We start from the raw sequence: 53,003 nt of genomic DNA on the forward strand, positions 1-53,003 counted from the left end.
CGCCGGGACGGGGACGGCCGCCGGGGCCGGGGCCGTGCAGCCCGTCATCAGGAGCGTCACGGCGGTCAGCGCCGCCCACACCGCGATCTGTTTCTTCACGGGCTGTGGGATGCCCGGTCAGCCCGAAAGGTTGCCCTATCGTCGAACGTTTTGCCTATTCGACCGATTCGAAGCGCCACCGGTGGACCGGACGGGTGATCAGCTCCGCGTCCGGCTCCGGCAGCTCGGGGAGCTCGGCGTCGAAGGCGTCCGCCTCCCACCAGGTGAGGACGAGGACCCGGTCCTGCGGGGCCCGGAAGACCTCCCGGCGCAGCGGCTCACGCGCCAGGACCCGGGCCCGCGCCCACTCCAGGAGCTCGGCGCCCCGGCCCTGCACGGCCCGGGCCTCCCACATGAGCGTGACCCTCACGAGTACAGGTTCTCCTTGCTGATCTCGTGCACGTGGTCGTGGTCGTGCGCGTGGGAGTGGGCGCCGGGGACGTGCGGGTCCGTCACCGGCAGCGAGGAGTCCGCCGACAGCTCCAGGTCGGAGGCGGCCCGGCCCCGCGCGACCATCTCCGAGCCGAGCGCGGCGACCATGGCGCCGTTGTCGGTGCACAGGCCCGGCCGGGGCACCCGGAGCCGGATCCCGGCCCGCTCGCAGCGCTCCTGGGCGAGGGCGCGGAGCCGGGAGTTGGCGGCGACGCCGCCGCCGATCATCAGGTGGTCGACGCCCTCGTCCTTGCAGGCCCGGACGGCCTTGCGGGTGAGGACGTCGACGACGGCCTCCTGGAAGGAGGCGGCCACGTCCCGGACCGGCACCTCCTCGCCGGCCGCCCGCTTCGCCTCGATCCAGCGGGCCACGGCGGTCTTCAGGCCGGAGAAGGAGAAGTCGTACGCGGGGTCCTTGGCGCCGCTCAGGCCGCGCGGGAACGCGATGGCGGCCGGGTCGCCCTCCCTGGCGAGCCGGTCGATGACCGGTCCGCCGGGGAAGCCCAGGTCGAGGACGCGGGCGATCTTGTCGAACGCCTCGCCCGCGGCGTCGTCGATGGTGGCGCCCAGCGGCCGCACGTCGGAGGTGATGTCGGTGGAGAGCAGCAGCGAGGAGTGCCCGCCGGAGACCAGCAGCGCCATCGTCGGCTCGGGCAGCCGGCCGTGCTCCAGCTGGTCGACGCAGATGTGCGAGGCCAGGTGGTTGACGCCGTAGAGCGGCTTGCCCAGCGCGTAGGCGTACGCCTTGGCGGCGGAGACGCCGACGAGCAGCGCGCCCGCGAGACCGGGGCCCGCGGTGACGGCGATGCCGTCCAGGTCCTTCGCGGAGACGCCGGCGGTCTTCAGGGCCCGCTCGATCGTGGGGACCATCGCCTCCAGGTGGGCCCGGGAGGCGATCTCGGGCACGACGCCGCCGAAACGGGCGTGGGTGTCGACGCTGGAGGCCACGGCGTCGGCGAGGAGCGTGGTCCCGTGGACGATGCCGACGCCGGTCTCGTCGCAGGAGGTCTCGATGCCGAGCACGAGGGGTTCGTCAGCAGCCATCAGATATCGGTCCCAGTTCCTTGAACAGTCAGTCGCATCACGAGCGCGTCGACGTTGCCCGGCTGGTAGTAACCGCGCCGGAAGCCGATGGGCTCGAAGCCGAAGCGCTCGTACAGCTTCTGCGCCCGGGTGTTGTCCACGCGCACTTCGAGCAGGACCTCGTCGCACTCGAAGGCCGTGGCGTGCTGGAGGAGGTCGGTGAGGAGCCGGGCGCCGAGCCCGGTGCCCCACTGCTCGCGGGCGACGGCGATGGTCTGGACGTCCCCGAGCCCGCCGGCCGCCGCCAGCCCCGCGTATCCGGCGAGCCTCCCGGAGGGGGTCTCGGCGACGACGTACCGGCGGGTGGCCCGGGGGCCGCGCGCGTGCGCCAGCTCGGACCAGAACATCCCCTCCGACCAGGCGTCCTCGGGGAAGAGCCCAGCCTCCAGGGCGAGCACCTCCGGCAGGTCCCACCAGCGCATCTCGCGCAGGACGGCACCGCCGGTCGCCGCTGCCCCGCTCACTGGGGGGTGACCACCTTGTAGTTCTTCGGCACCTGGGCGTCGGGCCGCCGCAGGTACATCGGCCGCGGGTCCAGGAAGCCCTCGCCGCCGGCCGCGAGCCGCTCCGCCGCGAGGGCGGCGAGCGCGGCGGCGGACTGGTGCTCGGGGCCGCGGGCGTCGGGGAAGGCGTCCGGGTAGAGCAGGGCGCCCGCGCCGACGACGGGCAGCCCGGCGAGCCGCTCGGCGATGTCGGCGGGCCGGTCGACGGAGGCGTCGGTGACCCGGGTGCGGGCGTCGTCGTACCGCGCCCAGTAGACCTCCTTGCGGCGGGCGTCCGTCGCCACGGCGAAGGGGCCCTCGATGCCGGAGGCGTAGGCGAGGCCGTCGAGGGTGCACAGGCCGTGCACGGGCACCCCGCCGAGGGCGGAGGAGAAGGCGGCGGCGGTGACGAGCCCGACCCGGAGTCCGGTGTAGGGGCCCGGGCCGACGCCGACGACGATGCCGGTCACCGCGTCGAGCGCGGTCCCGGCCTCCTTGAGGACCCGGTCGACGGCGGGGAGCAGCAGCTCCCCGTGGCGGCGGGCGTCGACGCCGGTCGACTCGGCGACGACGGCCGTGCCGTCGTGGAGGGCGACGGTGACGGCGGGGGTGGCGGTATCCATGGCGAGCAACAGCACGCGAACAGCCTACGGCGCCACGAGCGGGCGATGCGGCGCGCGGCCGTCCCGGGACCCGGCTGCTACCGTCAGGCCCGACAGCGCGTCAGGCTCGGCACGTACGTACGAAGAGGTGGAGACGGTGGCCAGAAGCAGCTCGGGATTCGTGGCCGGGCTCACCGCGGCGGCCGTCGCCGTGGTCGCCTTCCTCGCGTACCAGGCGTCGGCGAGCGTGCCGGCGGAGCTCGCGGAGCCGTCCCGGACGCCCGGCACGGTCTCGCCGTCGGCGTCGGCGCCGGCCGGGACGAAGAAGCCGGCGAAGAACCCGCTGACGGTCCCGGCGTCCTCGGGCACCGGCGAGCGCGTGGTGTACGCGCTGAAGGACCGCCGGGTGTGGCTGGTCGACGGGAAGAACAAGGCGGTCCGCACCTTCACGGTGGCGCCGAGCTCGGTGAGCCCGGAGCCGGGGGCCTACGCGGTGACCTCGCGGTCGGGGTCGGTGACCGGCTCCGACGGGGTGCAGATCGAGCACGTGGTCCGCTTCGCGACCGTCCAGGACGTGACGGTCGGCTTCAGCGCGGCGGTGGACGGCTCGATGCCGTCGGCCGACCCGTCGAGGAAGACCGGCGGCATCCGGATGAAGCGCGCGGACGGCGACGCGATGTGGACCTTCGCGTCGATCGGCGCGAAGGTCGTCGTCGTCTCCTGACGTCCGCCCCCGCCGCCCCGTACGGGTTACGCGGCCTCGTCCCTGAACTCCGGCTCCGGTTCCTCCGCGCGGGGCGCGAGGGTGGCCCGCGGCGGGGTCGAGACGGCGCTGGCCGCCGCGCAGGAGGCCAGCAGCTCGCTCATCGAGACGCGCTCCTCGGCGGTGCGGTCGTCGCGCTCCGGCATCTGCGTCGCCATGCATGCCTCCCGTAGGTTAGGTTCACCTAACCAGCTCGTGCATCCATGTCACCACGGCGCGGCACGACGGTGCAACATTTTCCCGACATGCTGTCGGAACCTACGTACGTTCACAGCAGCGCGAGGTCCTCGTCCGCCCAGCGTCCGCCGACGCCGCGCAGCACGACCGTGCGCCGGTCGTCGTCGGTGTCGCCGGTGACCCGGTGGATGAGCACGTGCAGCCGGTCGTCGGTCAGCTCCTCCACCTTGCCGTCGCCCCACTCCACGACCACCACGGACTCGGGCAGCGACACGTCGAGGTCCAGGTCCTCCATCTCGTCCAGGCCGCCGCCGAGCCGGTAGGCGTCCACGTGCACCAGGGCCGGGCCGCCGGAGAGCGACGGGTGGACGCGGGCGATGACGAAGGTCGGCGAGGTGACCGCGCCGCGCACGCCCAGGCCCTCGCCGAGGCCGCGGGTCATCGTGGTCTTCCCGGCGCCCAGCTCACCGGTGAGCATGACGAGGTCGCCGGGGCGGAGGATCTTCGCGAGCCGGCGGCCGAGCTCCTGCATCTGCTCGGGGGAGCCGACGGAGAGGGTGGCGCCGGAGACGGGCGGGTGCGCTGCTTCCATACCCGCCAACCTATCCGTTCCCGGACCCCTCCCCGGAGACCGGCGGGAGCGCCCCGGCCTCGGCCAGGAGGCCGGTGAGCGCGTCGGTGACGGCCTCGGGCCGCTCCAGCATGACCAGATGACCGGCGTCGGGGACGACGACCGGCTCGGCGCCGGGCAGCTCGGCGGCGATGGCCTCGGTGTGCGAGGCGGGCGTGACGAGGTCCTGGTCGCCGGCGAGGACGAGCGCCGGCAGGCCCCGGAAGGCGGCGAGGGCGAGCCGCTTGTCGTGCTCGGCGAAGGCCGGGTAGAACTCGGCGACCACGTCGACCGGGGCCGACTCGATCATCCGCTCGGCGAACCGGACGACCGCCGGATCGACGTCCCGGGAGGCGAAGGAGTACTTCTTCACCAGCCCGGCGAAGAGGTCGGCGGTGGCCCGGCGGCCCTTCTCGACCAGCTCGGCCTGGGAGCCGAGGGCCCGCAGCACCCCGGGGAGGACCCGGCGGACCGCGGCGACGCCGGCGAGCGGCAGCCCGTACGAGACCTCCTCCAGGCGGCCCGCGGAGGTGCCGATCAGGGCGACGCCGGCGACCCGGTCCCGGATCAGCTCCGGGTAGCGCTCGGCGAGCGCCATGACCGTCATGCCGCCCATCGAGTGCCCGACGAGGACGAGCGGCCCCTCGGGCGCGGCGGCGTCGATGACCGCCCTGAGGTCGCGGCCGAGCCGGTCGATGGTGACGGGCACCCCGTCGGGGCCCGCCTGGGAGGCGCCGCGGGCCGAGCGGCCGTGGCCGCGCTGGTCCCAGAAGACGGTCCGGACCCGGCCGCGCAGGGCCTCGCGCTGGTAGTGCCACGAGTCCTGGGTGAGGCAGAAGCCGTGGGAGAAGACGACGGTGACGGGGGCCCCGGCCCCGTCGGTCCCGTCGGCCCCGGCGGACCGGTCGCTCTCCTCGACCTCGTACGCGAGGGCCGTTCCGTCGTCGGCGAGGGCCCGGCCGGAGGTGCCGCGGAGGGTGCCGTACGGGCCGGTGGAGTCCAGGGCGAGCCGCGCCTTCTGGCGCACGGAGCGGCCCACCGTCAGCCGCTCGACCGCCACTCCCGCCGCCGCGCCGGCGGCGAGCACGCCTATCGCGGCGCCGGCGAGCCCCGCGCGCCGCCAGCCGCTCCCCCCGGTCGCCTCCCCCATGGCGGGCTACTCCCCCACGTAGACGCGCGGCACGCGCGCGCCGATCCGGGTGACGATCTCGTACGCGATGGTGTCGGCGGCCTCCGCCCAGTCCTGGGCCGTCGGCTCGCCGTGCTCTCCGGAGCCGAAGAGGACGGCCTCGGTGCCGGGCGCGGGCCGGTCACCGCCGAGGTCCACCACGAACTGGTCCATGGCGACCCGCCCGGCGACCGTGCGGACCGTGCCGTCGACGAGGACCGGGCCGCGGCCGGAGGCGTGCCGGGGGATGCCGTCGGCGTAGCCCACCGGGATGAGGCCGAGGGTGGTCTCGCCGCCGGTGACGTAGTGGTGCCCGTAGGAGACGCCGTGGCCGGCCGGGACCTCCTTGACGAGCGCGACGCTCGCCTTCAGCGACATCACCGGGCGCAGCCCCAGCTCGGCGGAGGTGCCGAGTTCGGGCGCGGGCGAGACGCCGTACATGGCGATGCCGGGCCGGACCAGGTCGAAGTGGGCCTCGGGCAGGGTGAGCGTGGCGGGCGAGTTGGCGATGTGCCGGACCTCGGGCTCGACGCCGGCCTTCTCCGCGTGGTCGAGCATCGAACGGAAGACGTCGAGCTGGGCGGCGATCGAGGGATGGCCGGGCTCGTCCGCGCAGGCGAAGTGTGACCAGAGCCCGGTGACCTTGACCAGGCCCTCCTTCTCGGCCTCCAGGGCCCCGGCGACGAGCGCGGGCCAGTCGGCCGGCTGGCAGCCGTTGCGGCCGAGGCCGGTGTCGGCCTTGAGCTGGACGCGGGCGGTGCCGCCGGTGCGGCGGGCGGCGGCGGTGACCTCGTCGAGGGCCCAGCGGCCGCTGACCGCGATGTCGAGGCCGGCCTCGACGCCCGCGTCCCACGGGTCGCCGGGGGTCCACAGCCAGCACATGACCGGCACGTCGGTGATCCCGGCGGCGCGCAGCGCCAGCGCCTCCTGCGGGGTGGCCGTGCCGAGCCACTGCGCGCCCGCGTCGAGGGCGGCGCGGGCGCAGCGCTCGGCACCGTGTCCGTACGCGTCGGCCTTGACCACGGCCATGAGCCGGACGTGGGGCGCGACGCGGGCGCGCAGCGCGCGGACGTTGGCGCGCAGCGCCCCGAGGTCGATCTCGGCGCGGGCTCGGCTGGGCGGCGGTGCTGTCTCAGTCATCGCGCACAGTCTCTCAGGTGGCCACCGGCCCGGCCGCTTGCCCCGGATGTCGCCCCGGTCACCCCGGCGGGTGACGGACCGGATCTTCTCGGCGTTCCGGTGGCTCGGGCCACGCTGCCGCGGCTTCCGGCGGGGGCGGCGACCGGCCCGTGGACGCCGTGGAACGTCTGGCCGCCGTCGAGGAACGGGGGGAACGGCATCGGCGTGTCGGCACCGGCCGGGAGGGCGGCGGGCAGCGGGCAGCGGGCCGCGGGCAGGATGCCGGCCGGCCGGCCGGGGCGCGGCCGCCGCGGGCTCCGGGCGTCCCGCCGGCTTTCCCGCCCGGGGGCCGTCAGGGTTCCCGGACGTCCTGCCAGGCGGCGCGCAGCGCGTCGGCGACCTCGGTCGCGGTGATCGGGCCGCCCGCGCCGGCGGCGGCCCGGCGGGCGGCGAGGCCGTGCAGGTAGGCGGCGCAGGAGGCGGCGTCGACGGGGGCCGTCCCGGCCGCGAGGAGGGAGCCGGCCAGGCCGGAGAGGACGTCGCCGGAGCCGGCGGTGGCGAGCCAGGGGGTGCCGGTCGGGTTGACCCGCACCGGGCCGGTGCCGCCGGGGCCGCAGACCAGGGTGGTCGAGCCCTTGAGGAGGACGGTGGCGCCGTAGCGGGCGGCGAGTTCGCGGACGGCGGCGATCCGGCCGGCCTCCACGGCCGCCCGGTCGGTGCCGAGCAGCGCCGCCGCCTCGCCGGCGTGCGGAGTGAGCAGGGTGGGGGCGGTCCGCTCCCGCACGGCGTCCGGGTCGAGGGCGCGCAGGCCGTCCGCGTCGACGAGGACGGGCACGCCGGAGGCGAGCACCTCGGCGACCGCGACCCCCGCGCCGGGCCCGTCGCCGAGCCCGGGCCCGACGACCCACGCCTGGACGCGGCCGGCCTTCTCCGGCGGGCCCGAGTGCACCAGGGTCTCCGGGTGGGCGGCGATCACCGCCTCGCGGGCGGGGCCCACGTACCGCACGGCCCCGGCGCCGCCGCGCAGCGCGCCCGCGACGGCGAGGACGGCCGCGCCGGGGTAGCGGGCGGAGCCGGCGACGATCCCGAGGACGCCCCGCCGGTACTTGTCGCTCTCCGCGCCGGGCGCGGGCAGCGTCCGGGCCACGTCCTGGTGCTGGAGCGCCTCGGCGCAGGGCACGGACGGGAGGGTGGCGGCGAGCCCGATGTCCACGAGCCGCAGCGCGCCCGCGTACTCCCGTGCGGGGTCGACGAGCAGCCCGGGCTTGTACGTGCCGAAGGTGACGGTCGCGTCGGCGCGCAGGGCCTCGCCGGCGACCTCGCCGGTGTCCGCGTCGACGCCGCTGGGCAGGTCGACGGCGACGACGACCGCGTCGGAGCCGCGCGCGGCCCGGGCGACGGGCACGGCCTCGGGGCGCAGCCCGCCGCGTCCGCCGATGCCGGTGATGCCGTCGAGGACGAGGTCGGCGGCGGCCAGCGCCTCGTAGGGGTCCTCGGTGACGCGCCCGCCGGCCGCCCGGAGCGCGGCGAGGCCGGCGCCGTGGGCGCGGGGGCCGAGCAGCACGGCGGTGACGCCGGCGCCGCGCCGGGCGAGCCGGGCGCCGGCGTAGAGGGCGTCGCCGCCGTTGTCGCCGCTGCCGACGAGGAGGACGACCCGGGATCCGTACACCCGCCCCTTGCCGAGCAGCGAGCAGCAGGCCGCGGCGAGTCCGGCGGCGGCCCGCTGCATCAGCGCGCCTTCGGGCAGTCGGGCCATCAGCTCGGCCTCGGCGGCCCGGACGGTCTCCACGTGGTGAGCGGTACGCATGGGCAGCAGTCTGCCGCAGGTGCGGGAGGCCCGCCCGGAGGAGCGGGGCGCGGGGCGGGGCGGAACCGGTTCCCAAGGGGCGGCCGGAAAGCGCGGGTTGACGCCCCCTCACCGCTCAACTTAGGTTTGCCTTACCTAACCAATCCTGCCCCGGAAGGCCGGCTTCGCCATGCGCACCCGCACCCGCACCGCCCTCACCTCCGCACTCGCCCTCGCCTCCGCGAGCGCCCTCACCCTCGGACTCGCCTCCTCGGCGTCCGCCGCCACCGCCGGCCGCACGGTCACCGACGGGACCCGCAGCTACACGCTCTCCCTCACCGCCCCGGGCACCGCCGCGGCCACCGGCACCAACGTCACGGTCACCGGCTCCGGCTACAACCCCGACCAGGGCGTCTACGTGGGGCTGTGCGCCATACCGGCCGGGGTGGACACGGCCGACCCGGCCACCTGGAACAGCAAGCCCACCCCCTGCCTCGGCGGCCAGGACGAGACCGGCACCACCGGCGCCTCCCACTGGGTGAACAGCGACTGGTACTGGATGTCCCCGTCCAACTCCTCCCCGTTCACCGAGTCCGGCGGCCTCGGCTCCTTCTCCGTCCAGATCCACGTCAAGGCCCAGCTCTCCTCCACCGTCACCTGCGGCCAGGCCGGCGTGACCTGCGCGATCGTCACCCGCGCCGACCACTTCGACAGCTCCGACCGCACGTACGACGTCTACGTCCCGGTGTCCTTCCAGTGAGAACGGCCCTTCTGACGGCCGCCGCCGCGCTCGCCCTCACGGGCGTGGCGGCGGCCCCCGCCCCCGGCGGCCCGCACCACGAGACGCTCCGCACGATCACCCCGCCCACCGGGGCCGCCCTGGACGCCGAGGTCGACCCGGCCGCCGACCGCCTCTACGTGAGCAGCAGCGACGGCACCACGCACCACCTCACCGTGTACGACACGGCCACCGGCGCGGCCGTCGGCGACCCGGTGCCGCTGCCCGCCCCGGCGACCGTCCTCGCCCTCGGCCCCGGCGGCATCCTCCACCTGGGCCTCTCCACCCGGATCGCCGTCTTCGACCCGGCGACCCGCACCCTCACCGACGACCGCGTCCCGGTCACCGGCAGCGTCACCCTCCTCGCCGCCGACCCCGCCCAGGGCCGGCTGTACGTCGGCAACCAGGCCGCCAGATCGGTGACCGTGTACGACACGGCCACCGGCGCGCCCGTCGGCGACCCCGTCGTCCTCCCCTTCCACCCGGCCGGGCTCGCCGTGGACACCACCCGCCACGTCGGGTACGCCACCTACGTCGGCGGCGCCGTCGAGAACGGCTCGGTCGTCTACAGGAACGTGCTCAACGCGGTCGACGGCACCACCGGCCGCCTCACCGGCAGCGTCGGCCTCGGCTCCACCGCCCTCGGCTCGATGGGCGTCGCCGTCGACCCGGCCACCCGCACCGGCTACGTCGCCAACCTGGCCGCCGGCACGGTCTCGGTCGTGGACCTCGCCGCGGAGCGGGTCACCGGCACCGTCCCGGTCCCCGGCAACCCGAAGGCGCTCGCGTACGACCCCGGCACCGCCACCCTCTACGCGGCCCGGACCGGCGGCTCGTCCGTGGCCGTCGTCGACCCGGCGAAGGGCGAGGTCACCGAGACGATCCCGACCGGCGAACGCCCGGCCGCCCTCGCCCTGGACCCCGAGGAGCACACCCTCTACACGGTGGCGGGCGGCGCGGTCACCCAGACGACCCGGAGGACCCCGCCGGACCCCACACCGGAACCCACCCCGACCCCCACCGCGACCCCCACCCCGACCCCGACGGGCCGGCCCACGGGAGAACCGACCGGCGAACCCACGGGCGAACCCACCGGTGAGCCCACCGGCACGGCCTCGCCCCACCCGACCGGCACCGCGGAACCGACCCCGGCCCCGACGGACACCCCGACGGACACCCCCACCGGAACCGCCTCCCCGGCCACGGCCACCCCGGATCCGGACGCCACGGACACCGCCACCGCCCCCGACCCGACGGCGGGCACGGGAACAGGCACGGACTCGGGCACGGACTCGGGCACCGGCCCGGGCTCGGGAAGCGGCGGCTCCCTCCAGGCAGCCGGCTCGGACCCCGTCACGACCGGTTCGGCCGGCGGCTCGGCCCTCGCCTCCACCGGCGGCCGCGCCCTCCCCCTCGCCCTCGCGGCCGCCGCCTTCGCCGCCCTGGGCGGCACCGCGATCGCCCTGGCCCGGCGCCGGCAGCGCACCGAGGAGGAACCCGCCGTCTAGACGGCCCCGAGACCCCGCGCGCGGCACTCGCAACCGACGCCGGCCCTGGCAGTCGCGCGCGGCAGGGAACGGGGCCCGGCAGCGCCTCCCCGCGGCCGGGCCCCGCGCCCGTTCCCGTACGCCCGGAGCGCGGGCTCAGCCCTCGGCGATCACCACCGCCGAGGCGACCCCCGCGTCATGGCTCAGCGACACGTGCCAGTGCCGCACACCCAGCTCGGCCGCCCGGGCCGCCACCGTGCCGCGCACCCGCAGCCGGGGCCGGCCGGTGGACTCGACGTACACCTCGGCGTCCGTCCAGAGCAGATTGCCCGGCGCGCCCAGCGCCTTCGCCAGCGCCTCCTTCGCGGCGAAGCGCGCCGCGAGGGAGGCCGGGCCCCGGCGCTCCCCGCTCGGCAGCATCAGCTCCTCGCGGACGAAGAGCCGGTCGAGCAGCGCCGGCGTCCGTTCCAGCGACGCGGCGAAGCGGTCGATCTCCGCCACGTCGATCCCCACCCCGATGATCATCTCTGCACTCACTCCACCGTCACGGACTTGGCCAGGTTGCGCGGCTGGTCCACCTCGTTGCCCCGCGCGGTGGCCAGCTCACAGGCGAAGACCTGGAGCGGCACCGTGGAGACGAGCGGCTGGAGCAGCGTGGGCGTCGCGGGGATCCGGACGAGGTGGTCGGCGAAGGGGACGACGGCCTCGTCGCCCTCCTCCGCGATCACGATCGTCCGGGCCCCCCGGGCCCGGATCTCCTGGATGTTGGAGACGATCTTGTCGTGGAGGACCGAGCGGCCCTTCGGCGAGGGCACCACCACGACGACCGGCAGGTCCTCCTCGATCAGGGCGATCGGACCGTGCTTCAGCTCGCCCGCCGCGAAGCCCTCGGCGTGCATGTACGCCAGCTCCTTGAGCTTCAGCGCGCCCTCCAGGGCGACCGGGTAGCCGACGTGCCGGCCCAGGAAGAGGATCGTGTCCTTGTGCGCCAGCGAGCGGGCGAGGGCCCGGACCGGCTCCATCGTCTCCAGGACCCGCTCGACCTCGTCGCCGATCCTGGCGAGCTCGCGGACGACGGCGTGGATCTCGTCGCCCCACTTGGTGCCGCGCACCTGCCCCAGATAGAGGGCGAGGAGGTAGCAGGCGACGAGCTGGGTGAGGAACGCCTTCGTCGAGGCGACGGCCACCTCGGGCCCCGCGTGCGTGTAGAGCACGGCGTCGGACTCGCGCGGGATCGTCGAGCCGTTGGTGTTGCAGACGGCGAGGACCTTGGCACCCTGCTCGCGGGCGTGCCGGAGCGCCATCAGGGTGTCCATGGTCTCGCCGGACTGCGAGATGGCGATGACGAGCGTCCGCTGTCCGAGAATCGGGTCGCGGTACCGGAACTCGCTGGCCAGCTCCACCTCGCACGGGATCCGCGTCCAGTGCTCGATGGCGTACTTGGCGATGAGACCGGCGTGGAAGGCGGTGCCGCAGGCGACGATGACGACCTTGTCGGCCTCGCGGAGGACCGCGTCGGGGATCCGCACCTCGTCGAGGGTGAGCCGCCCGGAGGCGTCGATCCGGCCGAGGAGGGTGTCGGCGACCGCCTTCGGCTGCTCGGCGATCTCCTTGAGCATGAAGTGGTCGTAGCCGCCCTTCTCGGCGGCCGACGCGTCCCAGTCGACGTGGAAGGCGCGTACGTCGGCGGGCGCCCCGTCGAAGTCGGTGACGGTGACGCCGTCCCGGGTGAGCTCGACGACCTGGTCCTGGCCGAGCTCGATCGCCGACCGGGTGTGGGCGATGAAGGCGGAGACGTCGGAGGCGAGGAAGTTCTCCCCCTCGCCCACGCCGACGACGAGCGGCGAGTTGCGGCGGGCCCCGACGACGACGCCGGGCTGGTCGGCGTGGACGGCGACCAGGGTGAAGGCCCCGTCGAGCCGCCGGCAGACCAGCCGCATCGCCTCGGCGAGGTCGCCCACCGACGAGAACTCCTCCGCCAGCAGATGGGCGACGACCTCGGTGTCGGTCTCGGAGAGCAGTGTGTGGCCGCGCTCCGCGAGCTCCTCGCGCAGGGCGGCGAAGTTCTCGATGATCCCGTTGTGGACGACGGCGACCCGGCCCGCGTTGTCGAGGTGCGGATGGGCGTTGGCGTCGGTGGGGCCGCCGTGGGTGGCCCACCGGGTGTGCCCGATGCCGACGAAGCCGCCGGGCAGCGGCCGCTCGACGAGTTCCTTCTCCAGATTGACGAGCTTGCCCGCCTTCTTCGCTGCGGCGAGCCCGCCGTCCGCGAGCACGGCGACCCCGGCGGAGTCGTACCCCCGGTACTCCAGCCGCTTCAGCCCCGCGACGACCACATCAAGCGCCGACTGCCCGCCGACGTATCCCACGATTCCGCACATGGCGGCAGCCTACGGCCGAACCCGGCGCCCGTCCCGGACCCCGCACGGAGTCGGAGCGGCCGGCGTCAACCGCGCGGCACGTGACCCACCCCACGGCCCACGGCGCCCGGGAAGCCGGGACAATGGCGGGGTGATCACTTCGCCGCCACGAAGCGCCAACGGCAACGGTGCCGGAAACGGAGGGCCCCGACGGGTCGCCGAGCCGACGCCGTACGTCGACCTCACCCGCGCCGAGTGGAGCGCCCTGCGCGACAAGACCCCGCTCCCCCTCACCGCCGACGAGGTCGAGCGGCTCCAGGGGCTCGGGGACGTCATCGACCTCGACGAGGTCCGGGACGTCTATCTGCCCCTCTCCCGGCTGCTCAACCTGTACGTGCAGGCCACGAGCGGGCTGCGCGGGGCGCTGAACACCTTCCTCGGCGAGAGGGCGGAGCAGCGCGGGACGCCGTTCGTCATAGGGGTCGCCGGGTCGGTGGCGGTCGGCAAGTCGACCGTGGCCCGCCTGCTGGAGGCGCTGCTGGCCCGCTGGCCCGAGCACCCGCGGGTGCAGCGGATCACCACCGACGGCTTCCTCTACCCGATGGAGGAGCTGAAGGCGCGCGGGCTGATGTCCCGGAAGGGCTTCCCCGAGTCGTACGACCGGCGGGCGCTGACCCGGTTCGTCGCCGACGTGAAGGCGGGCAAGGAGGAGGTCACCGCCCCCGTCTACTCGCACCTCATCTACGACCGGGTCCCCGGCGAGCAGCTGGTGGTGCGCCGCCCCGACATCCTGATCGTCGAGGGGCTGAACGTGCTCCAGCCGGCGCTGCCCGGCAAGGACGGCCGGACCCGGGTGGGCCTGGCGGACTACTTCGACTTCTCGGTGTACGTGGACGCGCGGCCGGAGGACATCGAGGGCTGGTACCTCAACCGCTTCCGCAAGCTGCGGGAGACGGCGTTCCAGGACCCGTCCTCGTACTTCCGGCGGTGGACGCAGGTCTCCGAGGAGGAGGCCCTGGACTACGCCCGCACGATGTGGCGGACCGTCAACCGGGTGAACCTGCTGGAGAACGTGGCGCCGACGCGCGGCCGGGCGACGCTCGTCGTCCGCAAGGGCCCGGACCACAAGGTGCAGCGCCTGAGCCTCCGCAAGCTCTGACCTCCGTAAGCTCGGGGGATGCTGCATCTGCGGATGATCGTGCCCCCGGACCGCACGGAGGCGGTGACCGAGCTGATCGGGTCGACGGTCGGCACCGCCCACCTGGTGGTCCTGCCCGGAGCGGCCCGGGACCCCGCCGGGGACCTCGTCATGTGCGACGTCGCCCGCGAGGCGGGCGACGAACTCCTCCACGGCCTGCGGGATCTGAAGCTCGATCAGGACGGGTCGATCGCCGTCGAGAACATCGACCTGTCGATGTCGGAGCGGGCCGACGCGGCCGAGGAGGACGCTCCCGGCGAGGGCGCGGACGCGGTGATCTGGGAGCAGTTGGCGGAGGCGACCCACGAGGAGTCGACGCTCTCGTTCACGTACCTCTCCTTCATGGTCCTGGCCACGATGATCGCCGCCTGCGGTGTCGTCCTGGACAACGCGATCCTCATCGTGGGCGCCATGGCGGTCGGCCCGGAGTTCGGCCCGATCGCCGGGGTGTGCACGGCGATCGTGCAGCGGGCACCGCGGCTGGCCGCGCGCTCGCTCATCGCGCTGCTGTTCGGCTTCGTGGCCGCGATCGTGTCGACGACCGTGTTCAGCCTGCTCATGGACTGGCTGGACCTGTTCAGCGAGTCCATGCTGGACGGGGAGCGGCCGCAGACCAGTTTCATCTGGCAGCCGGACCCCTTCTCGCTGGTGGTGGCGCTCCTCGCGGGGGCGGCCGGCACCCTGTCGCTGACCTCGTCCAAGTCCGGGGCACTGGTGGGCGTGGCCATCTCGGTGACGACCGTACCGGCCGCCGCCAACGCGGCGGTGGCCCTCAGCTACGGCGAGGTCGGCCAGATGTGGGGGTCGATCGAGCAGCTGCTCCTCAACCTGGCGGCGCTCATGGTGTCGGGCACCGCGACCCTCGCACTGCAGAAGAAGCTGTGGACGACGCAGCGCGGCAAGGTGAAGCGCCGCCTGCGCCGGGGCTGAGTCCGGGTACGGGAAGGGCCCCGCCGCACCGGAGTGCGCGGGGCCCTTCCCGTACCGGTCGGGAGTCGCCTAGCCGAGGGCGGACTTCACGACGTCGGCGAGGCGCTGGGCGACCGAGCGGGCCTGCTCGATGTCGGCGGCCTCGACCATGACGCGGACCAGCGGCTCGGTGCCGGAGGAGCGGAGCAGCACGCGGCCGGTGGTGCCCAGCTCGCGCTCGGCGTCGGCGACGGCGGCGGCCAGCTCGCCGGAGGTGGAGACGCGGGACTTGTCGACGTCCTTCACGTTGATGAGGATCTGCGGCAGCCGCTCCATGACGGAGGCCAGCTCCGCGAGGGACTTGCCGGTGGCGGCGACGCGGGCGGCCAGCATGAGGCCGGTGAGGGTGCCGTCGCCGGTGGTGGCGTGGTCGAGCACGATGACGTGCCCGGACTGCTCGCCGCCGAGGGCGTAGTCGTGCTCCTTCATGGACTCCAGGACGTAGCGGTCGCCGACCGCGGTCTGGACGAGGGTGAGGCCCTCGCGCTCCATGGCGAGCTTGAAGCCCAGGTTGGACATGACGGTGGCGACGACGGTCTCGCCGCGGAGCGTGCCGGCCTCGCGCATGGCGAGGGAGAGCACGGCGAGGATCTGGTCGCCGTCCACCTCCTCGCCGGTGTGGTCGACGGCGAGGCAGCGGTCGGCGTCGCCGTCGTGGGCGATGCCGAGGTCGGCGCCGTGCTCCAGGACGGCGGCCTTGAGCAGGCCCAGGTGGGTGGAGCCGCAGCCGTCGTTGATGTTGAGGCCGTCGGGGGCGGCGCCGATGGTGACGACCTGGGCACCGGCGCGGGTGAACGCCTCGGGGGAGACGCGGGCGGCGGCGCCGTGGGCCTCGTCGAGGACGATCTTCAGGCCGTCGAGGCGGTTGGGCAGCACGGAGAGGAGGTGGGAGACGTAGGTCTCGAAGCCCTCGTCGTAGTCGCGGACGCGGCCGACGCCGGCACCGGTGGGGCGGTCCCAGGGAGCGCCGGTGCGGTGCTCCTCGTAGACGGCCTCGATCTTGTCCTCCAGGTCGTCGGCGAGCTTGTGGCCGCCGCGGGCGAAGAACTTGATGCCGTTGTCGGGCATGGCGTTGTGGCTCGCGGAGAGCATCACGCCGAGGTCGGCGCCGAGGACGCCGGTGAGGTGGGCGACGGCGGGGGTCGGCAGGACGCCGACACGCAGGACGTCGACACCGGCGCTGGCGAGACCGGCGACGACGGCCGCCTCCAGGAACTCTCCGGACGCGCGCGGGTCACGACCGACCACGGCGGTCGGCCGATGGCCCTCGAAGGTACCCGCCTCGGCGAGCACGTGCGCCGCCGCGACCGACAGGCCGAGCGCGAGCTCCGCCGTCAGGTCGGCGTTGGCGACGCCGCGTACGCCGTCGGTGCCGAAGAGTCGTCCCACAGCTGTCCTCCGAAAATGCGTGCCCAGGGGTGGAAAAGTCCAGGGGTGAAAAAGGTTAAGAAAAAACGTACGCCCCGACGGCACGCGCAGTGCGCCGGGGCGTACGTACAAGCAGTGCTGGCAGGCGATTAACGCTTGCTGTACTGCGGGGCCTTGCGGGCCTTCTTGAGACCGGCCTTCTTCCGCTCGACCGCGCGGTCGTCACGGGAGAGGAAGCCGGCCTTCTTCAGCGCCGGGCGGTTGTTCTCGACGTCGGCCTCGTTCAGGGCACGGGCGACGCCGAGGCGCAGGGCACCGGCCTGGCCGGAGACACCGCCACCCGCGATGCGGGCGATGACGTCGTAGCGGTTGTCCAGCTCGAGCACCTTGAAGGGCTCGTTGACTTCCTGCTGGTGGACCTTGTTCGGGAAGTAGTCCTCGAGCGTACGCCCGTTGATCTTCCACTTGCCGGTGCCCGGGACGATCCGGACGCGGGCGATGGCGTTCTTGCGACGGCCCAGGCCGGCGGCCGGCTGCGGGTCGCCGAAGCGCGACGCGAGGGACTCGGAGGTGTAGTCACCCTCGACGACCTCGGTCTCGGTGGTGTACTCCTCGACGCCCTCGAACTCGTCGACAGGGGTCTCAGGGGTGGTCTCGGCCACGATGCTCCTCAGATTTCTTTCGTTCTTAGGGGGTGTGGCCGGAACTACTGCGCGACCTGGGTGATCTCGAACGGGACCGGCTGCTGGGCAGCGTGCGGGTGGTTCTCGCCCGCGTAGACCTTCAGCTTCGAGAGCATCTGACGGCCCAGGGAGTTCTTGGGGATCATGCCCTTGATGGCCTTCTCGACGGCCTTCTCGGGGTTCTTGTCCATGAGCTCGTCGTAGCGGACGGAGCGCAGACCACCCGGGTAGCCAGAGTGGCGGTACGCCATCTTCTGGGTCTTCTTGTTGCCGGACAGGTGGACCTTGTCAGCGTTGATGATGATGACGAAGTCGCCCATGTCCATGTGCGGGGCGTAGACGGGCTTGTGCTTGCCTCGCAGGAGGTTCGCAGCCGTCGTCGCCAGACGGCCCAGGACGATGTCCTGCGCGTCGATGATGTGCCACTGGCGAGTGACATCGCCGGGCTTGGGGCTGTACGTACGCACTTCGTAGCCTTCGCTTCTTCAGTGGATGGAGTCCAGACACACCTGAAGCGATCATGCAGCTGGGGCCTGCACTGCCGGGACACCGCCCGTATGCGAGCCACTGGTAACTGCTCCAGGGAACCTGCGCAAGGGCCTCTCGCGTGAGAACGACACAGCCCATACGCATAACAAACGTGAAGCCTACCCGGGCTCCCCGGGGCGGGTCAAAACGCGCGGCCGTCCCCGGGACTCCGCCCGCCGGCCGTCCCGCGCCCCTGGGTGTCACCCGTCGTACGCCGCCCGCGCCGCCTCCACCTCCTCGATGTGCCCGTCCGCCCACTCCTTGACCGCCGCCACCACCGGCAGCAGCGACTCCCCCAGCGGGGTCAGCGCGTAGTCGACCCGGACCGGCACGGAGGGGGTCACGGTGCGGGAGACCAGACCGTCCCGCTCCAGGGTGCGCAGGGTCTGCGTGAGCATCTTCTGGCTGACGCCGGCGACCTTGCGGCTCAGTCCGGCGTAGCGGCGGGGGCCGTCCGCCAGGGCGTTCAGGACGAGGGTGACCCACTTGTCGGAGAGCCGGTCGAGAAGCTGCCGGGCGGGGCAGCCGGCGAGATAGGCGTCATAGGCGCGGCGCGCCTCGGCGCGGTGCTCGGCGGCGGTACGGGTGGCCATGGGCGCTCTCCCTCGGGTGCGGTACGCACTTCCAGGTGCCTGCTTCCCCCCGGAGAGTAGCCCTCCCTAGGTTCGTGAGGACCGTCACACCGGACCGTCCCCTCGGTCCGGTCGTCCCCTCGAAAGGCCCCGGCCCATGCGCGCACTCGTCCTCGACTCCTTCGGCGGCCCCGAGGTCCTGCGGATCGCCGACGTCCCCGTCCCCGCCACCGGCCCCGGGCGGGTCCGCGTGCGGGTCGAGGCCGCCACCGTCCACCCGGTGGACCTCGCCACCCGCGCCGGCGTCCTCGCCGGGGCCGGGCTGATGAGCGGCGGGGGCCGCACCGGGCTCGGCTGGGACGTGGCCGGGGTCGTCGAGGAGACCGGCCCGGGCGTCACCCGCGTCCGCCCCGGCGACCGGGTCATCGGCATGAACGACCGGCTCGACGTCCCCCTCGGCACCCAGGCCGAACACGTGGTCCTGGACGCGCACGCGGTGGCGCCGGCGCCGGCCGGACTCGACCCCGCGGCCGCCGCGACCCTCCCGCTCGCCGGGCTGACCGCGCTCCAGGCCCTGGACGCCCTCGACCTGGCGGAGGGCGGGACGCTGCTGGTCACGGGCGCGGCCGGCGCGGTCGGCGGGTACGCGGCGCAGCTCGCCGCCGCACGCGGCCTGCGGGTGGTGGCGACCGGCCGCGCCGCCGACGAGACCCTCGTACGGGAGCTGGGCGCCGCCCTCTTCGTCCCCGCGGGCCCGGGCCGGCTCGGCGAGGCGGTCCGCGCCCTGGTCCCCGGCGGTGTCGCCGGGGCGCTGGACGCCGCCGTCCTGGGCGCGGCGGCCCTGGACGCGGTCCGTACCGGCGGCGCCTTCGCCGCCCTGGTCGCGGGCGGCGCCCCGTACCCGCTCCGCGGGATCCGGGTCGCCCCGGTCTGGGTCCGCGCGGACCAGGAGGGGCTGGCCCGCCTGTCGGCCCTCGCCGAGGCGGGCACCCTCACCCCCCGCGTCGCGGGCACCCTGCCGCTGGCGGAGGCGGCGGAGGCCCACCGCCGTCTGTCCCGGGGCGGCCTCCGCGGCCGCCTGGTCCTGCTGCCGTGAGGGCCCGGCGGGGGCAAACCGCCCGCCCGGCCGCCCGCGGTCAGCGCGCCCGCTCGACCCGCCGCTCGTCCCACACCGGCTCGGTCGTCTCCCGCACCACGCCGTCCGAGCCGAAGACCAGATAGCGGTCGAAGCTCTTGGCGAACCAGCGGTCGTGGGTGACGGCCAGGACCGTGCCCTCGTAGGACTCCAGACCGTCCTGGAGCGCCTCCGCGGACTCCAGGTCCAGGTTGTCCGTGGGCTCGTCGAGGAGGAGCGCCGTCGTGCCGGCCAGCTCCAGGAGGAGGATCTGGAAGCGCGCCTGCTGGCCGCCGGAGAGCTTGTCGAAGGGCTGGTCGCCCTGCCGCTCCAGCTCGTAGCGGCGCAGCATGGACATCGCCGCGCCCCGGTCCTTGGCGTGCTCGGTCCACAGGATGTCGACGAGCGGGCGGCCGGTGAGCTCGGGGTGGGCGTGGGTCTGGGCGAAGTGCCCGGGGACGACCCGCGCGCCCAGCTTCCACAGGCCCGTGTGGGCCACCGACCCGTCACCGGCCAGGAGCCGCAGGAAGTGCGACTTGCCGGAGCCGTTCGAGCCGAGGACGCCGACCCGCTCCCCGTAGAAGATCTCCAGGGAGAAGGGCTTCATCAGCCCGGTGAGCTCCAGGTTCTCGCAGGTCACGGCCCGGACGCCGGTACGGCCGCCGCGCAGCCGCATCCGGATGTCCTGCTCGCGCGGCGGCTCCGGCGGCGGGCCGGCCTCCTCGAACTTCCGCAGCCGGGTCTGGGCCGCCGCGTACCGGGAGGCCATGTCGTGGCTGACCGAGGCCGCCTGCCGCAGGTTGACGACGAGCTTCTTCAGCTGGGCGTGCTTCTCCTCCCAGCGCCGCTTCAGCTCCTCGAAGCGCGCGAAGCGGTCCCGCCGTGCCTCGTGGAAGGTGTCGAAGCCGCCGCCGTGCACCCACACGTCGGAGCCGGCCGCGCCGGGCTCCACCGCGATGATCTTCTGCGCGGCCCGGGAGAGCAGCTCCCGGTCGTGGGAGATGAAGAGCACGGTCTTGCGGGTCTCCCGCAGCCGCTCCTCCAGCCACCGCTTGCCGGGCACGTCGAGGTAGTTGTCCGGCTCGTCGAGGAGCAGCACCTCGTCGGTGCCGCGCAGCAGCGACTCCAGGACGAGCCGCTTCTGCTCGCCGCCGGAGAGCGTGCGCACCTGACGGAACTGCGCCTTGTCGTACGGCACGCCCAGCGCGGCCATGGTGCAGATGTCCCAGAGGGTCTCGGCCTCGTACCCCTGCACCTCGGCCCAGTCGGCGAGCGCCTGCGCGTACTTCATCTGCGCGGCCTCGTCGTCGACGGTCATGATCAGGTGCTCGGCCTCGTCGACGGCCTTCGCCGCCTCCCGGATCCGCGGGTGCGCCACGGAGACGAGCAGGTCGCGGACGGTCGACTCGTCCCGTACCGAGCCGATGAACTGCGGCATCACGCCGAGCCCGCCGCTGACGGTGACCGAGCCGCCGTGCGGCTGGAGGTCTCCCGCGATCATTCGCAGGAGGGTGGTCTTGCCGGCGCCGTTGGCCCCGACGAGCGCGACGACGGCGCCCTCCCCGACCCGGAAGGAGGCGTCCCCGAGCAGGACCCTCCCGTCGGGAAGGTAGTACTCCAGATGCGCGGCCTCGACATGTCCCATGAGGTGCATTGTCACCGCCCGCGTCCGTTTCTCCCAAGCGGTTTAGGATGCGCGGCATGAGCTTTGGGGGACCGCAGTGGCCGCAGGAGCCGCAGCATCAGGGGCAGCAGGGGCACGGACAGCAGCAGGGGTACGGGTACCCGCAGCAGCCGGGGCCGTACGGGCAGCCGCAGCAGCCGGCCCACGGACAGCAGTGGCAGCAGCGGCCGGACCCGTTCGCGGCGGGCCGGGACGGCGGCGACGCCCCTGACTGGGGCGCCCTCGCGGACGCCTCGGCGGCGGGCAGGCGCCGCAGGCGCCGGCTGCTGATCGCGGGCGGCGCGGTGGCCACGGTGGCCGTGGGCGCGATCGTCGCCACCGCCGTCGTGGCGACGAACAAGAAGAACGACGAGGCCAAGAACAGCGGCCCGACGCCCACGGGCTCCGTCACCGCGACGGTCTCCCCCACCCCCGCGCCGACCTTCTCCTCCGTGGCCCCGCCGCCCCCGCCGGACCCGAAGGACTACATCACCGACCCGAAGAAGGACAGGGCGCCGCTGACCACCGACGGGCTCTACCCCGGGACGAAGCTCACCATGTTCGGCCGCCCCTACAAGAAGGGCGCGACCTCCGCGACGAAGAACTGCGCCTCGGTGACCACGGGCGGGCTCGGCTCGGTCCTGCAGAAGAACGGCTGCGAGCGCGTGCTGCGCGCCACCTATGTGAAGGACGGCGTGGCGATCACCGTCGGCGTGGCCGTCTTCCCCTCCGAGAAGGCGGCCCTGGCGGCGAAGAAGCAGGCCACCGGCGGCATCGCGCCCCTCGCCGGCAAGGGCGTCGGCTCGTTCTGCCACGCCACCGTCTGCCTCCGCCGCTCCAACTCGGTCGGCCGCTACGCCTACTTCACGCAGGCCGGCTTCGCGAACGGCACCAAGGTCACCACCAAGGACAAGCCCGTCTTCCAGGCCAGCGACGACCTCGGCACCTTCGTCTTCAACCAGATCTACGCCCGCGGCAAGAGCCAGGCGAAGGCGGCCGCGGCCTCCTCGGCCCCGCCGCGGTAGCGGGGCCCGGGCTCAGCAGCAGCCGGCCGCGCCGGGGAGGGTGCGCTTGTTGCGGGCCTCCCGGCTGCGGGCGGCGAGCTGGTCGTCGGCCGGGTAGCCGACCTCTTCGAGGGTGAGGCCGTGCGGGCGGACGACGTGCACCGCGGAGTCGCGGACGCCGGCGGCCAGCACCTTCCCCGGCCACTCGACCGGCCGGTGGCCGTCGCCGACGAAGAGCAGCGCGCCGACGAGCGAGCGGACCATGTTGTGGCAGAAGGCGTCGGCCTTGACCGTGGCCTCCAGGATGCCGTCGGGCCGCCGCTCCCAGCGCAGCTCCTGGAGCGTGCGGATGGTGGTGGCGCCCTCGCGCTTCTTGCAGTACGCGGCGAAGTCGTGCTCGCCCAGCAGCGCCGCCGCGGCCTCGTTCATGGCGTCCATGTCGAGGGTCCAGTCGTGCCAGAGCACATGGCCGCGCAGCAGCGGGTCGACGCCGCCGGGGTGGTCGGTGACCCGGTAGGCGTACCGGCGCCAGATCGCCGAGAACCGGGCGTTGAAGCCCTCGGGGGCCTCGGCGACGCTCCACACCCGCACGTCGTGCGAGAGCCGTCCCGCGAGCCGCCGCAGCAGCTTCTCGCGGTGCTCCTGCCACAGCTCCTCCGGCAGGTCGACGTGGGCGACCTGTCCGCGCGCGTGCACGCCGGCGTCGGTCCGGCCGGCGACGGTCAGCTCGAACGTCTCCGGGGAGCGCGTCACGGTCTTCAGCGCGGACTCGATCTCGCCCTGGACGGTCCGCTGCCCCCGGGCCTGCTTGGCCCAGCCGGAGAAGTCCCGGCCGTCGTACGAAAGGTCCAGCCGTACCCGTACGAACCCGGGCTGCACGTCATCACTCACTCGGAGATCCTCTCAGACACACGGGAACGGGCCCGCACCCCAGGGGGTACGGGCCCGTCCGCGAGAAACGTCGGAAGAACGCTTACGCGTCCTTCGCCTCGTCCTCGGTCGCCTCGACGGCGGCGGCCTCGTCGGCCTCCTTGACGGCGCGCTTGGTGGCGGCCTCGGCCTCGGCGACGGTCGCCTTCTTGGCGATCTCGCCCTCGACCAGTTCGATCACGGCCATCGGGGCGTTGTCGCCACGACGGTTGCCGATCTTCGTGATGCGGGTGTAACCACCCGGACGCTCCGAGTAGCGCGGGGCGATCTCGGTGAAGAGGGTGTGGACGATGCCCTTGTCGGTGATCGTCTGCAGCACCAGGCGACGGTTGTGGATGTCGCCCTTCTTCGCCTTGGTGATGAGGCGCTCGGCGACGGGACGCAGACGGCGGGCCTTGGCCTCGGTCGTCGTGATGCGGCCGTGCTCGAACAGCGACTTCGCCAGGTTGGCGAGCAGCAGCTTCTCGTGAGCGGCGGAACCGCCGAGGCGGGCACCCTTCGCGGGACGCGGCATGGTGTTTCTCCTTGTGATCTGCACCGGCCGTATGAGGTACCGGTGTCAGTGTCCGAGCGGGCGGTCACCCGTCGGAGACCGGGGCAGGGCCCCGGAAGGGGCGCGGGGAACTGCGCGACCAGCGACAGTCCACCCGCACCCGAGTACGGACCCGAAGGGCCCGAGCTCTTAGTACTGCTCGGTCTCGACGAAACCGGCGTCCGCGTCGTCGTCCGCGCCGAAGGCGTCGGCGGCGGCGGTCGGGTCGAATCCGGGCGGGCTGTCCTTGAGGGCCAGGCCCATGCCGGCCAGCTTCGCCTTGACCTCGTCGATCGACTTCGCACCGAAGTTGCGGATGTCGAGCAGGTCGGCCTCGGAACGCGCCACGAGCTCACCCACGGAGTGGATGCCCTCGCGCTTGAGGCAGTTGTACGAACGAACGGTGAGCTCGAGCTCCTCGATCGGCAGCGCGAGGTCGGCGGCGAGGGCGGCGTCCGTCGGGGACGGGCCCATGTCGATGCCCTCGGCGTCGATGTTCAGCTCGCGGGCGAGACCGAACAGCTCGACCAGGGTCTTGCCGGCGGACGCCATGGCGTCGCGCGGGCGCATGGCCTGCTTGGTCTCGACGTCGACGATGAGCTTGTCGAAGTCGGTGCGCTGCTCGACTCGGGTCGCCTCGACCTTGTAGGTGACCTTGAGGACGGGCGAGTAGATGGAGTCGACCGGGATACGGCCGATCTCCTGGCCCACCTGCTTGTTCTGGACGGCGGAGACGTAGCCGCGACCGCGCTCGACGGTCAGCTCCATCTCCAGCTTGCCCTTGGCGTTCAGGGTCGCCAGGACGAGGTCGGGGTTGTGCACCTCGACACCGGCCGGGGGCGCGATGTCGGCGGCGGTGACCAGACCCGGGCCCTGCTTGCGCAGGTACATCACGACCGGCTCGTCGTGCTCCGAGGAGACGACCAGCTGCTTGATGTTGAGGATGAGGTCGGTGACGTCCTCCTTGACGCCCGGCACGGTGGTGAACTCGTGCAGGACACCGTCGACGCGGATGCTGGTGACAGCGGCACCCGGGATCGAGGAGAGGAGGGTACGGCGGAGGCTGTTGCCGAGGGTGTAGCCGAAGCCCGGCTCCAGCGGCTCGATCACGAACCGGGAGCGGAACTCGTCGACGACCTCTTCGGTCAGCGACGGACGCTGAGCGATAAGCATGTGTGTTCCTTCAGTCGTGGACGCCCACTATTTGACGCCCGACGGGGGTGGAGCGGTACTGCGTACTGCAAGGGTACGGGCGGTACGCCCCCCGGAGGGGACGCACCGCCCGGATGCCCTGGTCAAGCAGGCCGTACGTCACACGCGGCAGCGCTGAACGCGCTGCCCCGGATCAGACGCGGCGGCGCTTGGGGGGACGGCAGCCGTTGTGCGGCGTGGGGGTGACGTCCTGGATCGAGCCGACCTCGAGGCCGGTGGCCTGGAGGGAGCGGATCGCGGTCTCACGGCCGGAGCCGGGACCCTTGACGAAGACGTCGACCTTGCGCATGCCGTGCTCCTGCGCGCGGCGGGCGGCCGACTCGGCGGCCATCTGCGCGGCGAAGGGGGTGGACTTGCGCGAGCCCTTGAAGCCGACGTGGCCGGCGGAGGCCCAGGAGATCACGTTGCCCGAGGGGTCCGTGATCGAGACGATCGTGTTGTTGAACGTGCTCTTGATGTGCGCGTGGCCGTGAGCGACGTTCTTCTTTTCCTTGCGGCGCACCTTCTTGGCAGCGCCCTGACGACCCTTGGGGGGCATCTCTTACTCCTACGGGAGGTGGTCGGTCCTACAGCGAAGACCGCTTGGTCAAGCGTCCGCTGAGGACTACTTCTTGCCCGGCTTCTTCTTGCCGGCGATGGCGCGACGCGGGCCCTTGCGGGTACGAGCGTTCGTGCTGGTGCGCTGGCCGCGGACGGGCAGGCCACGACGGTGGCGGAGGCCCTGGTAGCAGCCGATCTCGACCTTGCGGCGGATGTCGGCGGCGATCTCGCGGCGGAGGTCACCCTCCGTCTGGAGGTTGGCGTCCACGTACTCGCGGATCTTGACGAGGTCTTCCTCGGCAAGGTCGCGGACACGGGTGGACGGGTCCACGCCGGTGGCGGCGAGGATCTCCTCGGACCGGGTACGCCCGATGCCGAAGACGTAGGTGAGTGCGACCACCACGCGCTTCTCGCGCGGGATGTCAACACCGGAAACGCGTGCCATTCAATGGCTCCTGTGTTCTCGGGGGTCTGCTGCAGAACCGTTCCCGGCTGCCGTGTGAGGTACAGATCGGGTCCCCGGCCCCCGCCGGAGGTGCCGTCAACCGTGCGAGGACGGTCGGACGGGCTCTGCGTATGTACGTGTTGCTATGCGTCGCGCGAAGAACTGCGAGATGCAGGTTCGGTCGGCGTGCGTCAGCCCTGGCGCTGCTTGTGGCGCAGGTTGTCGCAGATGACCATGACCCGGCCGTGACGGCGGATCACCTTGCACTTGTCGCAGATCTTCTTGACGCTCGGCTTGACCTTCATGGGATGTGAGGTTCTCCGGGTCAGTGCCACCACCCGCGCGCGGAGGCGGGGTGCGGGCAAGATCTACTTGTACCGGTAGACGATCCGGCCACGCGTCAGGTCGTACGGGGAGAGCTCCACGACGACCCGGTCGTCCGGGAGGATGCGGATGTAGTGCATCCGCATCTTGCCGGAGATGTGCGCGAGGACCTTGTGACCGTTCTGGAGCTCCACCTTGAACATGGCGTTCGGCAGGGACTCGATCACGGTGCCCTCGATCTCGATGGCACCTTGCTTCTTGGCCACGCTTCGCCCTTCGAATCGGCTACCTTGATCGACTCTCGCTCTCCCGGTGCGGACACACGGGTACACGAGAGCCGACGCATCAGTCTACGCCAGGCCCCTCGAAAAGACGAATCCGGGGAATCTGCCCAGCGCGGAAGATCGTTACTCCGCCGGTTTCCCGGCGATCAGGCCAGGGGGTCCGGCGCGGCGGTGACGCCCAGCTCCGCCAGCTTCGCCTTGCCGCCGTCGACCGCGGTCAGGACCAGGGGGCCCTCCTCGGTGAGGGCGACGCTGTGCTCCCAGTGGGAGGACCAGGTGCCGTCGGTGGAGACGACGGTCCAGTCGTCCGACAGCACCTCGGTGTGCGGCGTGCCCAGGGAGACCATGGGCTCGATGGCCAGGCAGAAGCCGGGGACCAGCTTCGGACCCTTGCCGCGCTTGCGGGAGACGTAGTTCAGCAGGTGCGGGTCCATGTGCATCTCGGTGCCGATGCCGTGGCCGCCGTAGTCCTCGACGATGCCGTACTTGCCGAGGCTGTGGTCGCCGACGGCCGGCCGCGGCTGGCGCTTGATGTACGTCTCGATCGCCCGGGAGATGTCGACCAGGCGCGCGCCCACCCGCATCGCGGCGATGCCGGCCCACATCGAGCCCTCGGTCACGCGGGAGAGCTCGATCAGCTCCGGGGCGTGACCGGTGCCGACGAAGGCGGTGTAGGCGGCGTCGCCGTGCCAGCCGTCGACGATCGCACCGCAGTCGATGGAGATGATGTCGCCGTCCTTGAGGACGGTCTTCTCGTCGGGGATGCCGTGGACGACGACCTCGTTGACCGAGGTGCAGATGGTCGCGGGGAAACCGCCGTACCCGAGGAAGTTCGACTTCGCCCCGTGGTCGGCGATCACCTTGCGCGCGACCTCGTCGAGGTCCTTCGTCGTCGCGCCCGGCACGGCCGCCTCGCGGGTCGCCGCGTGGATGGCGGCGACGACCAGCCCCGCCTCGCGCATCTTCGCGATCTGCTCGGGGGTCTTGATCTGCACCATCGTGACGGGGGCCTTTCCTACGAGTACGGGGACAGAACAACGATACGGCCGCGGCGCCCGTGAGGGGCACCGCGGCCGTACCGCGTGAGCGTGGGGTTACTTCTTCAGCGCGTCCATCGCACGCGCCGTGACCTCGTCCACCTTGCCGAGCGCGGAGATCGTCACGACCAGGTTCTGCGCCCGGTAGTAGTCGATGATCGGCTCGGTCTGCGTGTGGTAGACCTCCAGGCGGGTGCGGACCGTCTCCTCGGAGTCGTCCGCGCGCTGGTAGAGCTCGCCACCGCAGGTGTCGCAGACGCCCGCGGTCTTCGGGGCGTTGTACTCGACGTGGAAGACGTGCGAGGAGTCGTTGCGGCAGATGCGGCGACCCGCGATCCGCTTCACGACCTCGTCCTCGGGGACCTCGAGGTCCAGGACCGCGTCCAGCTGCATGTCGTCGGCCTTCAGCACGACATCCAGGGCCTCGGCCTGAGCCACGTTGCGCGGGAACCCGTCGAGCAGGAAGCCGTTGGCGGCGTCGGCCTGCTCCATACGGTCCTTGGCCATCCCGATGGTCACCTCGTCCGGGACGAGCTCGCCCCGGTCCATGTAACCCTTGGCCTCCAGGCCCAGCGCCGTGCCCTGCGAGATGTTGGCACGGAACAGGTCACCCGTGGAGATGTGCGGGATGGCCAGGTTCTTGGCGAGGAACGCGGCCTGCGTTCCCTTGCCGGCCCCGGGCGGTCCGACGAGGACGATTCGCATCAGCGGAGGAACCCTTCGTAATTGCGCTGCTGGAGCTGGCTCTCGATCTGCTTCACGGTCTCCAGCCCGACACCCACGATGATGAGGATGCTCGTCCCACCGAAGGGGAAGTTGGCATTGGCACCGCCGAAGCCTGCCAACGCCATCGTCGGCACAAGAGCGATCAGACCCAAGTACAGCGAGCCCGGCCAAGTGATCCGGTTGAGCACGTAGCTCAGGTACTCGGCAGTAGGTCGACCAGCCCGGATACCCGGGATGAAGCCACCATACTTCTTCATGTTGTCGGCGACTTCCTCGGGGTTGAACGAGATCGCCACGTAGAAGAAGGCGAAGAACACGATCAGAAGGAAGTACGTCGCGATGTAGTAGGGGTGGTCACCCTTGACGAAGTGGGCTTCGATCCAGGTCTTCCAGCCCGCGGTGGAGTTGGAGAACTGCGCGATCAGAGCCGGGATGTAGAGCAGCGACGACGCGAAGATGACAGGAATCACACCTGCCTGGTTCACCTTCAGCGGGATGTAAGTGGACGTACCGCCGTACGACCTGCGGCCGATCATGCGCTTCGCGTACTGCACCGGGATGCGGCGCTGGGCCTGCTCGACGAAGACGACGAGGGCCACCATCACGAAGCCGATGAGGATGACGGTGCCGAACTCGATCCAGCCCTGGGCGAGCTTGCCGCTCTCCTTGATGGCCCACAGGGCGCCCGGGAAGCCGGCGGCGATCGAGATGAACATCAGGATCGACATGCCGTTGCCGATGCCGCGGTCGGTGATGAGCTCACCGAGCCACATGACGATGGCGGTGCCCGCCGTCATGGTGAGGACCATGACGGTGATGGTGAAGATCGAGGGGTCCGGGACGACCTGGTCGGCGACGCTGCAGCCGCTGAAGAGGGCGCCGCTCTTGGCGGTGGCCACGAGGCCCGTGCCCTGGAGGATCGCGAGCGCGATCGTCAGGTAGCGGGTGTACTGCGTGATCTTCGCCGTACCGCTCTGGCCCTCCTTCTTGAGGGCTTCCAGACGCGGGATCACGACGGTGAGCAACTGCAGGATGATGCTCGCCGTGATGTACGGCATGATGCCGAGCGCGAAGATGGTGATCTGCAGCAGTGCGCCGCCACTGAACATGTTCACCAGGCCGAACAGGCTGTTGTTGCCCTCGCTCGCCTGGTCCACGCACATCTGGACGGCCTCGTACTTGACGCCGGGCACGGGGACGTGGGCCCCGAGGCGGTACAGCACGATGATCGCCAGCGTGAAGAGCAGCTTCTTGCGCAGGTCGGGCGTCTTGAACGCCCGGGCGAAGCCGGTGAGCACGGTGCCTCCTGCGACCCCCGCGCTATGCGTCAGAGGTGACGGTCTTGAGATTCGATAAGGACTGTTTGGATCGGTCCCGGCTCCGGCGGTCTATACCGCATGAGCATGGACGGTGCACGCCACCTTACCGGCGACCATGCCCCCCTAGGAACGACCAACCGGGGATGCCCCTTTTGGGAGGCATCCCCGGTCGGATGTTCAGGCCATCGAGTCGTCTCAGACGAGCTCGGTGACGGTGCCGCCGGCGGCGGCGATCTTCTCCTTGGCGGAGCCGGAGACGGCGTCGACCGTCACCTGCAGCGCCACGGAGACCTCGCCGGTGCCGAGCACCTTGACGAGCTGGTTCTTACGAACCGCACCCTTGGCGACCAGATCGGCCACCGTGACCTCGCCACCCTGCGGGTAGAGCGCGGCCAGCTTGTCCAGGTTCACGACCTGGTACTCGGTGCGGAACGGGTTCTTGAAGCCCTTGAGCTTCGGGAGACGCATGTGGAGGGGCATCTGGCCACCCTCGAAGCGCTCCGGAACCTGGTAACGGGCCTTGGTGCCCTTGGTACCACGACCGGCCGTCTTACCCTTCGACGCCTCACCACGACCCACACGGGTCTTGGCGGTCTTGGCGCCCGGGGCGGGACGGAGGTTGTGGATCTTGAGCGGGTTGTTCTCCGCCATGATCAGTCGACCTCCTCAACCGTCACGAGGTGGCGGACGGTGTGCACCATTCCGCGGAACTCGGGGCGGTCCTCCTTGACGACCACGTCGTTCAGGCGCTTGAGCCCGAGCGAACGCAGCGTGTCGCGGTGGTTCTGCTTGCTGCCGATGTACGACTTCGTCTGCGTGATCTTGAGGCGAGCCATTACGCACCCGCTCCCGCACGCGCACGAAGCAGAGCCGCGGGGGCGACGTCCTCGAGGGGCAGACCACGGCGAGCCGCGATCTCCTCGGGACGCTGCAGGCCCTTCAGGGCCTCCACGGTCGCGTGCACGATGTTGATCGCGTTGTCGGAGCCGAGCGACTTCGACAGGATGTCGTGGACGCCGGCGCACTCCAGGACGGCGCGCACCGGGCCACCGGCGATCACACCGGTACCGGGGGAAGCCGGCTTGAGCAGGACGACGCCCGCGGCCTTCTCACCCTGGATGGGGTGGGGGATGGTGCCCTGGATACGGGGGACCTTGAAGAAGTGCTTCTTGGCCTCCTCAACACCCTTGGCGATGGCGGCCGGCACCTCCTTGGCCTTGCCGTAACCGACACCCACGGTGCCGTCACCGTCGCCCACCACGACCAGCGCGGTGAAGCTGAAACGACGACCACCCTTGACAACCTTGGCGACGCGGTTGATCGCGACTACGCGCTCAACGTACGCGGTCTTCTCGGCGGCGGCAGCGCCACCGTCGCGGCCCTTCCGGTCCCGCCGCTCGCCGCCACCGGCACCGCTGCCGCGGCGCTGGGGTCCAGCCATTGGAATACCTCTCTCTGTTACGTCCGTTAGTCCCGGAACCGGGGCTTAGAACTTCAGCCCGGCTTCGCGGGCGGCGTCAGCCAGAGCGGCAATGCGCCCGGCGTACCTGTTGCCACCACGGTCGAACACGACGGCCTCGACACCGGCGGCCTTGGCGCGCTCGGCGACCAGGGCGCCGACCTGCTGGGCCTGCGAGGACTTGGAGCCCTCGCCGCCGCGGACGGAGGCGTCCAGGTGGGACGCCGACGCCACGGTGTGGCCCTTCAGGTCATCGATGACCTGCGCGGTGATACCGCGGTTCGAACGCGTCACGACGAGGCGCGGACGCTCCGCCGTACCCGACACGTGCTTGCGGATGCGCAGGTGACGGCGCGCCTTCGCAGCGCGCTTGTAAGCGTCGCCCTTGGCGATCTTGACACCGTATGCCATGGCTTACTTACCAGCCTTTCCGACCTTGCGGCGGATGACCTCGCCCGCGTACTTGACGCCCTTGGCCTTGTACGGGTCGGGCTTCCGCAGCTTGCGGATGTTCGCGGCGACCTCGCCGACCTTCTGCTTGTCGATGCCCTCGACCGAGAACTTGGTCGGCGACTCGACCTTGAACGAGATGCCCTCGGGCGCCTCGATCAGGATCGGGTGGCTGTAACCGAGCTGGAACTCCAGGCCGGAGCCCTTCGCGGCCACGCGGTAACCGACACCGCTGATCTCGAGCGCCTTGACGTATCCCGCGGTCACACCGGTGATCATGTTGGCCACCAGCGTGCGGGACAGGCCGTGGAGGGCCTTGTTCTGACGCTCGTCGTTCGGACGGGTGACGTTCAGAACGCCGTCCTCGCCCTTAACGATCTCGATCGGCGCGGCGACGGTGTGGCTCAGGGTGCCCTTGGAACCCTTCACCGTGACCGTGCGGCCCTCGATGGTGACGTCCACGCCGGCGGGAACCGTGATGGGGAGCTTGCCGATTCGCGACATTGCTATTCCTCCGTTCCCGACTACCAGACGTAGGCGAGGACTTCCCCACCCACGCCCTTCTTCTGCGCCTGCTGGCCGGTCAGGAGACCGTGGGACGTGGAGATGATCGCCACGCCCAGGCCGCCGAGGACCTTCGGCAGGTTGGTGGACTTCGCGTAAACCCGGAGGCCCGGCTTCGAGATCCGCTTGATGCCCGCGATGGAGCGCTCACGGTTCGGACCGAACTTGAGGTCGACGACGAGGTTCTTGCCGACCTCGGCGTCCTCGACCTTCCAGCCCGTGATGAAGCCCTCCTGCTGGAGGATTTCCGCGATGTGAGACTTGATCTTGCTGTGCGGCATCGTCACGGTGTCGTGGTACGCCGAGTTCGCGTTACGCAGACGCGTGAGCATGTCTGCGATCGGATCAGTCATGGTCATGAATTGGCCTTCGGCCTCTCTCGCCGGGGTTTCCTGGTGCACCATCCCTCTCCCCGATCCGAGACGGGGCGGGTGCGGTGCGGTGGACCTACGGCGTAGTAAGTCGTAAGGGCGGCGGACGCCCAACCCCACTAGCCTAAGCCATGCGGGGGTGGGAGTCCGCCATCCCAATGCCTACCGAGAGACTCCGGTCATTCACCAACGCCCAGAGGGCGAAGGGGAATTACCAGGAGCTCTTGGTCACGCCCGGCAGCTCGCCACGGTGAGCCATCTCACGAAGGCACACGCGGCAGAGGCCGAACTTGCGGTACACGGAGTGGGGGCGGCCGCAGCGCTGGCAGCGCGTGTACGCACGCACACCGAACTTGGGCTTGCGGGCAGCCTTCGCGATGAGAGCCTTCTTCGCCATCTCGCTTACGCCTCCTTGAACGGGAAGCCGAGGTGACGGAGAAGCGCGCGGCCCTCGTCGTCGTTGGTCGCCGTGGTGACCACGGTGATGTCCATACCCCGGGTACGGTCGATCTTGTCCTGGTCGATCTCGTGGAACATGACCTGCTCCGTGAGACCGAAGGTGTAGTTGCCACGGCCGTCGAACTGCTTCGGGGACAGGCCGCGGAAGTCGCGGATGCGCGGCAGCGCGAGCGACAGGGTGCGGTCCAGGAACTCCCACATGCGGTCGCCACGGAGCGTGACGTGCGCACCGATCGGCTGACCCTCACGCAGCTTGAACTGCGCGATGGACTTGCGGGCCTTGGTGACGGCCGGCTTCTGACCGGTGATCGTGGTGAGGTCGCGGATGGCGCCCTCGATCAGCTTCGAGTCACGGGCGGCGTCGCCGACACCCATGTTGACCACGATCTTGACGAGGCCGGGGATCTGCATGACGTTCTCGTAGGAGAACTCGTCACGCAGCTTGCCCGCGATCTCCTCGCGGTACTTCGTCTTGAGACGCGGAGTGGTGGTAGCCATCAGATGTCCTCACCCGTCCGCTTGGCAACGCGGATCTTGTTGCCCTCGTCGTCGAAGCGGAAACCGACACGCGTGACGACCTTCTTGCCGTCCTTCTCCACGACCAGCTGGACGTTGGAGACGTGGACCGGCGCCTCGGTGGTCACGATGCCGCCGGCCTGGTTGGGGCCGGCCTTCGTGTGCTTCTTGACCCGGTTGACACCCTCGACCAGGACACGGGAGTCGGCGGGGTAGGCCGCGATGACCTTGCCCTGCTTGCCCTTGTCCTTACCGGTGATGACCTGGACCAGGTCGCCCTTCTTGATCTTCATGCTTACAGCACCTCCGGCGCGAGCGAGATGATCTTCATGAACTTCTTCTCGCGCAGCTCACGGCCGACCGGGCCGAAGATACGGGTGCCACGAGGGTCGCCGTCGTTCTTGAGAATGACAGCGGCGTTCTCGTCGAAGCGGATGTACGAGCCGTCCTGGCGGCGGCGCTCCTTGACGGTGCGAACGATGACCGCCTTGACGACGTCACCCTTCTTCACGTTGCCACCGGGGATCGCGTCCTTGACGGTGGCGACGATGACGTCACCGATGCCCGCGTAGCGGCGACCCGAGCCACCGAGAACACGGATGCAAAGGATCTCCTTGGCACCAGTGTTGTCGGCGACGCGAAGTCGCGACTCCTGCTGGATCACGTCTATCTCCTGATTGTCTGCCGGTTCCCGGCGGGGGCCGCTGGTCGATCAGCGGCCCTCGCCGAGCCTGGCGGAACTGTTCCTAGGGGGTCCCCCTAGGAGGGATTACTTGGCCTTCTCGAGGATCTCGACGACGCGCCAGTGCTTCGTCGACGACAGCTTCCGGGTCTCCATCAGGAGGACGCGGTCGCCGATGCCGGCAGCGTTCTGCTCGTCGTGAGCCTTGAGCTTGTTCGTACGGCGGATGACCTTGCCGTACAGCGCGTGCTTGACGCGGTCCTCGACGGCGACGACGACGGTCTTGTCCATCTTGTCGCTGACGACCAGGCCCTCGCGGACCTTGCGAGCGTTGCGCTCGGTCTTCTCAGTCACGTTGCTCTCGCTCATCAGGCGTTCTCCACCGTCTCAATGCCGAGCTCACGCTCTCGCATGAGGGTGTAGATCCGGGCGATGTCCTTACGGACCGCCCGAAGACGGCCGTGGTTCTCGAGCTGGCCCGTCGCCGCCTGGAAGCGGAGGTTGAACAGCTCTTCCTTGGCCTCGCGGAGCTTGGCGACAAGCTCCTCGTTGCCCAGCTCGCGCAGCTCGGACGCCTTGGTACCGGCCGACATCACAGCTCACCTGCCTCGCGCTTAACGATCTTGCACTTCATCGGCAGCTTGTGAGCCGCACGAGTCAGAGCCTCACGCGCGATCTTCTCGTTCGGGTAGGACAGCTCGAACATCACCCGACCGGGCTTGACGTTCGCGATCCACCACTCCGGCGAACCCTTACCGGAACCCATGCGGGTCTCGGCAGGCTTCTTCGTGAGCGGGCGGTCCGGGTAGATGTTGATCCAGACCTTGCCGCCACGCTTGATGTGGCGGGTCATCGCGATACGCGCGGCCTCGATCTGACGGTTGGTCACGTACGCCGGCGTGAGGGCCTGAATGCCGTACTCGCCGAACGCGACCTGCGTGCCACCCTTGCTCATGCCCGAGCGCTTGGGGTGGTGCTGCTTGCGGTGCTTGACCCTACGGGGGATCAGCATGTCGGTCAGGCCTCCGTTCCGGTGCTCTCAGCAGCCGGAGCGGCGGCGGCCTCGGCCTTGGGGGCCTCGGCAGCGGGAGCCTGCTGCGGCTTGCGACCGCGACCGCCACGCTCGCCACCGCGGCCACCGCGGCCGGCCGGACGGTCAGCGCCGCCACGGGCCGGGCGGTTGCCCGCGCGGGCAGCAGCGTTCTCGGCGCGGACCTCGGCGATGTTCTTGACGTCGCCCTTGTAGATCCAGACCTTCACGCCGATGCGGCCGAAGGTCGTCTTGGCCTCGAAGAAGCCGTACTCGACGTTCGCGCGGAGCGTGTGCAGCGGCACACGACCCTCGCGGTAGAACTCCGAGCGGGACATCTCGGCGCCGCCGAGACGGCCACCACACTGGATCTTGATGCCCTTGGCGCCGGCCTTCATGGCGGACTGCATGCTCTTGCGCATGGCCCGACGGAAGGAGACGCGGGAGGAGAGCTGCTCGGCGACGGCCTGGGCCACGAGCTGAGCGTCGACCTCGGGGTTCTTGACCTCGAGGATGTTCAGCTGGACCTGCTTGCCGGTCAGCTTCTCCAGCTGGCCGCGGATCTTGTCGGCCTCGGCGCCACGGCGACCGATGACAATGCCCGGGCGAGCGGTGTGGATGTCCACGCGGACGCGGTCGCGGGTGCGCTCGATCTCAACCTTCGAGATGCCGGCGCGCTCCATGCCGGACGTCAGCATCCGTCGGATGGCGACGTCTTCCTTGACGTAGTCCTTGTACAGCTTGTCGGCGTACCAGCGGGACTTGAAGTCCGTGGTGATGCCGAGCCGGAACCCATGCGGGTTAACCTTCTGGCCCATTACCGGGTTCCTTCCTTGCTGCTGACGACCACGGTGATGTGGCTGGTCCGCTTGCGGATCCGGTAGGCACGGCCCTGGGCACGCGGACGGAACCGCTTCAGGGTCGGACCCTCGTCGACGAACGCCTCGCTGATGAACAGCGAAGAGGCGTCCGTGTGGTCGTAGTTGTGCGCGGCGTTGGCAATGGCGCTGTCGAGCACCTTGCCGACCGGCACGGAGGCTGCCTGCGGAGCGAATCGCAGAACAGCCTGAGCCTCCGTGGCGTCCATGCCACGGATCAGGTCCACCACGCGGCGGGCCTTCATGGGCGTGACGCGGATGTACCGCGCCTGGGCCCTGGCTTCCATGGTTGTCCCTCTCAGTTACTTACGTGTCTGAATGCGATCCGCTGTTAGCGGCGCTTCGACTTCCGGTCGTCCTTGACGTGGCCCCGGAAGGTACGCGTCGGCGAGAACTCGCCGAGCTTGTGACCGACCATCGACTCGGTGACGAACACCGGGACGTGGGTCTTGCCGTTGTGCACCGCGATCGTGTGCCCGAGCATCGCCGGGATGATCATGGAGCGACGGGACCAGGTCTTGATGACGTTCTTGGTACCGGCCTCGTTCTGAGCGTCCACCTTCTTGATGAGGTGGCCGTCGACGAAGGGTCCCTTCTTGAGACTGCGCGGCATCTAAACCCGCTCCTAGCGCTTCTTGTTCGTCTTGCGGCGGCGGACGATGTACTTGCTCGAAGCCTTCTTCGGCGAGCGAGTACGACCCTCCTTCTGACCCCACGGGGAGACCGGGTGGCGACCACCGGAGGTCTTGCCCTCACCACCACCGTGCGGGTGGTCAACCGGGTTCATCGCCACACCGCGAACGGTCGGACGAACGCCCAGCCAGCGCTTGCGGCCGGCCTTGCCCCAGTTGATGTTCGACTGCTCGGCGTTGCCGACCTCGCCGATGGTGGCGCGGCAGCGGGCGTCGACCAGACGGATCTCACCGGACGGCATACGAAGGTGGGCCATCGTGCCCTCCTTCGCCAGCAGCTGCACGGAGGCACCCGCGGAGCGGGCGAACTTGGCGCCGCCACCGGGACGGAGCTCGATCGCGTGGATCGTGGTACCGACCGGGATGTTGCGGAGCGCCAGGTTGTTGCCGGGCTTGATGTCCGCGCCGGGGCCGTTCTCGACGCGGTCACCCTGCGTCAGACCCTTGGGAGCGATGATGTAGCGCTTCTCGCCGTCCAGGTAGTGGAGCAGCGCGATGCGCGCGGTGCGGTTCGGGTCGTACTCGATGTGAGCGACCTTGGCCGGCACGCCGTCCTTGTCGTGACGACGGAAGTCGATCACGCGGTAGGCGCGCTTGTGTCCACCACCCTGGTGGCGAACGGTGATCCGGCCGGTGTTGTTACGGCCGCCCTTGCTGTGCAGGGGGCGGACCAGCGACTTCTCCGGCGTGGACCGCGTGATCTCGACGAAGTCGGCTACGGAGGAGCCACGACGGCCCGGCGTAGTCGGCTTGTACTTGCGGATACCCATTTCTCAGTCCTCGTCCGATATCGGACGACTCGACCGCCGTCAGGCGGTCGGGCCGCCGAAGATGTCGATTCGGTTGCCCTCGGCCAGGGTCACGATGGCGCGCTTGGTGTTGGCGCGCTTGCCGAAACCGGTGCGGGTGCGCTTGCGCTTGCCCTGACGGTTGATCGTGTTGACCCCGGTGACCTTGACCGAGAAGACCGCCTCGACGGCCTGCTTGATCTGGGTCTTGTTGGAGCCGGGCGCGACGATGAACGTGTACTTGTTCTCGTCGAGCAGGGCGTAGCTCTTCTCGGAGACAACCGGCTTGACGAGGACGTCGCGCGGGTCCGTGAAGGTCTTGCTGGTGATCTCGGCCATCAGGCTTCGTTCCCCTCGTTGTCGTCGGCCTTGGGGCCAGACACGAAGGACTCGAGGGCGGCCTGGGTGAAGACCACGTCGTCGGATCGCATCACGTCGTACGTGTTCAGCTGGCCCGGCTCCAGGATGTGCACCTGGGGCAGGTTGCGGGCGGACAGCCACGCGGCCTCGTCGGCGCGCTCGACGACCAGGAGCAGGTTCTTGCGCTCCGAGATCTTGCCGAACAGCGTCTTGGCGGCCTTGGTGGAGACCGCACCCTCGACCACGCCGGTGACGACGTGGATGCGGGAGTGGTTCGCCCGGTCGGAGAGGGCACCGCGGAGGGCGGCGGCCTTCATCTTCTTGGGGGTCCGCTGCGAGTAGTCACGCGGCACGGGACCGTGCACGACGCCACCACCGGCGAACTGCGGGGCGCGGGTCGAACCCTGACGGGCGCGGCCGGTGCCCTTCTGGCGGTAGGGCTTCTTGCCACCACCACGGACCTCGCCACGCGTCTTGACCTTGTGCGTACCCTGACGGGCGGCGGCCAGCTGCGCGACGACGACCTGGTGGATCAGCGGGACGCTGACCTTGGCTTCGAAGATCTCGGCCGGGAGCTCGACGGTCCCGGTCTTGTCGCCGGCAGGCGACAGAATGTCAATGGTGCTCATATCCTCAGGCCCCCTTGGCCGCGGTGCGGACCAGGACGAGGCCGCCGTTCGGACCAGGAACCGCGCCCTTGATGAGCAGCAGGCCCTTCTCCGCGTCAACGGCGTGAACGGTCAGGTTCTGGGTGGTCACGCGCTCGTTGCCCATGCGGCCGGCCATGCGCATGCCCTTGAAGACGCGGCCCGGGGTGGCGCAGCCACCGATCGAACCCGGCTTGCGGTGCACGCGGTGGGCACCGTGGGAGGCCTTGCCACCACGGAAGTTGTGGCGCTTCATGGCACCGGCGAAGCCCTTGCCCTTGCTCTTGCCGGTCACGTCGACCTTGATGCCCGCCTCGAAGACCTCGGCGGTGATCTCCTGGCCGAGGGTGTACTCGCTGGCGTCAGCGGTACGCAGCTCGACGAGGTGGCGGCGCGGGGTGACGTCGGCCTTGGCGAAGTGGCCCTTGAGGGGCTTGTTCACCTTGCGCGGGTCGATCTCGCCGAAGGCGATCTGGACCGACTCGTAGCCGTCGACGTCGTTCGTACGCACCTGGGTGACGACATTCGGGCCGGCCTTGACGACGGTCACCGGGACGACCCGGTTGTTCTCGTCCCAGACCTGCGTCATGCCGAGCTTCTCGCCCAGGATGCCCTTGATGTTCTTAGCCATCTCGCGCGCCCTCAGAGCTTGATCTCGATGTCGACACCGGCCGGAAGGTCGAGACGCATCAGCGAGTCAACCGTCTTCGGCGTGGGGTCGAGGATGTCGATGAGGCGCTTGTGCGTGCGCATCTCGAAGTGCTCGCGCGAGTCCTTGTACTTGTGCGGCGACTTGATGACGCAGTACACGTTCTTCTCAGTGGGCAGCGGCACCGGGCCCGCGACCGACGCACCAGTGCGGGTCACCGTCTCGACGATCTTCTTCGCCGAGGAGTCGATGACCTCGTGGTCGTAGGCCTTGAGCCGGATGCGGATCTTCTGTCCCGCCATGGCTACTCCGTAGTCCTGTCTTGTCGTAACGCTCCGGAACCCGGCGAGTTCGCGTTCTCCTCCGACCCACGCGGTCGGGCGTGTCGCACTCCCTCTACGAAGAAATCCCGAGAGATCTCCCAACCAAGGGGGTGCGGCCGAAGACCGCGGAACGGGGGTGAACACCCACCGGGCGCCTGGCTGGTACCCCGCTGGCACTTCCCGGAAGATTCCCGTACGTCCGCTCCTGAGAAGGAGCGACGAGTACCGTGGGACTCGCTTCCGGTCCTCCCGACGGGAGGCGTGCAGCATCGGCACTCAACCGAGCAACCCCGCTAGTCTGCCATACGGGGCCTATCGGCCGCCAATCGGGTCGAAGACTGTACCCCACGTCACGTTCACCCACACGCACAGGTCGAACGGACTCCCGACGCCCGGCGCGCCCGCCCAGGGGGTCACCCCAGCCGGCGGGCGCGCTCCGTCAGATGGCGGCGCTCCGGCACGCTCGTGGCGTGGCGCGCGGCCTCGCGGTAGGCCGTCGCGGCGGCCGCGGTGTCACCGGACAGCTCCAGCAGATGGGCCCGGGTGGCCGGCAGCCGGTGGTGGCGGGCCAGCCGCCTGTCGGCGGCCAGCGTGTCGAGCAGGTCCAGCCCGGCCCGCGGGCCGTGGACCATGGCCACGGCCACCGCGCGGTTCAGGGTCACCATCGGGTTGGGCCCCGTCCGCTCCAGGAGTTCGTACAGGGCGAGGATCTGGGGCCAGTCGGTCGCCTCCGCGGACTCCGCCTCGTCGTGGACGGCCGCGATGGCCGCCTGGAGCTGGTACGGGCCCACCCGGCCGCGCGGGAGGGTGCGGCTGATCAGGGCGACGCCCTCGGCCAGGAGGGCGCCGTCCCAGCGGCTCCGGTCCTGTTCCGCCAGCGGCACCAGTTCGCCGTGCGGCCCGGTGCGGGCCGGCCGGCGGGCGTCGGTGAGCAGCATCAGCGCCAGCAGGCCCGCCGTCTCGGTGTCCTCCGGGACGAGCCCGTGCAGCAGCCGGGCCAGCCGGATCGCCTCCGACGACAGCTCCGGCGCGGTCAGCTCCTCGCCGCCGCTCGCCGTGTACCCCTCGTTGAAGACCAGGTAGAGCACGTGCCGGACCTCGGCGAGCCGGGGCGCCCGGTCCTCGGCCTCCGGCAGCGCGAGGGCGTCCCCCGCCGCCCGGACGGTCTGCTTGGCGCGGCTGATCCGCTGCGCCATCGTCGCCTCCGGCACCAGGAACGCGGCGGCGATCTGCGCGGTGGTGAGGCCGCCGACCGCGCGCAGGGTGAGCGCGATCCGGCTCGGCGGCGACAGGTCCCGGTGGCAGCAGAGGAAGAGCAGGGCCAGCGAGTCGTCGGCGGCCCCCTCCCCCGCCTCGTCGGCGGCGGGCGCGAGCAGCTCGGCCGCCGGGGTGGCGAGCGCGAGGGTGTCCTCGCGGCGCCTGCGGGCGGCCTCGCTGCGCACCTGGTCGACGTACCGGCGCTGGGCGACGGTCAGCAGCCAGCTCCCCGGCCGCTCGGGCACGCCCTGCTCCGGCCACTGCCGGGCCGCCGCGATCAGCGCCTCCTGGACGGCGTCCTCGCAGCCGTAGAAGTCGCCGTGGCGGCGGACGAGCGCGCCGAGGACCCGCGGGGCGCTCGCCCGCAGCACCTCCTCGACACCGGCCGGTTCCGGGGCCGCGGGCCCGGAGCCGGCCGGTTCCGGGGCCGTCGGAGCGCCGCTCACACGTCCGCCGAGGACTCGTGGAGGACCGGCCAGAGCTCCACCGGGTCCACGTCGGCGAAGGGCATGTCGGCGGCGATCCGCTGGGCCCGCTCCAGGGACTCGCAGTCCAGGAGGTAGAAGCTGGCCAGGTACTCCTTGGTCTCCAGGTAGGGCCCGTCGGTGACGGCCGGGGCGCCCTCCTCGCGGCGGATCAGCTGGGCGGCGGCCGCGTCGGCGAGTCCGTAGGCGCCGATCAGTTCGCCGGTCTCCCGGTACTTGGCGTTGAACGCCTCCTGGCGGGCGATCGCCTCGGGCCACGCCTCGGCCGGGAACGCGTCCCACTTGGCCTGGTTGCCGTAGATCATCGCGACGTACTTCATCTCGGGTGTCCTCCCCTGCCCCGCGCGCCTCTTCCGGCGCGCTGTCACCCTACGGTCGGAGCCGCCGGGACGGTCTCGACATCGCCCGGGAAGATCTTCGAAAAAAATCTTCCCGGGCGTGCCGGGGCGCGGGAACCGTCCGCGCCGGGGCGTGCGGGTCAGATCACGCCCTGGGCCAGCATCGCGTCGGCGACCCGCTCGAAGCCGGCGATGTTGGCGCCGGTGACGTAGTCGCCGGGGGCGCCGTACCGCTCGGCGGTCTCGTGGCAGGTGCGGTGGATGTCGGTCATGATCCCCGCCAGCTCCTCCTCGACCCGGGCGGCGGACCAGGACGTACGGGAGTGGTTCTGGGCCATCTCCAGGGCGCTGACGGCGACCCCGCCCGCGTTGGCCGCCTTGCCGGGGCCGAAGGCGACACCGGCCCGCTGGAGGAGGTGGACGGCCTCGGCGGTGGTGGGCATGTTGGCGCCCTCGGCGACGGCCTTGACGCCGTTGCGGACCAGCGCGGCGGCGTCGTCCTCGTCGAGCTCGTTCTGGGTGGCGGAGGGCAGGGCCACGTCGGCCGGGACCTCCCAGACCCGGCCGCCGGGCACGAAGCGGGCGGAGGCGCCGCGCCGCTCGGCGTAGTCGGCGACCCGGCCGCGCTCGACCTCCTTGATCTGCTTGAGCAGGTCCAGGTCGATGCCCTTGTCGTCGTAGACGTAGCCGCTGGAGTCGGAGCAGGTCAGCGGGTTGGCGCCGAGGGCGAGGAGCTTCTCGATCGTGTACAGGGCGACGTTCCCGGAGCCGGAGACGACGGCGCTCTGGCCCTCCAGGTCCTCGCCGCGCTCGCGGAGCATCGCGGCGGCGAAGAGGACGCTGCCGTAGCCGGTGGCCTCGGGGCGGATGGCGGAGCCGCCCCAGCCGGTGCCCTTGCCGGTGAGGACGCCGGCCTCCCAGCGGTTGGTGATCCGCCGGTACTGGCCGAAGAGGTAGCCGATCTCGCGCCCGCCGACGCCGATGTCGCCCGCGGGGACGTCGGTGTGCTCGCCGAGGTGGCGGTACAGCTCGGTCATGAAGGACTGGCAGAAGCGCATGACCTCGGCGTCGCTGCGGCCGTGCGGGTCGAAGTCGCTGCCGCCCTTGCCGCCGCCGATGCCGAGGCCGGTGAGGGCGTTCTTGAAGATCTGCTCGAAGCCGAGGAACTTGACGATGCCGAGGTTCACCGAGGGGTGGAAGCGCAGGCCGCCCTTGTAGGGGCCCAGCGCGCTGTTGAACTCGACGCGGAAGCCGCGGTTGACGTGCACGCGGCCCCGGTCGTCCTGCCACGGGACGCGGAAGACGATCTGCCGCTCGGGCTCGACGAGCCGCTCCAGGAGGCCGGGGTCGGCGTACTCGGGGCGGGCGGCGAGCACCGGCGCGAGGCTGTCGAGGACCTCGTGGACGGCCTGGTGGAACTCGGGCTGGGCCGGGTTGCGCTGCTCGATCCCGACGCGCAGGGAATCGAGCGCGGACCGGGCCGCGGTGGTCTCGGCGGTGGGCTGGGACGGCACGGAGTACCCCCTTCTGGCACGGCTGCGCGCGCCAGGGAAGCGGTGCGGAGCTCGGCGCCGTTGCCGAGCGTTGACGGGCGGCGTCCTCGCGCGCCCCCGCACCTGTGGGACCGCCACCGGACCCCACTGTTACATCCATGTGAATGCAGGCACCAGTAAGCATTCCGCTCCGTCCGGCATGCGAGACGCCGGCGGGGCTCCGCCCGGTGGGCAACCCCGGCCCCGCGCCACCCGTCTAGCCAGGGACCGCTCCCGGGGAAGGGCCATCCGCCGTGCACATACCGTCCCGCCGTACGCTCCTGGCCACGGCCGTGACCACGGCGCTGGCCGCGGGCTGCTCCGTACCCGCTCCGCGCCGGGCCTCGGCGGCCGCGGACCCGGCACCGGGCAAGCCGTTCGCCGCAGGGGAGCCCGGCCGGGCGCTGCTGCTCCAGATCGTGGCCCATCCGGACGACGACCTGTACTTCATGAACCCGGACGCGCAGCGGCTGCTCGACGCCGGGGTGCCGCTGGTCTCCGTCTATGTCACGGCGGGCGAGCACACCGGCGTCAACCGGATCGCGGGCATGGCGAGGACCCCGCCGGACCGGGCCGCGTACTCCTCCGCCCGCCGTCAGGGCCTGCGGCAGAGCTACGCCGCGGCGCTGGGCCTGCCGCTGTTCGAGCCGTGGCGGCGCGAGGCGCTGGCGCTCGGCGGCGGCCGGACGGCCGAGCGGGCCGTCCTGGCGCACGGCGGGCGCCGGGTGGAGCTGGTCTTCCTGGACCTGCCGATGCACACGCCCCGCCGGTACATGGCGCTGCCCGCGCTCTGGGAGGACCGGGCCCTGGAGCTGTCCCCGCACCGCTCGGCGGGCTCGCCGGTCGTCCGCCCCGGTCCGTACGACCACGAGGGCCTGGTGGCGGCCCTGACCGGCCTGCTGCGCCGCTACCGGCCGACCGTGGTGCACACCCTCGATCCGGACCCGGACGCGCAGCCGGGCGACGAGGCGACCCGCCGGCGGAACGCGGAGCAGCCGGGCTTCTCCGACCACGGGGACCACACGGCGGCGGCCCGCTTCGCCTGGGCGGCGCTGGTGCGCTGGGTGGCGGAGGAGGTACGGGGCGGGGCGCCGGTGCCGGCGTTCACGGCGACCGCCTTCCGCGGCTACTACAACCGGCACTGGCCGAAGAACCTGCCGCCCGGTGTGCTGGCGGCGAAGGCGGCCCGGCTGGTGCCGTACGGCGGCGACCCGTCCTGGGAGTGCGGGAACCCGTCGGGCTGCGGCGACTACGGCGTGGGCGGCGACCGGCCGCTGACCAACCGCAAGGGCTGGGTCCGCTCCACGCACCACCGCTGGCCCGGTCCGGGGCTCGCGGTCGCCGACGAGCCGGACGGACGCCTCGCCGCCTACGGGGTGCTGGGGCTGCGGGCGGTGCGCCGGCGGGAGACCGCGCCCGGGGTGTGGAGCGGCCCGGAGGACCTGGGCGGCGGGCCGCTGGCGCCCGCGCTGGGCCCGGCGGTGCTGCCGGACGGGCGGGTGCTGCTGTTCGGGGTGCGGTTCGCGGCCCTGGAGGGGCGCGGCGGGCCGAACCGGCGGGAGGTGGTGCTCCTGGAGCAGCGCTCCCCCGGCGGCCCGTTCCTGGCCTGGCGGGGGCTCGGCACCCCGGACCGCGGGGCGGACCGCGGCCGCCGGCTGGGCGCCCCGGTGGCGGTGGCGGCCCCGGACGGCCGGGTCCGGCTGTACGTGCGGAACGCGGCCCGGGGCGTCGCCGAGCGGGTGCGCGAGCCGGACGGCGTCTGGGGGCCGTGGCGGGCGCTGCCGGGGGACGCGGTGGTGCAGGACGGGCTCGCCGTCTCGCTGGACCGGGCGGGCCGGACGCATCTGTACGCGGCGGGCCCGGCGGCGGTCCGGCACTGGGTGGACGGCCGGGAGGCGCCGGGCGGGCTGCCGCTGTCGGGTTCGACGGTGGCGAGCGCGGACGGCGGGCTCTACCACCGGGCGCCGGCCTCGGCGCGGCTGATCGGCCCGGACGGCGCCGACGCGGGCCTGGACGGCTTCGGCGAGGTGCGGGCGGCCCGCTCGGCGGCGCTGGGGACGGTGCTGCTGGGGACGGACGCCGGGGGCCGGCCGTGCGTCCGGGCCGGCGGGAGGCTGCGTACCCGCGCGGCGGGACCGGCGGCGGTGGCGGCGGCGCTCCACGTGGGCGCCCGCGGGGTGACGGTGGTGGGGCTCGGCCCGGACGGCCGGCTCTGGTCCTGGCGGCCGTAGCCCCCGCCCGGGAACGCGAGAAGGCCCGGCCGCGGGAAGGCCCGGCCGCGAGAAGGCCCGGACGCGGGAAGGCCCCGGGAACGCGAGAAGGCCCCGCACCTTCCGGTGCGGGGCCTTCCCTCACTGCTAGCAGCTCGTACGAGCTACCAGGTCAGTTCAAGATCAGGCAGTGATCTTGACGACCTGGCCGGCGCCGACGGTCCGGCCACCCTCACGGATGGCGAACTTGAGGCCCTCCTCCATGGCGATGGGCTGGATCAGCTCAACGCTCATGGCGGTGTTGTCGCCCGGCATGACCATCTCGGTGCCCTCGGGGAGGGTCACGACGCCGGTCACGTCCGTGGTACGGAAGTAGAACTGCGGGCGGTAGTTGTTGAAGAACGGGGTGTGACGGCCACCCTCGTCCTTCGACAGGATGTACGCCTGCGCCTCGAAGTTCGTGTGCGGCGTGACCGAGCCCGGCTTGATGATGACCTGGCCGCGCTCGACGTCCTCGCGCTTGATGCCACGGAGGAGCAGACCGACGTTCTCACCGGCCTGGCCCTCGTCGAGCAGCTTGCGGAACATCTCGATGCCGGTGACCGTGGTGGTGGTCTTCTCCTGCTTGATGCCGATGATGTCAACGGTCTCGTTGACCTTCAGGACACCACGCTCGATACGACCGGTGACGACGGTGCCACGACCGGTGATCGTGAAGACGTCCTCGATCGGCATCAGGAACGGCTTGTCGACGTCACGCTCGGGCTGCGGGATGGCCTCGTCGACGGCGTGCATGAGGCCGAGAAGCTTCTCGCCCCACTCCTTGTCGCCCTCGAGCGCCTTGAGCGCCGAGACGCGGACGACCGGCAGGTCGTCGCCCGGGAACTCGTACTCGGAGAGGAGCTCACGGACCTCGAGCTCGACGAGCTCCAGGATCTCCTCGTCGTCCACCATGTCGGCCTTGTTCAGGGCGACGACGATGTACGGAACGCCGACCTGGCGGGCCAGGAGCACGTGCTCCTTGGTCTGCGGCATCGGGCCGTCGGTGGCGGCGACCACGAGGATGGCGCCGTCCATCTGCGCGGCACCCGTGATCATGTTCTTGATGTAGTCCGCGTGACCGGGGCAGTCGACGTGGGCGTAGTGACGCGACTCGGTCTGGTACTCGACGTGCGCGATCGAGATCGTGATACCGCGCTGGCGCTCCTCGGGAGCCTTGTCGATCTGGTCGAAGGCCGAGGCCTCGTTCAGGTCCGGGTACGCGTCGTGCAGCACCTTGGTAATGGCGGCCGTGAGGGTCGTCTTACCGTGGTCGATGTGACCGATGGTGCCGATGTTGACGTGCGGCTTAGTCCGCTCGAACTTCGCCTTCGCCACTGGGGTCCTCCTGTGGAGTGGTTCTGAACGCCTTGCTTCATCGGCGCCAGGTGATCTTTGCTGGGGTGCCGCCCGGCAGGGGGTGTCCCTCGCGGGACGGCCCCCCACCGTTCGGTGTCAAGCCTAAAGCGTGTGAACGCGGTGCGTGGAACGCAGGTGCGTTACTCGCCCTTGGCCTTCGCGATGATCTCCTCGGCGACGTTCCGCGGAACCTCGGCGTAGGAGTCGAACTGCATCGAGTAGCTTGCGCGACCCGAGGTCTTGCTGCGGAGGTCGCCGACGTAGCCGAACATCTCCGACAGGGGCACGAGGCCCTTCACGATGCGGGCACCGTGACGCTCCTCCATGGCCTGGATCTGGCCACGGCGGGAGTTGATGTCGCCGATGACCTCGCCCATGTAGTCCTCGGGCGTGGTGACCTCGACGGCCATCATCGGCTCAAGGAGCACGGGGGAAGCCTTGCGCGCGGCCTCCTTGAAGGCCTGCGAACCGGCGATCTTGAACGCGAGCTCGGAGGAGTCGACCTCGTGGTAGCCACCGTCGAGAAGGATGACGCGGACGCCAGTCATCTCGTAGCCGGCCAGGATGCCGAACTGCATGGCCTCCTGCGCACCCGCGTCGACCGAAGGGATGTACTCCTTCGGGATGCGGCCACCGGTGACCTTGTTCACGAACTCGTACGACGCCTCGCCGCCCTCGATGGGCTCGATCGCGATCTGCACCTTGGCGAACTGACCGGTACCACCGGTCTGCTTCTTGTGGGTGTAGTCAAGTCGCTCGACGGCCTTGCGGATCGTCTCGCGGTACGCGACCTGCGGCTTGCCGACGTTCGCCTCGACCTTGAACTCGCGACGCATGCGGTCGACGAGGATGTCGAGGTGGAGCTCGCCCATGCCACCGATGATGGTCTGGCCGGTCTCCTCGTCCGAGTGGACCTGGAAGGAGGGGTCCTCCTCCGCGAGACGCTGGATGGCGACACCCAGCTTCTCCTGGTCACCCTTGGACTTGGGCTCGATGGCGACCTGGATGACCGGCGCCGGGAAGTCCATGGACTCCAGGATGACCGGGTTCTTCTCGTCGCACAGCGTCTCACCGGTGGTGGTCTGCTTGAGGCCCATGACGGCGACGATGTCGCCGGCGCCCACCGAGTCGATCTCCTCACGCTTGTTCGCGTGCATGCGGTAGATCTTGCCGATGCGCTCCTTCTTGCCCTTGACGGAGTTCAGCACCGCGGTGCCGGCCTCCAGGCGACCGGAGTAGATCCGGACGAAGGTGAGCTTGCCGAGGTGCGGGTCGCTCGCGATCTTGAACGCGAGGGCGGCCAGCGGCTCGTCGTCGGACGGCTTGCGCCGGACGACGACCTCGGCGTCCTTGACGTCCTGGCCCTCGATGGCCTCGACGTCCAGGGGCGACGGCAGGTAGCGGACGACAGCGTCGAGCAGGGGCTGGACGCCCTTGTTCTTGAACGCGGTGCCACAGAACACGGGGGTGACCGTGGTCTCGCCGCCCTTGCCGGAGGCGATGGTGATACGACGGATCGCCGCGTAGAGCTGCTCCTCGGTGGGCTCGACGCCCTCGAGGAAGAGCTCCATGAGCTCCTCGTCGTTCTCGGCGACGGCCTCGACGAGCTTGGCGCGGTACTCGTCGGCGAGCTCCTGCTTGTCGGCAGGGATGTCGACGATGTCGTACATCTCGCCCTTGGTCGCCTCGGCGGACCAGACGAGCGCCTTCATCTTGACGAGGTCGATGACGCCCTCGAAGTCGGCCTCGGCACCGATCGGGAGCTGCATCACGATCGGGGTGGCGCCGAGGCGGTCCACGATCATGCTGACGCAGCGGAAGAAGTCGGCACCCGTGCGGTCGAGCTTGTTGACGAAGCAGATACGCGGAACGCCGTAGCGGTCCGCCTGACGCCAGACGGTCTCGGACTGGGGCTCGACGCCGGCCACGCCGTCGAACACGGTCACGGCACCGTCGAGCACGCGCAGGGAACGCTCCACCTCGACGGTGAAGTCGACGTGACCCGGCGTGTCGATGATGTTGATCGTGTGGTCGACGTTCTCGAGCGGCCAGTGGCAGGTGGTGGCAGCGGACGTGATCGTGATGCCACGCTCCTGCTCCTGCTCCATCCAGTCCATCGTGGCAGCGCCGTCGTGGACCTCACCGATCTTGTACGAAACGCCGGTGTAGAACAGGATCCGCTCGGTGGTGGTCGTCTTGCCCGCGTCGATGTGGGCCATGATGCCGATGTTGCGCACCTTGGCCAGGTCAAGCGAAGTGGTAGCCATAAGGCTTCAGTCTTCTCTCGGTCTCGATGGGGGTTGCGACTACCAGCGGTAGTGCGCGAAGGCCTTGTTGGACTCGGCCATCTTGTGCGTGTCCTCGCGCTTCTTGACCGAAGCACCCAGGCCGTTGGAGGCGTCCAGGAGCTCGTTCATGAGGCGCTCGGTCATGGTCTTCTCGCGGCGGGCGCGGGAGTAACCGACGAGCCAGCGCAGCGCGAGGGTGGAGGCACGACCGGGCTTGACCTCGATCGGCACCTGGTAGGTGGCGCCACCGACACGGCGGGACTTGACCTCGAGAGCCGGCTTGACGTTCTCGAGGGCGCGCTTCAGCGTGACGACCGGGTCAGCACCGGTCTTCTCGCGCAGGCCCTCCATGGCGCCGTAGACGATGCGCTCAGCGGTGGAGCGCTTGCCGTCGAGCAGGATCTTGTTGATCAGCGACGTGACAAGAGGAGAACCGTAGACCGGGTCGATGATGACCGGGCGCTTCGGGGCGGGGCCCTTACGAGGCATTCTTACTTCTCCTTCTTGGCGCCGTAGCGGCTGCGGGCCTGCTTGCGGTTCTTGACACCCTGGGTGTCGAGGGAGCCGCGGATGATCTTGTAACGAACACCAGGCAGGTCCTTCACACGGCCACCACGCACGAGCACGATGGAGTGCTCCTGCAGGTTGTGTCCCTCACCCGGGATGTAGGCCGTGACCTCGATGCCGCTGGTCAGACGCACACGCGCGACCTTACGGAGGGCCGAGTTCGGCTTCTTCGGGGTGGTCGTGAACACACGCGTGCAGACGCCACGGCGCTGGGGCGAACCCTCGAGAGCGGGCGTCTTGTTCTTCTCGACCTTGTCCTGCCGGCCCTTCCGGACCAGCTGCTGGATCGTAGGCACTACTTCTCCGGTTTCTGTGTGCCGTAAGTACTACTAACCTGGAACATTCACCGACCCACGCGGTCGGGCGTGTCGGACCCGGCGAACCTCCGCAGAACGCGGAAGGGGCGCGGATCGCGGTGGCCGGTCTTGGACTCACCGTGCGGTTGTGGACACGCACAGGAGCCCAGGCACACCCCAGGCACAAGGCATGAGCGTACCTATCGCACGGACTCCGGTCAAAAGAAAAGCCCACGCCGCCGAGGCGGGCCGCCGGTGGATCTTGGACCCGCCCCGGCGACGCACACCCCTGGCCCTTTGTCAATCGCGGGCGGTACGGCGGGATTCGGCCCGCGGCTCCTCGGTCTCGGCCGCGGTGTCGGGCTCCAGGAACTGGCTGACGACCTTGACGAAGACGCCCATGCGCTCGTCGGGGACGCCGAGCCAGCGGGCGAAGTCCTCCATGGTGGGCTGCCAGTCGGTCGGCGGGAGCAGATCCGCCGCGAGGGGAAGCTCCTCGGGCGTGACCCGGCCGGAGCGGATCAGCATGTCGCGCACCGAGACCCCGAGGAGCGGGGCGATGCGGCGCATGGTCTCCAGGTCGGGCATGCTCTGCCGCTGCAGCAGGCGGGTCACCGCGGCCCGGTGGACCCCGGCCTCGTCCGCGATCCGGGACTTTCCGCCGCCGCGCGGGCTGTCGATGTCGTATCCGCGCCGCCGCATCAGACCTTCGACCCAGCCGGCGAACTCGTCGAGCCCTTGACTGTTCATGCTCTACCGCTCCCTCATCATCCCCACCTTCCGGGCCCCTCACTCTAGCGTGCTTGCGCGCACGGAATTACGTGCTTTCGGGCACGCAATCGTGTCGAAACGATGGAGACCTCTCCCCATTGCTAGTTGCGAGCTCGCACGCAACATGCGAGTCTGCTGGCCGCCGCACTCGCCGGCCTCCCGGACGCCGGGCCCCTTCGGGGTCCCCGCGCGCCCCGGCGGCCCCGGACCGTGGAGAGAACCGCCTTGTCCCAGCCCGACCCGACCCCCTGGCAGGCCGCCGCCGCGTGCGCCGGCCTCTCCCCGTCCGTCGTCTTCGCCCGCCGCGAGCGGCAGGCCGCCCCCGCCCTGCGGGCCTGTGCCGCCTGCCCCGTCCCCCGCGAGTGCGAGGCGGCCGTCGCCCCCGCCGAGAGCTGGTTCGACGGCGTCTGCGCGGGCCGTCTGTGGCGCAACGGACGTCCCGTGAAGCCCCGTTCCTCCCGATACGCGAAGCCGGGCGCTGCCGACCCTCTCGGCCTCGGCCGCCCGGACGCGGAGCAGGGGCCGCCGACCCCCCGCACCGTGGCCGCACAGCTCGACGCCGTGCTCGCCGCCTCCGCTCCGGCCGCCTCCGGGGGCACCCCGTGACCGGGAGCACCGCCGCCGAGGCCGTCCTGCGGGACGCCCTGCTCTGGGCCGCCGCCCTCGTCCGGCAGTTCCCCGAGCTCGCCGAGGAGCTGGCCCCCGTCCGCCGCTCCCCCGCCGGCTCCGCGCCCGCCGCCCCGCGCCCCGGCGACGCCGCGCTCCTGCGCCAGGAGCGGAGGGAGGCGCTGCTCCTGGAGCAGCGGCACGGGCTGGCCGTCCCCGGGCACGGCGCCGCCCCGATCCGGCTGCACGTCTCCGACTGCATCCGGGACGTCACCGACGGCGTGGTGGAGCTGGAGGAGGCCGTGTGCGCCCGGCTCGGGCTGCCGCGGCCGCCCCGGGCCGGGGTGACCGACCGGCTGCGCCGGGTCGCCGGGCTCCTCGACGGCGTCGCGGCCCACCCGGACCTCGCCCGCCACGTGCGGGACGAGATCCGGCGGATGGCCCGCCGGTGCGCCCGGACGCTGGGCGCGGTGGAGTCGGTGGTGCGGGTGGCCGGCCGCTGCCCGTGGTGCGACTCGGTCTCGCTGCGCGCCTTCCCGGACCGCCGGGCGGTGCTGTGCGTCAATCCCGCCTGTGTGTGCGTCGATCCGGTGTGCGGCTGCCAGGACGACCCGGCCTACCGGCACCTCTGGCGGGAGGAGGCGTGGGGGGAGCTGGCGGAAGCCTCCGGGGCCCGTGCGGAGGAGATCGAGGCGGCCATGGACGACACGGAGGAGACCGCGTGCTGAGCTCGCCCCACCTGCCGGCCCTGATCCCGGGACCGCTCGCCGCCGAGGAGGCGGGGGTCGCGCCCGCGACCATCCGCAAGTGGGTCCAGCTGGGTCATCTGCGGGCCGCGGGGCGGGCCGGGCGGGCTCAGCTCTTCCGCCTGGAGGACGTCTTCGCCGCGGAGCGGGCCGCCCGCCGCCGTCCCCGTACCGCCTGACCCCGTTCGGGGTCTCGCCGGAGCGCCCCCGCGTCCTGATGGACGCGGGGGCGCTCCGTCATGCCGTCACGCCTTCAGGAAGTTGTGGAGCGAGCGGGTGAGTTCCCCGGCGAAGCGGTCGCGGGCCGGCTCGTCGAGGCGGTCGAGGGAGAGGTACGGGTTGAGGTCCTCCAGCTCGACCAGGAGGAGCGCGCCGTCCGGGGTCCGGCAGGCGTCGACGCGCTGGATGCCGTGGCGCAGGGTGTTCCAGGCGATGAAGCCGCGTGCGAAGTCGAGGTCGGCCGGGGTGGGTTCGTACGGCACCAGTTCCCAGCGGCGCTCGGGGTCGGGGGCGTACAGCGCGTACTGGAAGCGGTCGTCGACGAAGAAGAAGGAGACCTCGTAGCGGAAGTCGATCCGGGGCTGGACGAGGAGTTCCCCGTCCCCGTAGGGGAGCCCGGCGAGCTCGGCGTACGGGACGAACCGCAGTCCTATGGAGTCGGCGCCGGCCTTGGGCTTGACGGCGTAGAGCGCGGCCTCGGGGAGCCGGGGCAGGTCCTCGGAGCGGTCGACGGTGGGGATGACGGGGTGTCCGGTGGCGGTGAGGTCGAGGAGGTACTGCTTTCCGGCCATGTCGCCGCGGCCGTGGAGCGGGTTGTAGACGCGGATGGAGAGGGCGGCGGCGCGTTCGCGGAACCGGTCGTACGCCTCCTGGTGGTGGAGGACCGGGCCGCTGTTGCGGACGACGACGGCGTCGAAGGCGTCCATGAGGGCGGCGGCGTCGCGCGGGTGGCAGAGGGCGAGGTCGAAGGAGGCGCGGAGGCGGGCGGTGAGGTCGATGTCCTCGTCGCAGTAGCGGCGTCCGCGGGCCGGGTAGGCGAGGTCGGTGACGTAGAGCAGGCGGGGGCGGTCGGCGGACACGGGCGGCTCCTCGGGGGTCGGGACGGCCAACCTATCGGCCGGTGCGGGGCGTCCGGTAGGGATCGCCGCAGGTCAGAGAGGTGACATGCGCGCCGTGGGAGGCACTCCCCGTTTTAGTTGCGTGCGCGCACGCTCTCTGTCACAGTTGGCGCAGCGGCGGAGCTGTGCCCGCGAGACGGGCCGCGGCTCCGCCGTCGGCCGTCCGGGCGCGCCGACCGCGCCCCGCCC

Annotated in this window: 68 protein-coding genes (1 of these 68 cut by a window edge); 11 read left to right on the forward strand and 57 right to left on the reverse strand. The window is 71.4% G+C overall.

What is annotated here, in order from left to right:
- The 5 genes in view from ACFVU3_RS23050 to tsaB are tightly spaced (at most 55 nt apart) and all read right to left on the reverse strand, a layout consistent with a single transcriptional unit that may run on beyond the window.
- A protein-coding gene (locus ACFVU3_RS23050; RefSeq protein WP_390068868.1) for a polysaccharide deacetylase family protein crosses the window boundary here: on the reverse strand, window positions 1–99 show its 5' portion. 738 nt of this gene lie to the left of the window's left edge; only the first 99 of its 837 coding nucleotides appear in the window; the start codon lies at window positions 97–99; the stop codon falls past the left edge of the window.
- A 55-nt stretch (window positions 100–154) separates the two neighbouring features.
- Window positions 155–409 (reverse strand): hypothetical protein, encoded by a 255-nt coding sequence (locus tag ACFVU3_RS23055; protein WP_390068870.1) that lies wholly within the window; start codon window positions 407–409, stop codon window positions 155–157.
- Window positions 406–1,515, reverse strand: a complete 1,110-nt coding sequence (gene tsaD / locus ACFVU3_RS23060; RefSeq protein WP_390068871.1) for a tRNA (adenosine(37)-N6)-threonylcarbamoyltransferase complex transferase subunit TsaD — start codon at window positions 1,513–1,515, stop codon at window positions 406–408. Before tsaD ends, ACFVU3_RS23055 begins: the two co-directional genes overlap by 4 nt.
- A complete protein-coding gene (gene rimI / locus ACFVU3_RS23065) occupies window positions 1,515–1,976 on the reverse strand; it encodes a ribosomal protein S18-alanine N-acetyltransferase (protein ID WP_390069055.1) in 462 nt (153 codons plus the stop codon). Before rimI ends, tsaD begins: the two co-directional genes overlap by 1 nt.
- Window positions 1,977–2,014: 38 nt before the next feature.
- Window positions 2,015–2,674: a tRNA (adenosine(37)-N6)-threonylcarbamoyltransferase complex dimerization subunit type 1 TsaB gene (tsaB, locus tag ACFVU3_RS23070; protein ID WP_390068873.1), complete on the reverse strand. Its 660-nt coding sequence runs from the start codon at window positions 2,672–2,674 to the stop codon at window positions 2,015–2,017.
- A 121-nt stretch (window positions 2,675–2,795) separates the two neighbouring features.
- On the opposite strand from tsaB, the gene ACFVU3_RS23075 reads away from it, so the two are divergent.
- On the forward strand, window positions 2,796–3,362 hold the full coding sequence (locus tag ACFVU3_RS23075) for a hypothetical protein (RefSeq protein WP_390068874.1): 567 nt from the start codon (window positions 2,796–2,798) through the stop codon (window positions 3,360–3,362).
- 26 nt (window positions 3,363–3,388) lie between these two features.
- On the opposite strand, the gene ACFVU3_RS23080 is transcribed toward ACFVU3_RS23075, so the two are convergent.
- From ACFVU3_RS23080 to ACFVU3_RS23100, 5 genes are all read right to left on the reverse strand, one after another.
- Window positions 3,389–3,559 carry a hypothetical protein gene (locus ACFVU3_RS23080; protein ID WP_390068876.1) on the reverse strand — a complete coding sequence of 57 codons (171 nt, stop codon included), beginning with the start codon at window positions 3,557–3,559 and terminating at the stop codon, window positions 3,389–3,391.
- Between the two features lie 110 nt (window positions 3,560–3,669).
- Window positions 3,670–4,170 carry a tRNA (adenosine(37)-N6)-threonylcarbamoyltransferase complex ATPase subunit type 1 TsaE gene (tsaE, locus tag ACFVU3_RS23085; RefSeq protein ID WP_390068878.1) on the reverse strand — a complete coding sequence of 167 codons (501 nt, stop codon included), beginning with the start codon at window positions 4,168–4,170 and terminating at the stop codon, window positions 3,670–3,672.
- Window positions 4,171–4,180: 10 nt separating this feature from the next.
- A complete protein-coding gene (locus ACFVU3_RS23090; protein ID WP_390068880.1) occupies window positions 4,181–5,338 on the reverse strand; it encodes an alpha/beta fold hydrolase in 1,158 nt (385 codons plus the stop codon).
- Window positions 5,339–5,344: 6 nt separating this feature from the next.
- A complete protein-coding gene (gene alr / locus ACFVU3_RS23095) occupies window positions 5,345–6,496 on the reverse strand; it encodes an alanine racemase (RefSeq protein WP_390068881.1) in 1,152 nt (383 codons plus the stop codon).
- A 331-nt stretch (window positions 6,497–6,827) separates the two neighbouring features.
- Window positions 6,828–8,282: an NAD(P)H-hydrate dehydratase gene (locus ACFVU3_RS23100; protein WP_390068883.1), complete on the reverse strand. Its 1,455-nt coding sequence runs from the start codon at window positions 8,280–8,282 to the stop codon at window positions 6,828–6,830.
- Window positions 8,283–8,451: 169 nt separating this feature from the next.
- On the opposite strand from ACFVU3_RS23100, the gene ACFVU3_RS23105 reads away from it, so the two are divergent.
- The gene (locus ACFVU3_RS23105) at window positions 8,452–9,021 is read left to right on the forward strand and encodes a hypothetical protein (RefSeq protein ID WP_390068885.1); all 570 of its coding nucleotides are present in this window, start codon (window positions 8,452–8,454) and stop codon (window positions 9,019–9,021) included.
- Window positions 9,018–10,547: a YncE family protein gene (locus tag ACFVU3_RS23110; protein WP_390068887.1), complete on the forward strand. Its 1,530-nt coding sequence runs from the start codon at window positions 9,018–9,020 to the stop codon at window positions 10,545–10,547. Before ACFVU3_RS23105 ends, ACFVU3_RS23110 begins: the two co-directional genes overlap by 4 nt.
- Before the next feature lie 135 nt (window positions 10,548–10,682).
- Here ACFVU3_RS23110 and ACFVU3_RS23115 read toward each other — a convergent pair whose 3' ends face one another.
- Window positions 10,683–11,051, reverse strand: coding sequence for a holo-ACP synthase (locus tag ACFVU3_RS23115; RefSeq protein ID WP_390068889.1), 369 nt, complete (start codon window positions 11,049–11,051; stop codon window positions 10,683–10,685).
- A gap of 8 nt (window positions 11,052–11,059) precedes the next feature.
- A complete protein-coding gene (gene glmS, locus ACFVU3_RS23120) occupies window positions 11,060–12,907 on the reverse strand; it encodes a glutamine--fructose-6-phosphate transaminase (isomerizing) (RefSeq protein WP_390068890.1) in 1,848 nt (615 codons plus the stop codon).
- A 130-nt stretch (window positions 12,908–13,037) separates the two neighbouring features.
- On the opposite strand from glmS, the gene coaA reads away from it, so the two are divergent.
- Together coaA and ACFVU3_RS23130 are read left to right on the forward strand one after the other, a co-directional pair.
- The gene (gene coaA, locus ACFVU3_RS23125; RefSeq protein WP_390068891.1) at window positions 13,038–14,045 is read left to right on the forward strand and encodes a type I pantothenate kinase; all 1,008 of its coding nucleotides are present in this window, start codon (window positions 13,038–13,040) and stop codon (window positions 14,043–14,045) included.
- Between the two features lie 18 nt (window positions 14,046–14,063).
- Window positions 14,064–15,014, forward strand: coding sequence for a DUF389 domain-containing protein (locus ACFVU3_RS23130; RefSeq protein WP_390068893.1), 951 nt, complete (start codon window positions 14,064–14,066; stop codon window positions 15,012–15,014).
- A 69-nt stretch (window positions 15,015–15,083) separates the two neighbouring features.
- On the opposite strand, the gene glmM is transcribed toward ACFVU3_RS23130, so the two are convergent.
- The 4 genes from glmM to ACFVU3_RS23150 form a co-directional block, all read right to left on the reverse strand.
- Window positions 15,084–16,442 carry a phosphoglucosamine mutase gene (gene glmM / locus ACFVU3_RS23135; RefSeq protein WP_390068895.1) on the reverse strand — a complete coding sequence of 453 codons (1,359 nt, stop codon included), beginning with the start codon at window positions 16,440–16,442 and terminating at the stop codon, window positions 15,084–15,086.
- A 128-nt stretch (window positions 16,443–16,570) separates the two neighbouring features.
- A complete protein-coding gene (gene rpsI / locus ACFVU3_RS23140) occupies window positions 16,571–17,083 on the reverse strand; it encodes a 30S ribosomal protein S9 (RefSeq protein WP_030494273.1) in 513 nt (170 codons plus the stop codon).
- Window positions 17,084–17,127: 44 nt separating this feature from the next.
- Window positions 17,128–17,571, reverse strand: a complete 444-nt coding sequence (rplM, locus tag ACFVU3_RS23145; protein WP_360308966.1) for a 50S ribosomal protein L13 — start codon at window positions 17,569–17,571, stop codon at window positions 17,128–17,130.
- Between the two features lie 261 nt (window positions 17,572–17,832).
- Window positions 17,833–18,225 (reverse strand): winged helix-turn-helix transcriptional regulator, encoded by a 393-nt coding sequence (locus tag ACFVU3_RS23150; protein WP_390068897.1) that lies wholly within the window; start codon window positions 18,223–18,225, stop codon window positions 17,833–17,835.
- Window positions 18,226–18,361: 136 nt separating this feature from the next.
- On the opposite strand from ACFVU3_RS23150, the gene ACFVU3_RS23155 reads away from it, so the two are divergent.
- Complete coding sequence (locus ACFVU3_RS23155) at window positions 18,362–19,300, forward strand: NADP-dependent oxidoreductase (protein ID WP_390068899.1); 939 nt, start codon at window positions 18,362–18,364, stop codon at window positions 19,298–19,300.
- A gap of 40 nt (window positions 19,301–19,340) precedes the next feature.
- Here the strand turns inward: ACFVU3_RS23155 and ACFVU3_RS23160 are convergent, their stop codons facing one another.
- Window positions 19,341–20,963, reverse strand: a complete 1,623-nt coding sequence (locus tag ACFVU3_RS23160) for an ABC-F family ATP-binding cassette domain-containing protein (RefSeq protein WP_390068900.1) — start codon at window positions 20,961–20,963, stop codon at window positions 19,341–19,343.
- Between the two features lie 56 nt (window positions 20,964–21,019).
- Between ACFVU3_RS23160 and ACFVU3_RS23165 the strand changes: the two genes are divergently transcribed.
- Entirely contained in the window at window positions 21,020–22,006 is a 987-nt protein-coding gene (locus tag ACFVU3_RS23165) for a hypothetical protein (RefSeq protein ID WP_390068902.1), read from the forward strand.
- Between the two features lie 12 nt (window positions 22,007–22,018).
- Here the strand turns inward: ACFVU3_RS23165 and truA are convergent, their stop codons facing one another.
- From truA to gdhA, 34 genes are all read right to left on the reverse strand, one after another.
- Complete coding sequence (gene truA, locus ACFVU3_RS23170; protein ID WP_390068904.1) at window positions 22,019–22,876, reverse strand: tRNA pseudouridine(38-40) synthase TruA; 858 nt, start codon at window positions 22,874–22,876, stop codon at window positions 22,019–22,021.
- 82 nt (window positions 22,877–22,958) lie between these two features.
- Entirely contained in the window at window positions 22,959–23,429 is a 471-nt protein-coding gene (gene rplQ / locus ACFVU3_RS23175) for a 50S ribosomal protein L17 (protein WP_031012120.1), read from the reverse strand.
- Between the two features lie 168 nt (window positions 23,430–23,597).
- Window positions 23,598–24,620 (reverse strand): DNA-directed RNA polymerase subunit alpha, encoded by a 1,023-nt coding sequence (locus tag ACFVU3_RS23180; RefSeq protein WP_030759338.1) that lies wholly within the window; start codon window positions 24,618–24,620, stop codon window positions 23,598–23,600.
- A 172-nt stretch (window positions 24,621–24,792) separates the two neighbouring features.
- A complete protein-coding gene (gene rpsK / locus ACFVU3_RS23185) occupies window positions 24,793–25,197 on the reverse strand; it encodes a 30S ribosomal protein S11 (RefSeq protein WP_003956432.1) in 405 nt (134 codons plus the stop codon).
- A gap of 66 nt (window positions 25,198–25,263) precedes the next feature.
- Complete coding sequence (gene rpsM, locus ACFVU3_RS23190) at window positions 25,264–25,644, reverse strand: 30S ribosomal protein S13 (protein ID WP_030759345.1); 381 nt, start codon at window positions 25,642–25,644, stop codon at window positions 25,264–25,266.
- Window positions 25,645–25,835: 191 nt separating this feature from the next.
- Window positions 25,836–25,949 carry a 50S ribosomal protein L36 gene (gene rpmJ, locus ACFVU3_RS23195; protein WP_003956441.1) on the reverse strand — a complete coding sequence of 38 codons (114 nt, stop codon included), beginning with the start codon at window positions 25,947–25,949 and terminating at the stop codon, window positions 25,836–25,838.
- Between the two features lie 63 nt (window positions 25,950–26,012).
- Window positions 26,013–26,234 carry a translation initiation factor IF-1 gene (gene infA, locus ACFVU3_RS23200; protein ID WP_003956442.1) on the reverse strand — a complete coding sequence of 74 codons (222 nt, stop codon included), beginning with the start codon at window positions 26,232–26,234 and terminating at the stop codon, window positions 26,013–26,015.
- Between the two features lie 164 nt (window positions 26,235–26,398).
- Window positions 26,399–27,250, reverse strand: a complete 852-nt coding sequence (gene map, locus ACFVU3_RS23205) for a type I methionyl aminopeptidase (RefSeq protein ID WP_390068906.1) — start codon at window positions 27,248–27,250, stop codon at window positions 26,399–26,401.
- Window positions 27,251–27,346: 96 nt separating this feature from the next.
- Window positions 27,347–27,994, reverse strand: coding sequence for an adenylate kinase (locus ACFVU3_RS23210; protein WP_390068908.1), 648 nt, complete (start codon window positions 27,992–27,994; stop codon window positions 27,347–27,349).
- Window positions 27,994–29,313 (reverse strand): preprotein translocase subunit SecY, encoded by a 1,320-nt coding sequence (gene secY / locus ACFVU3_RS23215; RefSeq protein WP_390068910.1) that lies wholly within the window; start codon window positions 29,311–29,313, stop codon window positions 27,994–27,996. Before secY ends, ACFVU3_RS23210 begins: the two co-directional genes overlap by 1 nt.
- 216 nt (window positions 29,314–29,529) lie before the next feature.
- On the reverse strand, window positions 29,530–29,985 hold the full coding sequence (gene rplO, locus ACFVU3_RS23220; RefSeq protein ID WP_030494264.1) for a 50S ribosomal protein L15: 456 nt from the start codon (window positions 29,983–29,985) through the stop codon (window positions 29,530–29,532).
- Window positions 29,986–29,987: 2 nt separating this feature from the next.
- Window positions 29,988–30,170, reverse strand: a complete 183-nt coding sequence (gene rpmD / locus ACFVU3_RS23225; RefSeq protein WP_005313525.1) for a 50S ribosomal protein L30 — start codon at window positions 30,168–30,170, stop codon at window positions 29,988–29,990.
- A complete protein-coding gene (rpsE, locus tag ACFVU3_RS23230; RefSeq protein ID WP_030201551.1) occupies window positions 30,170–30,775 on the reverse strand; it encodes a 30S ribosomal protein S5 in 606 nt (201 codons plus the stop codon). Before rpsE ends, rpmD begins: the two co-directional genes overlap by 1 nt.
- A gap of 45 nt (window positions 30,776–30,820) precedes the next feature.
- Window positions 30,821–31,204, reverse strand: a complete 384-nt coding sequence (rplR, locus tag ACFVU3_RS23235; RefSeq protein WP_362182913.1) for a 50S ribosomal protein L18 — start codon at window positions 31,202–31,204, stop codon at window positions 30,821–30,823.
- A 3-nt stretch (window positions 31,205–31,207) separates the two neighbouring features.
- Complete coding sequence (gene rplF, locus ACFVU3_RS23240; protein ID WP_376598796.1) at window positions 31,208–31,747, reverse strand: 50S ribosomal protein L6; 540 nt, start codon at window positions 31,745–31,747, stop codon at window positions 31,208–31,210.
- Window positions 31,748–31,767: 20 nt separating this feature from the next.
- Window positions 31,768–32,166, reverse strand: a complete 399-nt coding sequence (gene rpsH, locus ACFVU3_RS23245) for a 30S ribosomal protein S8 (protein WP_030759363.1) — start codon at window positions 32,164–32,166, stop codon at window positions 31,768–31,770.
- Between the two features lie 223 nt (window positions 32,167–32,389).
- Entirely contained in the window at window positions 32,390–32,575 is a 186-nt protein-coding gene (locus tag ACFVU3_RS23250) for a type Z 30S ribosomal protein S14 (protein ID WP_003956452.1), read from the reverse strand.
- Window positions 32,576–32,580: 5 nt separating this feature from the next.
- A complete protein-coding gene (gene rplE / locus ACFVU3_RS23255) occupies window positions 32,581–33,138 on the reverse strand; it encodes a 50S ribosomal protein L5 (protein WP_360309124.1) in 558 nt (185 codons plus the stop codon).
- Complete coding sequence (gene rplX / locus ACFVU3_RS23260; RefSeq protein WP_043230276.1) at window positions 33,135–33,446, reverse strand: 50S ribosomal protein L24; 312 nt, start codon at window positions 33,444–33,446, stop codon at window positions 33,135–33,137. The genes rplE and rplX overlap by 4 nt, the downstream gene beginning before the upstream one ends.
- A gap of 2 nt (window positions 33,447–33,448) precedes the next feature.
- On the reverse strand, window positions 33,449–33,817 hold the full coding sequence (gene rplN, locus ACFVU3_RS23265; RefSeq protein ID WP_003956455.1) for a 50S ribosomal protein L14: 369 nt from the start codon (window positions 33,815–33,817) through the stop codon (window positions 33,449–33,451).
- A gap of 105 nt (window positions 33,818–33,922) precedes the next feature.
- Complete coding sequence (gene rpsQ / locus ACFVU3_RS23270) at window positions 33,923–34,204, reverse strand: 30S ribosomal protein S17 (RefSeq protein WP_024755411.1); 282 nt, start codon at window positions 34,202–34,204, stop codon at window positions 33,923–33,925.
- A complete protein-coding gene (gene rpmC, locus ACFVU3_RS23275) occupies window positions 34,204–34,428 on the reverse strand; it encodes a 50S ribosomal protein L29 (protein ID WP_030494258.1) in 225 nt (74 codons plus the stop codon). The genes rpsQ and rpmC overlap by 1 nt, the downstream gene beginning before the upstream one ends.
- Complete coding sequence (gene rplP / locus ACFVU3_RS23280) at window positions 34,428–34,847, reverse strand: 50S ribosomal protein L16 (RefSeq protein WP_015035580.1); 420 nt, start codon at window positions 34,845–34,847, stop codon at window positions 34,428–34,430. The genes rpmC and rplP overlap by 1 nt, the downstream gene beginning before the upstream one ends.
- A 5-nt stretch (window positions 34,848–34,852) precedes the next feature.
- Complete coding sequence (gene rpsC / locus ACFVU3_RS23285; RefSeq protein WP_030759375.1) at window positions 34,853–35,683, reverse strand: 30S ribosomal protein S3; 831 nt, start codon at window positions 35,681–35,683, stop codon at window positions 34,853–34,855.
- On the reverse strand, window positions 35,683–36,030 hold the full coding sequence (gene rplV / locus ACFVU3_RS23290) for a 50S ribosomal protein L22 (RefSeq protein ID WP_030359020.1): 348 nt from the start codon (window positions 36,028–36,030) through the stop codon (window positions 35,683–35,685). Before rplV ends, rpsC begins: the two co-directional genes overlap by 1 nt.
- Before the next feature lie 44 nt (window positions 36,031–36,074).
- Complete coding sequence (rpsS, locus tag ACFVU3_RS23295; RefSeq protein WP_043230274.1) at window positions 36,075–36,356, reverse strand: 30S ribosomal protein S19; 282 nt, start codon at window positions 36,354–36,356, stop codon at window positions 36,075–36,077.
- 12 nt (window positions 36,357–36,368) lie between these two features.
- Complete coding sequence (rplB, locus tag ACFVU3_RS23300) at window positions 36,369–37,205, reverse strand: 50S ribosomal protein L2 (protein WP_017239576.1); 837 nt, start codon at window positions 37,203–37,205, stop codon at window positions 36,369–36,371.
- 39 nt (window positions 37,206–37,244) lie between these two features.
- Entirely contained in the window at window positions 37,245–37,562 is a 318-nt protein-coding gene (gene rplW, locus ACFVU3_RS23305; RefSeq protein WP_030759382.1) for a 50S ribosomal protein L23, read from the reverse strand.
- The gene (gene rplD / locus ACFVU3_RS23310) at window positions 37,562–38,212 is read right to left on the reverse strand and encodes a 50S ribosomal protein L4 (RefSeq protein ID WP_390068915.1); all 651 of its coding nucleotides are present in this window, start codon (window positions 38,210–38,212) and stop codon (window positions 37,562–37,564) included. The genes rplW and rplD overlap by 1 nt, the downstream gene beginning before the upstream one ends.
- Window positions 38,213–38,216: 4 nt before the next feature.
- Window positions 38,217–38,861 carry a 50S ribosomal protein L3 gene (gene rplC / locus ACFVU3_RS23315; RefSeq protein ID WP_376598804.1) on the reverse strand — a complete coding sequence of 215 codons (645 nt, stop codon included), beginning with the start codon at window positions 38,859–38,861 and terminating at the stop codon, window positions 38,217–38,219.
- Window positions 38,862–38,872: 11 nt separating this feature from the next.
- Complete coding sequence (rpsJ, locus tag ACFVU3_RS23320) at window positions 38,873–39,181, reverse strand: 30S ribosomal protein S10 (RefSeq protein WP_003948644.1); 309 nt, start codon at window positions 39,179–39,181, stop codon at window positions 38,873–38,875.
- Between the two features lie 434 nt (window positions 39,182–39,615).
- Window positions 39,616–40,830, reverse strand: coding sequence for an RNA polymerase sigma factor (locus ACFVU3_RS23325; protein ID WP_390069057.1), 1,215 nt, complete (start codon window positions 40,828–40,830; stop codon window positions 39,616–39,618).
- A gap of 71 nt (window positions 40,831–40,901) precedes the next feature.
- The gene (locus ACFVU3_RS23330; protein WP_390068917.1) at window positions 40,902–41,264 is read right to left on the reverse strand and encodes a YciI family protein; all 363 of its coding nucleotides are present in this window, start codon (window positions 41,262–41,264) and stop codon (window positions 40,902–40,904) included.
- A gap of 158 nt (window positions 41,265–41,422) precedes the next feature.
- A complete protein-coding gene (gene gdhA, locus ACFVU3_RS23335; RefSeq protein WP_390068919.1) occupies window positions 41,423–42,796 on the reverse strand; it encodes an NADP-specific glutamate dehydrogenase in 1,374 nt (457 codons plus the stop codon).
- A gap of 311 nt (window positions 42,797–43,107) precedes the next feature.
- Between gdhA and ACFVU3_RS23340 the strand changes: the two genes are divergently transcribed.
- Window positions 43,108–45,045: a PIG-L family deacetylase gene (locus ACFVU3_RS23340; protein WP_390068921.1), complete on the forward strand. Its 1,938-nt coding sequence runs from the start codon at window positions 43,108–43,110 to the stop codon at window positions 45,043–45,045.
- A gap of 162 nt (window positions 45,046–45,207) precedes the next feature.
- Here the strand turns inward: ACFVU3_RS23340 and tuf are convergent, their stop codons facing one another.
- From tuf to ACFVU3_RS23365, 5 genes are all read right to left on the reverse strand, one after another.
- A complete protein-coding gene (gene tuf, locus ACFVU3_RS23345) occupies window positions 45,208–46,401 on the reverse strand; it encodes an elongation factor Tu (RefSeq protein ID WP_376603358.1) in 1,194 nt (397 codons plus the stop codon).
- A gap of 161 nt (window positions 46,402–46,562) precedes the next feature.
- On the reverse strand, window positions 46,563–48,689 hold the full coding sequence (gene fusA, locus ACFVU3_RS23350; protein WP_390068924.1) for an elongation factor G: 2,127 nt from the start codon (window positions 48,687–48,689) through the stop codon (window positions 46,563–46,565).
- A 39-nt stretch (window positions 48,690–48,728) separates the two neighbouring features.
- On the reverse strand, window positions 48,729–49,199 hold the full coding sequence (rpsG, locus tag ACFVU3_RS23355; RefSeq protein ID WP_030494244.1) for a 30S ribosomal protein S7: 471 nt from the start codon (window positions 49,197–49,199) through the stop codon (window positions 48,729–48,731).
- A gap of 2 nt (window positions 49,200–49,201) precedes the next feature.
- Complete coding sequence (gene rpsL, locus ACFVU3_RS23360; RefSeq protein ID WP_003948652.1) at window positions 49,202–49,573, reverse strand: 30S ribosomal protein S12; 372 nt, start codon at window positions 49,571–49,573, stop codon at window positions 49,202–49,204.
- 300 nt (window positions 49,574–49,873) lie between these two features.
- On the reverse strand, window positions 49,874–50,323 hold the full coding sequence (locus tag ACFVU3_RS23365) for a helix-turn-helix domain-containing protein (protein ID WP_390068926.1): 450 nt from the start codon (window positions 50,321–50,323) through the stop codon (window positions 49,874–49,876).
- Between the two features lie 246 nt (window positions 50,324–50,569).
- On the opposite strand from ACFVU3_RS23365, the gene ACFVU3_RS23370 reads away from it, so the two are divergent.
- The 3 genes from ACFVU3_RS23370 to ACFVU3_RS23380 are packed head-to-tail and all read left to right on the forward strand — an operon-like array spanning window position 50,570 to window position 51,875.
- Window positions 50,570–50,950: a WhiB family transcriptional regulator gene (locus tag ACFVU3_RS23370; RefSeq protein WP_390068928.1), complete on the forward strand. Its 381-nt coding sequence runs from the start codon at window positions 50,570–50,572 to the stop codon at window positions 50,948–50,950.
- Window positions 50,947–51,678, forward strand: coding sequence for a hypothetical protein (locus tag ACFVU3_RS23375; RefSeq protein WP_390068929.1), 732 nt, complete (start codon window positions 50,947–50,949; stop codon window positions 51,676–51,678). The genes ACFVU3_RS23370 and ACFVU3_RS23375 overlap by 4 nt, the downstream gene beginning before the upstream one ends.
- On the forward strand, window positions 51,672–51,875 hold the full coding sequence (locus ACFVU3_RS23380; RefSeq protein ID WP_030759416.1) for a hypothetical protein: 204 nt from the start codon (window positions 51,672–51,674) through the stop codon (window positions 51,873–51,875). Before ACFVU3_RS23375 ends, ACFVU3_RS23380 begins: the two co-directional genes overlap by 7 nt.
- A gap of 66 nt (window positions 51,876–51,941) precedes the next feature.
- Here ACFVU3_RS23380 and ACFVU3_RS23385 read toward each other — a convergent pair whose 3' ends face one another.
- A complete protein-coding gene (locus ACFVU3_RS23385; RefSeq protein ID WP_390068931.1) occupies window positions 51,942–52,775 on the reverse strand; it encodes a hypothetical protein in 834 nt (277 codons plus the stop codon).
- Window positions 52,776–53,003: the final 228 nt, after the last annotated feature.

The sequence above is a fragment of the Streptomyces sp. NPDC058052 genome (assembly GCF_042885515.1).
GTDB lineage: Bacteria > Actinomycetota > Actinomycetes > Streptomycetales > Streptomycetaceae > Streptomyces.

Bases quoted from the DNA above. Each gene is read 5' to 3' on its own strand.
- tsaD (WP_390068871.1), bottom strand. From the start codon at position 1,515: ATGGCTGCTGACGAACCCCTCGTGCTCGGCATCGAGACCTCCTGCGAC.
- rimI (WP_390069055.1), bottom strand. From the start codon at position 1,976: ATGCGCTGGTGGGACCTGCCGGAGGTGCTCGCCCTGGAGGCTGGGCTC.
- ACFVU3_RS23080 (WP_390068876.1), bottom strand. From the start codon at position 3,559: ATGGCGACGCAGATGCCGGAGCGCGACGACCGCACCGCCGAGGAGCGC.
- tsaE (WP_390068878.1), bottom strand. From the start codon at position 4,170: ATGGAAGCAGCGCACCCGCCCGTCTCCGGCGCCACCCTCTCCGTCGGC.
- ACFVU3_RS23090 (WP_390068880.1), bottom strand. From the start codon at position 5,338: ATGGGGGAGGCGACCGGGGGGAGCGGCTGGCGGCGCGCGGGGCTCGCC.
- alr (WP_390068881.1), bottom strand. From the start codon at position 6,496: ATGACTGAGACAGCACCGCCGCCCAGCCGAGCCCGCGCCGAGATCGAC.
- ACFVU3_RS23100 (WP_390068883.1), bottom strand. From the start codon at position 8,282: ATGCGTACCGCTCACCACGTGGAGACCGTCCGGGCCGCCGAGGCCGAG.
- ACFVU3_RS23105 (WP_390068885.1), top strand. From the start codon at position 8,452: ATGCGCACCCGCACCCGCACCGCCCTCACCTCCGCACTCGCCCTCGCC.
- ACFVU3_RS23115 (WP_390068889.1), bottom strand. From the start codon at position 11,051: ATGATCATCGGGGTGGGGATCGACGTGGCGGAGATCGACCGCTTCGCC.
- glmS (WP_390068890.1), bottom strand. From the start codon at position 12,907: ATGTGCGGAATCGTGGGATACGTCGGCGGGCAGTCGGCGCTTGATGTG.
- ACFVU3_RS23130 (WP_390068893.1), top strand. From the start codon at position 14,064: ATGCTGCATCTGCGGATGATCGTGCCCCCGGACCGCACGGAGGCGGTG.
- ACFVU3_RS23150 (WP_390068897.1), bottom strand. From the start codon at position 18,225: ATGGCCACCCGTACCGCCGCCGAGCACCGCGCCGAGGCGCGCCGCGCC.
- ACFVU3_RS23155 (WP_390068899.1), top strand. From the start codon at position 18,362: ATGCGCGCACTCGTCCTCGACTCCTTCGGCGGCCCCGAGGTCCTGCGG.
- ACFVU3_RS23160 (WP_390068900.1), bottom strand. From the start codon at position 20,963: ATGGGACATGTCGAGGCCGCGCATCTGGAGTACTACCTTCCCGACGGG.
- ACFVU3_RS23165 (WP_390068902.1), top strand. From the start codon at position 21,020: ATGAGCTTTGGGGGACCGCAGTGGCCGCAGGAGCCGCAGCATCAGGGG.
- rplQ (WP_031012120.1), bottom strand. From the start codon at position 23,429: ATGCCGCGTCCCGCGAAGGGTGCCCGCCTCGGCGGTTCCGCCGCTCAC.
- ACFVU3_RS23180 (WP_030759338.1), bottom strand. From the start codon at position 24,620: ATGCTTATCGCTCAGCGTCCGTCGCTGACCGAAGAGGTCGTCGACGAG.
- rpsK (WP_003956432.1), bottom strand. From the start codon at position 25,197: ATGCCCCCCAAGGGTCGTCAGGGCGCTGCCAAGAAGGTGCGCCGCAAG.
- rpsM (WP_030759345.1), bottom strand. From the start codon at position 25,644: ATGGCACGCGTTTCCGGTGTTGACATCCCGCGCGAGAAGCGCGTGGTG.
- rpmJ (WP_003956441.1), bottom strand. From the start codon at position 25,949: ATGAAGGTCAAGCCGAGCGTCAAGAAGATCTGCGACAAGTGCAAGGTG.
- map (WP_390068906.1), bottom strand. From the start codon at position 27,250: ATGGTGCAGATCAAGACCCCCGAGCAGATCGCGAAGATGCGCGAGGCG.
- ACFVU3_RS23210 (WP_390068908.1), bottom strand. From the start codon at position 27,994: ATGCGAATCGTCCTCGTCGGACCGCCCGGGGCCGGCAAGGGAACGCAG.
- rplO (WP_030494264.1), bottom strand. From the start codon at position 29,985: ATGGCGGAGAACAACCCGCTCAAGATCCACAACCTCCGTCCCGCCCCG.
- rpmD (WP_005313525.1), bottom strand. From the start codon at position 30,170: ATGGCTCGCCTCAAGATCACGCAGACGAAGTCGTACATCGGCAGCAAG.
- rpsE (WP_030201551.1), bottom strand. From the start codon at position 30,775: ATGGCTGGACCCCAGCGCCGCGGCAGCGGTGCCGGTGGCGGCGAGCGG.
- rplR (WP_362182913.1), bottom strand. From the start codon at position 31,204: ATGGCATACGGTGTCAAGATCGCCAAGGGCGACGCTTACAAGCGCGCT.
- rplF (WP_376598796.1), bottom strand. From the start codon at position 31,747: ATGTCGCGAATCGGCAAGCTCCCCATCACGGTTCCCGCCGGCGTGGAC.
- rpsH (WP_030759363.1), bottom strand. From the start codon at position 32,166: ATGACCATGACTGATCCGATCGCAGACATGCTCACGCGTCTGCGTAAC.
- ACFVU3_RS23250 (WP_003956452.1), bottom strand. From the start codon at position 32,575: ATGGCGAAGAAGGCTCTCATCGCGAAGGCTGCCCGCAAGCCCAAGTTC.
- rplX (WP_043230276.1), bottom strand. From the start codon at position 33,446: ATGAAGATCAAGAAGGGCGACCTGGTCCAGGTCATCACCGGTAAGGAC.
- rpsQ (WP_024755411.1), bottom strand. From the start codon at position 34,204: ATGAGCGAGAGCAACGTGACTGAGAAGACCGAGCGCAACGCTCGCAAG.
- rpmC (WP_030494258.1), bottom strand. From the start codon at position 34,428: ATGTCGGCCGGTACCAAGGCGTCCGAGCTGCGCGAGCTGGGCAACGAG.
- rplP (WP_015035580.1), bottom strand. From the start codon at position 34,847: ATGCTGATCCCCCGTAGGGTCAAGCACCGCAAGCAGCACCACCCCAAG.
- rpsC (WP_030759375.1), bottom strand. From the start codon at position 35,683: ATGGGCCAGAAGGTTAACCCGCATGGGTTCCGGCTCGGCATCACCACG.
- rplV (WP_030359020.1), bottom strand. From the start codon at position 36,030: ATGGAAGCCAGGGCCCAGGCGCGGTACATCCGCGTCACGCCCATGAAG.
- rpsS (WP_043230274.1), bottom strand. From the start codon at position 36,356: ATGCCGCGCAGTCTCAAGAAGGGACCCTTCGTCGACGGCCACCTCATC.
- rplB (WP_017239576.1), bottom strand. From the start codon at position 37,205: ATGGGTATCCGCAAGTACAAGCCGACTACGCCGGGCCGTCGTGGCTCC.
- rplW (WP_030759382.1), bottom strand. From the start codon at position 37,562: ATGGCCGAGATCACCAGCAAGACCTTCACGGACCCGCGCGACGTCCTC.
- rplD (WP_390068915.1), bottom strand. From the start codon at position 38,212: ATGAGCACCATTGACATTCTGTCGCCTGCCGGCGACAAGACCGGGACC.
- rplC (WP_376598804.1), bottom strand. From the start codon at position 38,861: ATGGCTAAGAACATCAAGGGCATCCTGGGCGAGAAGCTCGGCATGACG.
- rpsJ (WP_003948644.1), bottom strand. From the start codon at position 39,181: ATGGCGGGACAGAAGATCCGCATCCGGCTCAAGGCCTACGACCACGAG.
- ACFVU3_RS23330 (WP_390068917.1), bottom strand. From the start codon at position 41,264: ATGAAGTACGTCGCGATGATCTACGGCAACCAGGCCAAGTGGGACGCG.
- fusA (WP_390068924.1), bottom strand. From the start codon at position 48,689: ATGGCTACCACTTCGCTTGACCTGGCCAAGGTGCGCAACATCGGCATC.
- rpsG (WP_030494244.1), bottom strand. From the start codon at position 49,199: ATGCCTCGTAAGGGCCCCGCCCCGAAGCGCCCGGTCATCATCGACCCG.
- ACFVU3_RS23365 (WP_390068926.1), bottom strand. From the start codon at position 50,323: ATGAACAGTCAAGGGCTCGACGAGTTCGCCGGCTGGGTCGAAGGTCTG.